The organism is Roseicella sp. DB1501, assembly GCF_013112485.1.
Classification (GTDB): Bacteria; Pseudomonadota; Alphaproteobacteria; order Acetobacterales; family Acetobacteraceae; genus Paracraurococcus.
The window spans coordinates 167806-223235 of record NZ_JABFHG010000010.1 but is presented as its reverse complement, the minus strand read 5'-3'; the positions used below and the strand labels follow the sequence as shown (position 1 = coordinate 223235).

Below are 55430 nucleotides of genomic sequence, written 5' to 3'. Positions count from 1 at the left end.
TGCCGCGCCAGGCGGGCAGGGCATCCGGCACCACCTCGGCTGCCTCCTCGGGCGAGCCCGGCGTGTAGCCAATGGCGCCGGGCCGGGGCGTGCTGCGGCCGAGCAGCGCCGCGGCGACATGCGGGTTGTTGGCCACCGCTGCCGCCCGCGCCGCATCCGCCGCCTCGCCCGGACCATGCCGGCGATAGGCGAGCAGCGCCGCGCCATAGGCCCAGAAGGCGGAGCCGTCCTCCCCGTAGCGCTCGAACAGCGCCGCGGCGGCCGGATCGGCGCCATCCTCCAGCAGCCAGGCCAACAGGATGTAGCGCATGCCCTGGTTGTCGTTCGGGTTGAGCGCCAGCATGCCCTCGACCTCGGCGATCGCCGCCGCCGCCTCGCCCTGCCGCCGCAGCTCCAGCGCCAGGCCGCAGCGCGCCCGCATGTAGGGCCGCGATTCCATCACCCCCCAGGCCTCCCCGGGCTCGAGGGGGAAGGGGCCGAGGGCGACCAGCCCCGCCGCCGCGGCCACCCGCCAGAGATGCAGGGTGAGCGGCGAGCCCGGCGGCGAGGCCCGGGCCAGCAGGCCCCAGCCATCGGCGGCGGCGGGGTTGAGCCGCAGCGCCTCGGTGGCGATGCGGAGCCGGCCCGCCTGGTCCGGCGCCTCCATGGCCTCGAAGCAGCGGAGCTGGGCGTCGTTGACGGAGGCGTCGAGCTCCGGCGCCAGCCGCTCCAGCAGCCGCAGCAAGGCCTGCGATGGCTGGCGCGGTCCCGCCGCCCGTCCTGCTGCCTTCGCCATCCTCTCCCTCCCGTTCCCTACGCGGCCGCCGGCTACGACCCCTTGGCATCACCCCGCCCGAGCGCCAGCGCCCGGGCATAGACCTGCCGCCGCGGCAGGCCGGTCGCCTCGGCGACCAGCGCCGCGGCGTCGCGCAGGCTCATCCCGCCGGCCAACGCGGCGCGCAGCCGCTCCTCCATCTCCGCCTCGCTGCCGGGCTCCTCCGGCGCCGGGCCGATGACGAGGGCGATCTCGCCGCGCGCCGGCGCCGCGGCGTAATGCGCGGCGAGCCCGGCGAGGCTGTCGCGCCGCACCTCCTCGAACCGCTTGGTCAGCTCCCGCGCGACGGCCGCCGGGCGCTCGCCGCCCAGCCCCTCGGCGAGGGCGGCCAGCGTCTCGGCCAGGCGGTGCGGCGCCTCGTAGAGGATCACGGTCGCCGCCAGCCCGGCCCGCTCGCTCGCCCGCAGCCGGGCGATCGCCGCCGCCCGCGGCCCGGCGCGCGGCGGCAGGAAGCCGAGGAAGAGGAAGGGGTGCGGCGGCAGGCCCGACAGGGTGAGCGCCATCACCGCCGCATTCGGGCCGGGCACCGCATGCACCGGCAGCCCCTCGGCGATCGCCGCCCGCACCAGCCGGTAGCCGGGATCGGAGACCAGCGGCGTGCCGGCATCCGAGGCCAGGGCGAGGCGCTCGCCGCCACGAAGCCGTGCGAGGATGCGCGGGGTCTGGTCATCCTCGTTATGCTCGTGCAGAGGGACCATGGCGACCGCGACGCCATGCCGCGACAGCATGGCGCCCGTGACCCTGGTATCCTCGCAGAGCACGGCATCGGCGCCGCGCAGCGTGGCGAGGGCGCGGGGGGAGAGGTCGCCGAGATTGCCGATGGGCGTCGCCACCAGCGTCAGCCCGGATGGGATGGGGGCGCCGGCCGTCGCCGGTCCGGCCGCGGCGGATTCGGTTTCAGGGTGAGGAGTTGCGTTTGCCAGTTCCGTCATGCTCCGCCTGCCGGCACGCGCCGGGGTCGCGCCAGGATCGCCCCGCCGATCGCCCCGCCGATCGCCCCGCCGGGATGGCTGGCCGCCGCGCCGCCTGGCGCCGGCTGCTCGGTGCCGCCCTGCTGCTCTTGCCCGCAGCCGCCTGCGCGCCGCAAGCCCCCTCGCGCCCGGTGGTCGTCGCGGGCCAGGCGCCGGTCGCCGCATTGCCGGCCGAGCCGTCGCGCAACCGCGTCGGCCTGCTGCTGCCGCTCTCGGGCAGCAACCGTGCCCTTGGCCAGGCGATGCTCAACGCCTCGGCGCTGGCGCTGTTCGACCAGGGCGATCCGGGCATCGAGCTGCTGCCGCGCGACACCGGCAGCACCCCTGGCGGGGCCGGGGAGGCGGCGCGCGCCGCCATCGCCGAGGGGGCGAGGGCCTTCGCCGGGCCGCTCACCCTGGGGGAGACCGCCGCCGCCGCCAATGCCGCCCGCGCCTCCGGCGCGCCGGTGCTCGCCTATACCAGCGACGCCTCGCAGGCCGGGCGCGGCGTCTGGGTCATGGGGCTGACGCCGGGCGAGCAGGCGGAACGCATGATGGGGGGGGCGGCGGCGGCCGGCGCGCGCCGTTTCGGCCTGTTGGCCGCAGATGACGAGTTCGGCCGCCGCCTCGGCGCCGCGCTGCGCGCCCGGGCGGAGGCGCTCGGCCTGCCCGCGCCGCTGATCCAGCTGCATGCGCGGCTCGGCGACGTCGCCGCGGCGGCGCGCGACCTGGCGGAGAAGGCCCAGCCGGACGGGCTGGATGCGGTGCTGCTCGGCCATGGCGGGGAGCGGGCGCGGCAGGCCGCCGCGGCGCTGGCCGGCGCCCTGCCGACGCCGCCGCGCTTCCTCGGCACCGCGCTCTGGGCCGGCGACCGGAGCCTGGGGCAGGAGCCGGCGCTGGCCGGGGCCTGGTTCCCCGGCTCCGACCCGCAGGCCCGCGCCGCCTTCGACAGCCGCTACCGGGCCGCCTTCGGCGAGGCGCCGCCGCGGCTGGCCGGCGTCGCCTACGATGCCGCCGCCCTGGCGGCGCGGGCGGTGCAGGAGCCGGGCGGCAACCCGCCGCTCAACCAGCCCATGCTCGGCGCCGACGGGCCGATTCTGCTCGCCCCGGGCGGGCTGGCGCAGCGGGGCCTCGCCATCTTCGCGGTCGATCCGTCAGGCGAGCCGACCCTGGTGGAGCCGGCGCCGATCCCGGGCAGCCCGGCGAGCTAGGGCGTGCGGCCCTAGCCCATGCGCCGGCTGCCGCCTCGCCGGCTGCTCGGGGCGGCGGGCCTGATCGGCGCCGTGCCGGCCGCGGTGCTGCTGAGCCTGATGCTGCTCGGGGCGCTGGCGCCCGGGCCCGGCCTGCTGGCGCTGCTCGCCTGCGGCCTCGGCGCGCTGCTGGTGGCGGCGCTCTGGCTCGGCAACCTGGCGCGGCTCGCCGAGGCGCTGGGTCGCGCCGCCGCGGAGGACGGGCAGCTCGTCCCGCCCTCCTCGACGCCGCTGCTGCCGGCGGTGGAGGAGATCGTCGATGGCGTCGCCCGGCTGGCCCGCACCCTGGCCGAGCGCGACCTGCTGGTCGGGCGGCTGCGCCAGGCCGATGCGGCGATCGTCGAGAGCCTGCCCGATCCGCTGCTCGTCCTCTCGCCCGGGCGCCGGCCGCTGCGCGCCAATGCCGCGGCGCGGGCGCTGTTCGGCGAGGCGGCGGTGAGCGCGGCGGAGGCGGCCGGCGGCGATGCGGCCGGGCCGCGCGACGGCGACATCGCGGCGCTGCTGCGCCATCCGGCGATGGCCGAGGCGGTGGACCGGGCCCTGGCGGAGCACCGGCCGCAGACCGCCGACCTGACCCTGCCGGTGCCGGTCGCGCGCGAGATCGCGGCGCAGGTGATCCCGATGGAGCCGCCGCTGGCCGATGGCGGCCGGCTGGTGATCGTGCTGTCGGACCGGACGCGGGAGCGGGCGCTGGAGCGGATGCGGGCGGATTTCGTCGCCAATGCCAGCCACGAGCTCCGCACTCCGCTCGCCAGCCTGATCGGCTTCATCGAGACGCTGCGCGGCCCGGCCGAGGATGACCCAGCGGCGCGCACCCGCTTCCTCGGCATCATGGCGGAGCAGTCCGAGCGGATGCGGCGGCTGATCGACGACCTGCTCGGCCTGTCGCGCGTCGAGATGACCGAGCACCAGCCGCCGACCGGCACGGCGCGGCTGGCGCCCATGGTCCGCGGCGAGCTGGAGGCGCTGGAGCCGCTGCTGCGCGGGCGCCGCATCCGGCTGCAGGCGCGGCTGGAGGAGGCGGCGGTGGCGAGCCCGGCCGATCCCGAGCAGCTCGCCCAGGTGGTGCGCAACCTGGTGGAGAACGCCATCCGGCACGGGCGGGAGGGCGGCGAGGTCACGGTCACGCTGCGCGGCGGCGAGGGCGGCGGCCGCCGCGCCGGGGTGGTGCTGGAGGTGGCCGATGACGGGCCGGGCATCCCGCGCGAGCACATCCCGCGCCTGACCGAGCGCTTCTATCGGGTGGACAAGGGGCGCTCGCGCAGCGCCGGCGGCACCGGGCTCGGCCTCGCCATCGTCAAGCACGTGGTCAACCGCCATCGCGGCCAGCTGACGATCGAGAGCGGCGAGGGGATGGGGGCGCTGTTCCGCGTCTGGCTGCCCGGTGCCGTCCGGGCGCCGGTCGCGGAGGCCAGGCCGGATGCCCCGGCCGCGATGCCGTCGCGATCGCCGCGGCGCGGCGCCGGCTGAGCCGTGCCCGGCGGCCCGGCCGGGGATGCGGGCGCCAGCACGCGGGCGATCCGCGGTCCTCACAAGTCGGCTCTGTCGTCATCCCATGCATGGCAGTCGCATTAAAGAGTCGCGCCGGTTTCCGGCGGGGCGATCAGAACTTGTTGGATCACGCAATTTCGAATGGTATACTATGCGCTGGCATTGAAATTCCGGGCAGAAATCTCGTTTTTCAGACCGGCTGTGCCGTGGCAGCACGAGAAGCGGTTGCGCATGACGGAACGGCAGGATGCGTCACCCATCATCGAGTTTGCGATCGCTGCCGCATCCCGACACCGCAGGCCCTTCCGCTCCCCCACGCCGCGCCTCGGCACCCTGGTGATCGGTCTTGGCCGGCCGGCGTGGCGGGTGGTCCGCGGCCTCTGGCAGGCCCGGGGACACGCACGGGGGCAGGCCGGAGGGCAGGCCCGGCCAGCGCTCGCCTCGGGATTGCGCACCCATCTCCTCGCCCTGGTGCTCGCCGCCCTGGTGCCGGCGCTCGCGGTCGGCGCCATGGCCGCCTGGATCGCGGTCGAGGGCGAGGAGGCGGCGGAGATCGCCCGGCTGCGCGACGCCGCCCGCGCCCTCTCCCTGGCGGTGGACCGCGACCTCATGGCGCAGATCGCCGCCCTCGAGGCCTTCGCCGCCGCGCCGGTGCTGCGGACCGACCTCCTCTCGGACGACATCACCGCGCTCGACACCTATGCCCGGCGCGTCGCCTGGCAGATCGGCAGCCCGGTCAGCCTGGTTCGTCCCGACGGCCAGGCGATGGTCAACACCGCCCTGCCGCCGGGCCAGCCGCCGCGGGTGACGCGGCCCGCCTTCGTCGCCGAGGTGCTCGCCGCCGGCCACCCGATCGTCAGCGACCTCATCGTCAACCCGGCGACCGGGCGGCGGGTCTTCTCCATCGGCGTGCCGGTCTGGGACGCCACGGGCCAGGCGGTGATGGTGCTCTGCGTCGCCTCGCCGCTGGCCCGCATGCAGCGTCTGCTCGCGGCGCAGCACCTGCCCGAGGCGGCGCAGGCGATGATCGGCGATGCCGGCGGCCGCCTCATCGCCCTCTCCGACGCCGATCACGACCGCTTCGCCAGCCAGCCGATCCCCCCGGTCAACCTCGCGCATGTCATGGACCGGCGGGAGGGGCTGTTCCGCGGCCCGACCCTGCACCGCCGCGACGCCGTCTTCGCCTTCCACGACATCGCCACCGCGCCCGGCTGGACGGTCTTCGTCGCCGAGCCGGCGGCGACGATCGAGGCGGTGCGGCGCGGGCCGCTGCTGGCGCTCGCCGCCGGCGGCCTCCTGGCGCTCCTCCTCGGCGGCAGCCTCGCCCTGGCGCTGTCGCGGCGCATCCTGCGGCCGCTTGGCCGGCTGCATGGCCATGCCCTGGCCCTGTCGGCCGACCGGCCGCATCCGGACCTGGCGAGCCTGCCGCCGCTGCCGGTCGCCGAGCTCGAGGCCCTGCGCCGCGGCTTCGCGGCGGCGGAGGAGGCGCTGCACCGCCGCAGCGCCGCCGAGCGGCGGGCGCTCGCCGAGCTGAACGCCATCTATGCCGCCGTGCCGGTCGGCCTCGCCCTGATCGACCGCGACTGCCGCTACCGCAGCCTCAACAACGCCCTGGCGGAGATGAACGACCTGCCGGTGGCGATGCATCTCGGCCGCCATGTCGCGGAGGTGGCGCCGGCGCTCTGGAGCCAGGTCGGGTCCTGCTACCAGGCGGTGCTCGAGACCGGCCAGCCCGTCCTCGACCGGCTGGTGCGCGGCGCCGCCCGGCCGGGGGGCAAATCGTGCGAGCGCCTCGTCTCCTACGTCCCGGTCCGCGACGAGGCGGGGGATCTCTGGGGCGTCAGCATCGTCGCGCATGACGTGACCGAGCAGCGCCGCGCCGCCGCCGACCTCGCCGCGAGCGAGGAGCGCTTCCGCCTGCTGGTCGAGGGCGTCGCCGACCACGCCCTGGTGATGCTCGGCGCCAAGGGGGAGGTGGCGAGCTGGAACGCCGGCGCCGAGCGGGTGGAAGGCTGGTCGACGCAGGAGGCGATGGGCCAGCCCTATGCCATGTTCTTCACTCCGGAGGACCGCGAGGCCGGCCTGCCGGCGGCGATCCTGGCCCAGGCCCGGCGCGAGGGCGTCTTCCGCGGCGAGGGCTGGCGGCTGCGGCGGGACGGCGCGCGCTTCCGCGCCGCGGTGACCCTGACCGCCCTGCACGACGAGGCCGGGCGGCTGCGCGGCTTCGCCAAGGTGGCGCGCGACGTCACCGAGCGGCGCCGGGCGGAGGAGATGCGCGCGCTGCTCGCCCGCGAGGTCGACCACCGCGCCAAGAACGTGCTCGCCGTCGCCCTCTCGCTGCTGCGGCTGACGCCGCGCGACGATGCCGCCCGCTTCGCCGCCTCGGTCGAGGGGCGCATCGCCGCCATGGCGCGGGCGCATTCCCTGCTCGCCACCGGCGGCTGGAAGGGCGCCGAGCTGCACGCCCTGGCCGAGGGCGAGCTGGCGGCGCATGCCGGGCAGGTCAGCCTCGCCGGTCCCTGCCTGAGCCTCGCGCCGGATGCCGTGCAGCCGGTGGCGATGCTGCTGCACGAGCTGGCGACCAATGCGGCGAAATACGGCGCCCTCGGCCGTGCCGGCGGGCATGTGGCCCTGCACTGGGCGCGGGAGGCCGAGGGCGGCCTCCGCCTCGACTGGCGCGAGAGCGGCGGTCCGGCGGTGGCGGCGCCGGGCGGCCGGCGCGGCTTCGGCTCCCGGCTGATGGCCACGCTGGTCGGGCAGCAGCTCGGCGGCGAGATCGTCTTCGACTGGCGGCCGGACGGGCTGCAATGCCGCATCACCCTGCCGGCGCGCCGGCTGCAGGCCGATCCGCTGCCGGCGCCCGATGTGGCGCCCGACACGGTGCCCGTATCGGTATGACGCCGCGGCCCTCCGCAGCGCGGGGCAGCATGCCCATATGAAGGGCGACCCCGCCCGGCCGGTCTCCCGCCGGGCCGCCCTCATGCCCATCCGGGCCAGTATCCCATGCCCATCCGGGCAATGTCCCCGCCCTGCCGGCATCCCCATTCTCGGGGGGACCGAGGAGCCTGCCATGACCGATGCCTTCGCCGATCCTCTCGCCCTCCTCTCCGACCGCCTGGCCCAGCTCACCGCCGAGGGGGCGGCGCGGGTGGTCGCGGTGCATGGTCGCGACGGCCGCGCCCGCTCCGGCCTGCTCTGGGCCGACGGGCTGGTGGTCACCGCCGAGGAGGCGCTCGAGCGCGATGACGAGCTCGCCGTCACCCTGCCGAACGGCCGGGTGATCCCGGCCGGCCTCGCCGGCCGCGACCCGGGGACAGACGTCGCCCTGCTGCGCGCCGAGACCGGCAGCGTCGCGCCCCTGGTGCCGGCGCCGCCGGCGGCGCTGGCGCCGGGCCATCTGCTGCTCGCCCTCGGCCGCGGCGAGCACGGGCCGACCGCCGCCTACGGGATCGCCGCCGTCGTGGCCGGCCCCTGGCGCTCGATGCGCGGCGGCCGGCTCGACCGGCGGATCGAGCTCGGCTTCCGGCTCGATCCGGTCGCCGAGGGCGGCGCGGTGCTCGACCATGCCGGGCGGCTGGTCGGCATGGCGGTGCCGGGGCCGCGGCGGCGGGCGCTCACCATCCCGGCCGAGACCATCGCCCGCGCCGTCGAGCAGCTGCGCACCCGCGGCCGGGTGGCGCGGGGCTATCTCGGTCTCGCCATGCAGCCGGTGCAGCTCGGCGAGCGGCGCGGCCTCATCGTCGTCGGCGTCGATCCGCGCAGCCCGGCCGGGGAGGCGGGCGTCCTCATCGGCGACGTGCTGGCCGCCTGGGATGGCGACCCGCTCGGCTCGGTGCGGGAGATGCTGGCGCGGCTCGACCCCGACAGCGTCGGCCGGCAGGTGACGCTGGAGTTGGTGCGGGCCGGGCAGCCGCACCGGCTGCAGGTCCGGATTGGCGAGCGGGCGGCGGCCTGAGCATGGTCCGCTTCGCAGACGACACCCTGGCGCCCGCGGCGGCCCGACGTCCGGCTGGCCGGCTCCCCACCCCCCCTGCGGCTGCACCGGTGCCGCAGCGTGCCCCGGTCGCGGTGGCGCTGCGGCCACCGGACCCGGACCGGGCGGCGCGCCTTGCCGGCCTTGCCGGGCTGCGGGTGGTGAGCGACGCCCTGGCGGCCGATGTGCTGCTGGCCGAGGCGATGCCGCCGGACCGCAAGGAGGCGCCGGAGGCGCGTCCGGGCGAGGTGCCCGTGCTGGTGCTGGCGGAGGGCGCAGCGGCACTCGCGGCGCTGCGGGCCGGGGCGCGCGGCGTCCTTGCCCCGGAGGCGCCGCCGGCGCAGCTCGAGGCGGCGCTGGTCGCGCTTGCCCGTGGCCTCGCCGTGCTGCCGCCGGCGCTGCTGCCGGCCCTGGCCGGGCGCGAGCCGGCGCCGGTGGAGGCCGGGCTGACGCGGCGGGAGCGGGAGGTGCTGGACCTGCTCGCGGCCGGCGCCTCGAACAAGGTGATCGCGCGGCGGCTGAACCTCTCCTTCCACACCGCCAAGGCGCATGTCGCCTCGGTGTTGCAGAAGCTCGGGGCGAGCAGCCGGGCGGACGCGGTGGCGCGCGGGGCGCGGGCGGGCTTGGTCCTGCTGTAGAATTCCCCGCGAAACCGCTTCGCGGGAGCCCCATGAGGGTTCCTCCTGTCCAAAGGGCGTCACAGCCTGCCGCGGCAGGCTGTGACGGGCAGCGACGGCTTTGATGGGCGCCTTGCAGACCCCGATCGGGTGAGGAGGCTCCAACGGTCGGCGACGCTGCTTGCCGCAGCCGGCCGGCGGCGGGGCGGGGGAGGAGGGCTGTTGACGGTGTTGCCAATGGTTGCTCTTGCCACCCGCAGCGACTACCTGACGCGGTGACCGGTCCCCTCGCGGGACCCTTTCCCAATCATAGACAAGTCATGGACATGAGCGACCCAGCCGACACGCCGCCGGTGACCCCACCCGCGGAGGAGAACGCCGCGGCCCAGGAGCCGGCGACGCCCGAGGCGCGCATCGCCGCGCTCGAGGCTGAGGCGGCGGAGTTCCGCGACCGCTGGCTGCGGGCGGAGGCGGAGATGCAGAATCTGCGCAGCCGCACCCAGCGCGAGGTGGCGGATGCGCGGCAATACGCCATTCAGAAATTCGCCGGCGATGTGGTGGAGGCGGCGCAGAACCTGCGTCGCGGCCTCGAGGCGCTGCCACCACGCGAGGAGGGCGAGCCGGAGCTGCTGACCAAGCTGCGCGAGGGGTTCGAGGGGGTGGAGCGCAGCTTCCTCGGCATCCTCGAGCGCAACGGCGTCGCCCGCCGCGAGGCGCAGGGCGAGCGCTTCGATCCCGAGCTGCACCAGGCGATGGCCGAGCAGCCGGCGCCGCCCGGCGTCGCGCCGGGGACGGTGCTGCAGGCCTGGACCCCGGCCTGGACGCTGAACGGCCGGCTGCTGAAGCCGGCGATGGTGGTGGTCGCCGCGGGCGGCGCGGGGTGATGCCGCGCGGGTGGCGCGGGGTGATGCGGCGCGCCATGGTGCTGCGCCGGTCGCACGGAGTGCTGCCCGGGGTGCCTGCGACCGCCTGATTATTTGTCGGACCGCGCGGTCTCGGGACTTGTTCCACTGATACCCCGCGAATACATCCACAGGCGAGGCCGCCGATCGGCGGCCAGGACCCCATCCGAAACCGTGAGGGACCCTCGTCCCTCGGAGAAGCCAAGGGGGCCAGGCGCGGTGCCTTCCAGGGGCCGCCCTCGCCCGCCGCAAAGGAGAAGTACGGATGAGCAAGGTAATCGGCATCGACCTCGGCACGACCAATTCCTGCGTTGCCATCATGGAAGGCAAGGAAACGCGGGTCATCGAGAATGCCGAGGGCGCCCGCACCACGCCCTCCATGGTGGCCTTCGCCAAGAATGGCGAGCGCCTCGTCGGCCAGAGCGCCAAGCGCCAGGCCGTGACCAACCCGACCAACACCCTCTACGCCGTCAAGCGCCTGATCGGCCGTCGCTTCGACGACGCGATGGTGAAGAAGGACATGGATCTCGTCCCCTACCACATCGTGCGCGCCGACAACGGCGATGCCTGGGTGGAGGTCGAGGGCCAGAAATACGCGCCGCAGCAGATCAGTGCCTACATCCTGACCAAGATGAAGGAGACGGCCGAGAACTATCTCGGCGAGAAGGTGTCGCAGGCCGTCATCACCGTCCCCGCCTATTTCAATGACGCCCAGCGCCAGGCGACGAAGGAGGCTGGCGCGATCGCGGGCCTCGAGGTGCTGCGCATCATCAACGAGCCGACCGCGGCCGCGCTCGCCTACGGCATGGACCAGAAGAAGGGCGGCACCATCGCGGTCTATGACCTCGGCGGCGGCACCTTCGACATCTCCATCCTCGAGATCGGCGACGGCGTCTTCGAGGTGAAGTCGACCAACGGCGACACCTTCCTCGGCGGCGAGGACTTCGATCAGCGGATCATCGATTACCTGGCGGACGAGTTCAAGCGCGAGCAGGGCATCGACCTGCGCAGCGACAAGCTCGCCCTGCAGCGACTGAAGGAGGCCGCCGAGAAGGCGAAGATCGAGCTGTCGAGCTCGAAGCAGACCGAGATCAACCTGCCTTTCATCACCGCCGACGCCTCCGGGCCGAAGCACCTCGTGATGCAGCTCACCCGCGCCAAGCTGGAAGCCCTGGTCGACGACCTGATCCAGCGCACGCTTGAGCCAAGCAAGCAGGCGCTGAAGGATGCCGGCGTCTCGGCCGGCGAGATCGACGAGGTGATCCTGGTCGGCGGCATGACCCGCATGCCCAAGGTCATCGAGGCGGTGAAGGCCTTCTTCGGCAAGGAGCCGGCCCGCAACGTCAACCCGGACGAGGTCGTCGCCATCGGCGCCGCGATCCAGGGCGGCGTGCTGAAGGGCGAGGTGAAGGACGTCCTGCTGCTCGACGTCACGCCGCTCTCCCTCGGCATCGAGACGCTGGGCGGCGTCTTCACCCGGCTGATCGACCGCAACACGACGATCCCGACCAAGAAGTCGCAGGTCTTCAGCACGGCGGACGACAACCAGACCGCGGTCACCATCAAGGTCTACCAGGGTGAGCGCGAGATGGCGGCGGACAACAAGCTGCTGGGCAATTTCGACCTGCAGGGCATCCCGCCGGCGCCGCGCGGCGTGCCGCAGATCGAGGTGACCTTCGACATCGACGCCAACGGCATCGTCTCCGTCCAGGCCAAGGACAAGGCGACGGGCAAGGAGCAGCAGATCAAGATCCAGGCCCGCTCCGGCCTGTCGGATGCCGATATCGAGCGCATGGTGAAGGAGGCCGAGGCCAATGCCGAGGCCGACAAGAAGCGCCGCGACGCGGTCGAGGCGCGCAACCAGCTCGAGGCGCTGATCCACAGCAGCGAGAAGACGCTGCAGGATAACGGCGACAAGGTCGGCTCGGCGGAGAAGGCCGAGGTCGAGGCGGCGCTGGCCGAGGCCCGCACCGCGCTCGAGAGCGGCGAGCCCGAGACCCTGCGCGGCGCCGGGGAGAAGCTCTCCCAGGCGGCGATGAAGATGGGCGAGGCGCTCTACAAGCAGCAGCAGGCGGCCGAGCAGGCCCCGCCGGGCGCGGCTGGCGCCGCCGGCGGCCCGCCCCCGGGCGGCGAGAAGGTCGTGGATGCCGATTTCGAGGAAGTCGATCCCAACAAGAAGAAGCCCGGCTGAATCCGGTCGCCCACGGGGCGGCCGGCGGGGCGGCCCGCAAGCCGCCCCGCCGGTTGGGTGGATGCGGCGCGGTTCCGCGCCGGGGAGCGAGGCGGGCGCCCGGTGACCGCCGCCCGGTCCAGGCGGGCCGGGCGGCGGGCCGGGCGCCACGCCGTTCCGGACATCCACGGATGGGTCATCGCTTGAGGGGGATACTGCCCGTGGAGGGGTATCCCAGGCTGGACCGGAGCGGGGCAGGGCGGCCGAAAGGTCCGTGAGACAGGGCGCGGTTATGGCGAAGCGGGATTACTATGAAATACTTGGCGTCTCGCGCGAGGCGACCGAGGACGACCTGAAGCGGGCGTATCGCAAGCTGGCGATGAAGTATCACCCGGATCGCAACCAGGGTGACAAGGACGCCGAGACCCGTTTCAAGGAAGTCAACGAGGCTTATGACTGCCTGAAGGACGGCGAGAAGCGCGCGGCCTATGACCGCTTCGGCCATGCCGCCTTCGAGCAGGGCGGCGGCTTCGGCGGCAATCCCTTCGGCGCCGGCTTCGAGGACATCTTCGAGGAGATGTTCGGCCGCTTCGGCGGCGGGGGCGGGCGCGGCGGCCGCCGGCAGGCCTCGGGCCGCGGCGCCGATCTGCGCACCATGGTCGAGATCGGCCTGGAGGAGGCCTTCGCCGGCGTCAAGAAGACGGTGCGCGTTCCCTCCTCGGTGAGCTGCGACGCCTGTTCCGGCACCGGCGCCGAGGGCGGCAGCGGTGCCGCCCAGACCTGCCCGACCTGCCAGGGCGCGGGCAAGGTGCGGGCGCAGCAGGGCTTCTTCCTGATCGAGCGGACCTGCCCCACCTGCGGCGGCCAGGGCCGCGTCATCAAGAACCCCTGCAAGGTCTGCCAGGGCGCCGGGCGGGTGCAGCGCGACCGCACCCTCAGCGTCTCCATCCCGGCCGGCGTCGAGGACGGGACCCGCATCCGCCTTGCCGGCGAGGGCGAGGCCGGGCTGCGCGGCGCGCCGGCGGGCGACCTATACGTGGACGTCTCCATCCGGGCGCATCCGATCTTCCAGCGCGACGGCGCCAACATCTTCGTCCGGGTGCCGCTGCGCATGACCCAGGCGGCGCTCGGCGGCAGCGTCGAGGTGCCGAGCATCGATGGCGGCCGCGCCCGCGTCAGCATCCCGGCCGGCACCCAGGCGGGCGACCAGTTCCGCCTGCGCGGCAAGGGCTTCTCGGTGCTGCGCAGCGCGGCGCGGGGGGACATGTTCGTGCAGGTCTCGGTGGAGACGCCGCAGAACCTTTCGCCGCGGCAGCGCGAGTTGCTGGAGCAGTTCGAGGCCGAGGCCTCCCAGGCCGGCCGCACCAGCCCGGAGGCGGAGGGCTTCTTCGCCCGGGTGAAGGAGTTCTGGGACGGGCTGGGGCGCTAGGAGCGCCCCACACAACCGCTTCGCGGCTTTGCAACGGCTGGCGGCAAGCTGCGACGGGGGCGCGCGTGGCCCCGAAGCCGGCTTTGGTGCAGGGCGTTCGGACGCGTTGAGTCGGTCGACCGACGGGAACCGGCCGCACGGATCCACGTTCTGTGGTCCGACCGTCGCATTCCCCCCAGCGGCGGATCTGGCAGGCGGCGGTGCGGACGCGGTCCCACCCGCATCGCCGCCCGCCCCCCTCTCCCCCATCGCTGCCACCGTTGCACCAAGGAGGCCCGCATGGCCGACAGGGAAGATCCCGTCACGCCCGGCATGGAGCGCGAGGAGACGCCGCAGCTCATCGCCGCCGGCAAGGTCCATGGCACGCCGGTCTACAACCGCGACGGCGAGCATCTCGGCACCATCGAGGACGTGATGCTCGACAAGCGCTCGGGCCGCGTGGCCTATGCGGTGATGAGCTTCGGCGGCTTCCTCGGCATCGGCGAGCGCCACCACCCGCTGCCCTGGTCGGTGCTGCAATTCGACCCGTCCCTCGGCGGCTATGTCGTCGATCTCGACCGCGACAAGCTGAAGGACGCGCCCGCCTATGCGGTGGGCAGTGCGCCGGATTGGGGCAGCCGCGACTGGGGCCGGCAGGTGGACGACTATTGGGGCGCCCGCTCCATCTGAGGTGCCGGCCTGCCCTGAGCGCGGCGTCCCCCTGCGGGGCCTTGCCGCCGCCGGCGCGCCCGGCCATGACGGGGCCGGGATCGCTGGGGGAGACACCATGCCCGTTCGCATCGGCATCGCCGGCCTGGCTGGCCGCATGGGGCGGTTGCTCGCCGAGGAGGTGCTCGCCGCCGGGGCGAGCCTCGCGGGTGGCACGCGCCGCCGCGCGGGCGAGGAGGAAGCGCTGCCAGCCCCTTTGCTGCCCGAGATCGGCGCCCTCTGCGCCGCCAGCGACGTGGTGATCGACTTCACCCATGCCGCCGCCGCGGCCGGCCATATCGCCGCGGCGGTGGCGGCGGGCACGCCCCTGGTTCTCGGCACTTCGGGCCTCTCGGCCGCTGACGAGGCGATGGTGGCGGAGGCCGCGGGGCGGGTGCCCATCGTCTATGCCGCTAATTTCGCCCCGGGCGTGAACCTCGTCCTGGCGCTCGCCGAGCGCATGGCGGCCGCGCTGCCGGCCGAGCAATACGATGCCGAGATCCTCGAGATGCATCACCGGCAGAAGGTGGACGCCCCCTCCGGCACCGCGGTCGCGCTCGGCCGGGCGGTGGCGCGCGGGCGCGGCACGACGCTGGAGGCGGCCGGGACGGAGAGCGGGCGGGACGGCCATACCGGCGCGCGCGGCACCGGCAGCATCGGCTTCGCGGCCCTGCGCGGCGGGCAGGTGGTGGGCGAGCACACGCTGCTCTTCGCCTCCGGCTCCGAGCACATCGCGCTGACCCATCGCAGCTTCGACCGGCGGGTCTATGCCACCGGGGCCGTCCGGGCGGCGCTCTGGCTGCAAGGCCGGGCGCCTGGCCTCTACGACATGAAGCATGTGCTCGGGATGGGCTGAACACGATTCGTCCATGCACGAAGCGCGGAAACGAGGGCATGGCGCATGTCCCGGCGCGCCGCGTCCGGGACGTCGCTGACCGATCGGCCAGGGACGCCCGATTTCGCCTGCGTTGTCAGCGGCCTGCCGATCCGCTGCGTCCGTGGGGAGGCTTACCAAGGCCGCGAGCGGGCGAGACTTAGGGTATCGAAGCGTCCAGGCGGGGCCGATACTTCCGCTGCATAAGCATACCTTTATGTCAGCGGCCTTGACCCTGCGCCCCGCTTGCTGCGAAACAGCGCGCGACCGGTTGGGTGCGTGCCATTGTCGCTCGCGGCACCCGAACCTGCCGGTGTGGCCAGGCCGGGGCCCCGCCGGTTTCCCCGCGCGACAAGAGGACGAATCACGCCATGCGCGATAAGGGCGAGTATCTCTTCACTTCCGAATCCGTGTCCGAGGGGCATCCGGACAAGGTCGCCGACCGCATTTCCGACACGGTGCTGGATGCCTTCCTCGCCGCCGATCCCTATGCGCGCGTGGCCTGCGAGACGCTGGTGACCACCAACCGCATCGTCCTCGCCGGCGAGACCCGCGGGCCGGAGAGCGTCAACGCCGCGCATCTCGAGGGGCTGGTGCGCGATGCGGTGAAGGAGATCGGCTACGACCAGGCCGGCTTCTCCTGGCGGAACGCCGCCTTCGAGTGCCATCTGCACGCCCAGTCGGCCGATATCGCGGTCGGCGTCGATGCCGCCGGCAACAAGGACGAGGGCGCCGGCGACCAGGGCATCATGTTCGGCTACGCGACGAACGAGACGCCCGAGCTGATGCCCGCGCCGCTCACCTATGCGCACAACATCCTGCGCATCATGGCCGAGCTGCGCCATGCCGGCGACAAGCGCGCCCGCGGCCTGCTGCCGGACGCCAAGAGCCAGGTCACGCTCCGCTACGTCGACGGCAAGCCGGTCGGCGTCACCTGCGTCGTCATCTCGACTCAGCACGAGGACGGGCTGGAGCAGGCCGAGATCAAGGAACTGCTGCGCCCCATCGTGCGCCAGGTCCTGCCCGCGGGCTGGGAGGTGCCGGAGGCCGAGTTCTACGTGAACCCGACCGGCAATTTCGTCATCGGCGGTCCCGACGGCGATGCCGGCCTCACCGGCCGCAAGATCATCGTCGACACCTATGGCGGCGCCGCGCCGCATGGCGGCGGCGCCTTCAGCGGCAAGGACCCGACCAAGGTCGACCGCTCCGCCGCCTATGCCGCGCGCTACGTGGCGAAGAACGTGGTGGCGGCCGGCCTCGCCGATCGCTGCACCATCCAGGTTTCCTACGCCATCGGCGTCTCCAAGCCGCTCTCGGTCTATTTCGACCTGCACGGCACCGGCAAGGATGTGGACGAGGCGAAGCTCGCCAGCGTGGTGCAGGAGGCGGTGAACCTCTCGCCGCGCGGCATCCGCGAGATGCTGCGCCTCAACCGGCCGATCTATGTCCCGACCAGCGCCTACGGGCATTTCGGCCGCAAGCCGGACCTGGCGAAGGACAGCTTCACCTGGGAGCGGACCGACCTGCTCGCGCCCGAGCTGAAGCGCGCCTTCGGCCGCTGATGCACGGCGCCGGCGCGCAGGCCTGGCGTGGCGGCTGCGCGCCGGTGGCCAGACCATATCCGCCGGCGTGCAGGGTTGGTATGGCGGCTGCGCGCCGGTGGCTTAATGCATGACCGCTGACCGTCCGCCCCTCGCCGAGGGCATCCCCGACCGACTCTATGGCCGCCGCCGCAGCCACCCGTTGCGGCCGCGCCAGCAGCGCCTGCTGGACGAGACCCTGCCGCGGCTCCGCCTCGCCCCGGAGGCGGCCGGCGATCCGCGCGCGGCCTTCGCCGCGCCGGTCGAGGCGCTCTGGCTCGAGGTCGGCTTCGGCGGCGGCGAGCATGCGCTGGCGCATGTCGAGGCCAATCCCGGCATCGGCTACATCGCCTCCGAGGTCTTCGAGAACGGGCTCTGCTCCCTGCTCTCGCGCCTCGTCGCTGAGGGAGAGGAGGCGACCGGCCCGCTGCCGGGCAATCTCCGCCTCTGGCCGCAGGATGCCCGGCACCTGCTCGGCCTGCTGCCGCCGGCCTCGCTCGACCGGCTGTTCCTGATGTTCCCCGATCCCTGGCCGAAGGCGCGGCACGCCAAGCGGCGCTTCGTCAATCCGGGCCTGCTGCCGCTGGTCGCGCGGGTGCTGCGGTCGGGTGGGGAGTGGCGCATCGCCACCGACGATCCGACCTATCAGGGCTGGACCGCCGAGGTGCTGGCGGCGCAGGACCGTTTCGCCGTGCCGCCGCCGGCGACGGCGCGGCCGCCGGGCTGGCCGCCGACCCGCTACGAGGCCAAGGCGCTGCGCGACGGGCGGCAGCCGCTCTACTGGTCGCTGCGCCGCCTCGCCGGCTGATCCCGGTCAGCGCTCTGCGCCCGCCGGCGCTCAAAGCGCCAGCAGGAAGGCGACCGCCTGCTCCAGCTCGCCATCCGGCAGGCCGCCGGCGCCGAGGGCGCGCAGCATCAGATAGGCCAGCAGGCCGAGCCCCAGCAGCCCGATTCCGCCAAATACGTGAAACAATAGCTCGTGAAATAATAACTTGAGATTGCGTCGTTGCGCTGGCCGCGCGAGGCGGCGGAAGGTGGCGAGGTCATAGGTCCCGAATTCGGAGGAGGGCGGCGTCTGCATGCGCGGAGTCCACCACGCGCCCGCAAAATCGGGGTTAAACTCGGCGGCAGGTCGTCTCACCTCTGGCGGCGCAATCCTGCTTGCCCCGGCTGGGCGGCCGGCCTATATCTTCACGGATCAATCACCATCCGGGCTCTTCGGGGGGTGGCCTGAAAGGGCCGCCTTTTTTGTTTTGGGCACTGACATCGAACGTCCGCATCATGAGGGCCTGGAGGCGCGCATCGCCGATGCCGTCGCCCCGACCATCGAACACATGGGCTATGAGCTCGTCCGCGTGCAGGTCTCCGGCAAGGAGCGCCCGGTCGTGCAGATCATGGCCGACCGCGCCGACGAGGCGCCCTTCCGCGTCGAGGATTGCGAGGCGATCAGCCACGCCGTCGGCGCGGTGCTGGATGTCGAGGATCCGATCCGCGGCGAATGGACGCTCGAGGTCTCCTCGGCCGGCATCGACCGGCCGCTGACCCGCGCCAAGGACTGGAACCGCTTCGCCGGCCATCTGGCGCAGGTGGAGTTGCAGGTGCCGCAGGAGGGCCGCAAGCGCCTCAAGGGCATCGCGCTCGGCGCCGATGCCGAGACGGCGCGGCTGCGGCTCGAGGACGGCAGCGAGGCGAGCATCGCCCGCAGCAACATCCGCCGCGCCAAGCTGGTGCTGACCGACGACCTCATCGCCGCCACCGCGGCGCCCGCCAGCCAGGACCCTGACGACGAGGATGCGTCGCCGGGCCCCGACGGCAAACCACACTGAAGGGAACTGACCATGGCCGTGGATGTCGCGATCGCGCGCCCTGAGCTGCTGCAGGTCGCCGATGCCGTCGCGCGCGAGAAGATGATCGAGCGCGACGAGGTGCTGGAGGCGATGGAGCAGGCCATCCAGAAGGCCGGCCGCGCCAAGTACGGGCACGAGAAGGACATCCGCGCCGTCATCGACCGCCGCAGCGGCGAGGTCCGCCTCTCCCGCTGGACCGAGGTGGTCGAGGAGGAGCCGGTGGAGAACGAGGCGACGCAGATCCCGCTGCGCATCGCCCGCAAGTTCAAGCCCGAGATCAATGCCGGCGAGTTCATCGTCGACCCGCTGCCGCCGATCGACTTCGGCCGCATCGCGGCGCAGACCGCGAAGCAGGTGATCGTGCAGCGGGTGCGCGAGGTCGAGCGCAAGAAGCAGTTCGACGAGTACAAGGACCGCGTCGGCGAGATCGTCAACGGCATCGTCAAGCGCACCGAGTACGGCAACCTGATGGTCGATCTCGGCCGCGCCGAGGCGCTGCTGCGCCGCGACGAGACGATCCCGCGCGAGGCCTTCCGTAACGGCGACCGGGTGCGCGCCTATATCTACGACGTGCGCGAGGAGCCGCGCGGGCCGCAGATCTTCCTCTCCCGCACCCATCCGGGCTTCCTGGCCAAGCTCTTCGCGCAGGAGGTGCCGGAGATCTACGACGGCATCATCGAGATCAAGGCGGTGGCGCGCGATCCCGGCTCCCGCGCCAAGATGGCGGTCCTCTCGCGCGACAGCAGCATCGACCCGGTCGGCGCCTGCGTCGGCATGCGCGGCAGCCGCGTGCAGGCGGTGGTGCAGGAGCTGCAGGGCGAGAAGATCGACATCATCCCCTGGTCGTCCGACAACGCCACCTTCGTGGTGAACGCCCTCGCCCCGGCCGAGGTGACGAAGGTGGTGCTGGACGATGAGGCGCGGCGGGTTGAAGTGGTGGTGCCCGACGACCAATTATCGCTGGCGATCGGCCGGCGTGGCCAGAATGTGCGCCTTGCCTCCCAGCTCTCCCGCTGGGACATCGACATCCTGACCGAGGCCGAAGAGAGCGAGCGTCGGCAGGAGGAGTTCCGCAAGCGCACCGGCCTCTTCGTCGAGGCGCTGGACGTGGATGACGTGATCGCCGGCCTGCTGGTCACCGAGGGCTTCACCTCGATCGAGGACATCGTCGCCGTCGAGGACGAGGAGCTGGCCGGCATCGAGGGCTTCGATGAGAGCATCGCGGCCGAGCTGAAGCGCCGGGCCGAGGCCTTCCTCGACCGGCGCGACCAGGAATTCGACGAGCAGCGCCGCGGCCTCGGCGTCGAGGATGCGGTGGCGGAAGCCGGCGGCTTCACGCCGCAGCAGTTGGTGGCGCTCGGCGAGAAGGGCGTGAAGACGCTCGACGACCTCGCCGACCTCGCCTCCGACGAGCTAATCGAGATCCTCGGCCCGGATTCGATGGACGAGGATACGGCGAACGCCATCATCATGGCGGCGCGGCAGCATTGGTTCGAGGGCGAGGAGGGAGAGGCCCCGGCGGACGAGGCCGAGGCCGACGAAGCCCAGGCGGAAGAGCCCGAAGCGGGAGAGACCCAGACGGCGGATGATGCGCGCGAAGCCGAAGCCTGAGCGTTCCGCGACGCTGCCACCCGATCCGGGACGCGTTGCGGCGGTTTCCGCCGCATCGGAGGAAGCCGAGCGCGGGCCGCTGCGTCGCTGCATCGTGACCCGCGAGAGCGGGCCGAAGGAGGCGATGCTCCGCTTCGTGCTGGGGCCGGATCAGGCGCTGGTCCCCGACCTGGCCGGGAAGCTGCCTGGCCGGGGAATGTGGTTGTCGGCAAGGGCCGATGTGTTAGAACGCGCGGTGAAGCGCGGCGCCTTCGCCAAGGCGGCCCGTACGACCGTGCAACTGCCCCCCGACCTTGCTGCGCGGATCGTGGACGGCCTTCGAGGCCGCATCCGTGATCTCATCGGCCTCGCCCGTCGGAGTGGCCAAGCGGTCTCCGGGCGGGACACCGTGCGGGAATGGTTGCGGGCCGGCCGTGCCGGCCTGCTGGTTGAGGCATCCGACGGCAGCCCTGCCGAGAGGGCGCGCCTGGTCGGCGGGCGCGAGGTGCCGGTGGTGGCCCCACTTCCGGCGGATATGCTCGGCGGCGTCTTCGGGCGCGACCATGCGGTGCATGTGGCGATAGCCCCCGGGCGCCTCGCCGTGGCGATCGCGCTGGAGGCGGGGCGGCTGGCCGGGCTTTCTGGTTCGGCATCGCCAGCCCCGTCCCGGACGGCCCCGCCCCGGGGCCAGAATCGGGGCCAGGATCAGGGTCCGGCGGGTGGCGCCGGGCGAGACGACAGGAGAGATGGCCCGATGGGCCGATGAGCGGGTAACGGTTGGGCGCGCCATCTCGCGCCCATGTGGATCAACCGGTGAAATCACCGGACATGGCCGGGGCCAGGCGCCCCGCGGCATGTTCCTTGGCACGAGTGGCATGACGGCAGACGGATCGGGTTCGGACCAGAGAATGAGCGACCAGAACGACCAGGATGCGGGCAAGAGCAGGCTGAGCCTTCGGCCGGCTGGCGGCCGCCTGGAGCTGGGCAAGACGGTGGATGCGGGCAGCGTCCGCCAGAGCTTCAGCCATGGGCGGAGCAAGACCGTACAGGTCGAGGTGGTGAAGAAGCGGACGATGGCGCCGGCGCCGCGGCAGGCGGCCGGCCCGGCCGCCCCGGTGCCGGCCGGCGGCGGCCCGCGCCCGGCCAATCCGGGGCGCCCTGGCGGCGCCCAGGCGCGCGGCCCGGCCCCCGCCGGCAACCGGCCGCTGACCGCCGCCGAGCAGGCGGTGCGCCAGCGCGTGCTGGAGGAGCAGCGGCGGCTCGAGGCGCAGCGCCAGCGGGAGGAGCGGGAGCGCCAGGCGCTCATGGTCCGCTCCGCCGCCGAGGAGGCGCGTCGCCGCGAGGAGGAGGAGAAGCGCCAGGCCGAGGAGGTGGCGCGCCTCGCCGAGGAGGAGGCCGCCCGCGCCAGGGCGGAGGCTGAGGAGGCCGCGCAGCGTGCCGCCGAGGAAGCGGCGCAGCCGCCGGCTGCCGAGTCGGCCGCTCCGGCGCCAGCCCAGGCCCAGCCGGCGCAGGCTGCGGCACAGACCCAGGCATCGCCCGCGCCGGCGGCCCCGCCGCGGGCGGCGCCGCTGCGGCCGGTGACGCCGCCGCTGCGCACGCCCGGCCGTCCCGGCCCGGTGCCGGTCGGTGTCGCCGCCCAGCGGGCGCGGCCCGGCGGCCCGGCGCAGCCCGCGGCGGCCGCTCCGGGCGCGGCGCCCGGCGCCGCCGCCAACAAGCTCTCGCTCCGTCCCCGGACGGAGGAGGAGGACGACCGCAGCCGTCCCGCCGTCCGCCGCCCCGGCCTGCCGGCCGCGGCGCCGAAGAAGCCCGCCCTCGCTCCGGCGAAGAAGGGCCTGCCGGGCGCCGACCGGCGCGGCGGCCGCATCGACGTGCAGGCGGCGATCGAGGGCGAGGACGAGCGCAGCCGCTCCATCGCCTCGCTGCGCCGCGCCCGTGAGCGCGAGCGGCGGCAGCAGGAGCTGGCCCGCCTCCGCTCGGGCACCGAGCGGGTGGTGCGCGACGTCATCGTCCCCGAGGCGATCACGGTGCAGGAGCTCGCCAACCGCATGGCCGCCCGCGGCGGCGAGGTGGTGAAGGCGCTGTTCCGCATGGGCGTGATGGCGACGCTGACCCAGACCATCGATGCCGACACCGCCGAGCTGGTGGTGCAGGAGTTCGGGCACCGCGCCCGCCGCGTCTCGGAATCCGATGTCGAGCTCGGCCTTGAGGGCGCGGTCGACGTGGAGACCGACCTGCAGCCGCGGCCGCCGGTGGTCACCATCATGGGCCATGTCGACCATGGCAAGACCTCGCTGCTGGACGCGCTGCGCCAGGCCGATGTGGCGGCGCACGAGGCGGGCGGCATCACCCAGCACATCGGCGCCTATCAGGTGACGGTGCCGGATGGCGGCAAGGTGACCTTCATCGACACGCCGGGCCACGCCGCCTTCACGGCCATGCGGGCCCGCGGCGCGAGCGTGACCGACATGGTCGTGCTGGTGGTGGCGGCGGATGACGGCGTGATGCCGCAGACCATCGAGGCCATCAACCACGCCCGCGCGGCCAATGTCCCGCTGATCATCGCGGTCAACAAGATCGACAAGCCGGGCGTCAACCCGGACCGCGTGCGGCAGGAGCTGCTGCAGCACGAGGTGGTGGTCGAGAGCCTGGGCGGCGAGACGCAGGAGATCGAGGTCTCCGCGACCAAGAAGATCAACCTCGACAAGCTGCTCGAGGCGATCGCGTTGCAGGCCGAGATCCTCGACCTGCGGGCGAATCCCGACCGCGCCGCCGAGGGCACGGTGATCGAGAGCAAGCTCGATCGCGGCCGCGGGCCGGTGGCGACGGTGCTGGTGCAGAAGGGCACGCTGCGCCAGGGCGACATCGTGGTGGCCGGCGCCGAATGGGGCCGGGTGCGGGCGATGCTCGACGACCGGGGCCGCCAGCTGAAGGAGGCGTCGCCCTCCCTGCCGGTCGAGATCCTCGGTCTCTCCGGCGTGCCGGGGGCGGGCGAGAATTTCGTCGCGGTCGAGGACGAGACCCGGGCGCGCGAGATCTCCGAGTACCGGCAGCGGCGCGCGCGCGAGAAGAGCTCGGCGGCCGCCGTCGCCGGCCGCGGCACGCTCACCGACATGCTGGCCCGCATCCAGGCGGGCGAGCAGAAGGAGGTGGCCGTGGTGGTGAAGGCCGATGTCCAGGGCTCCGCCGAGGCGATCGGCGTGACGCTGGGCAAGATCGGCAACGAGGAGGTGCGCGTGCGCGTGCTGCACTCGGCGGTCGGCCAGATCACCGAGAGCGACATCCAGCTCGCCAAGGCGTCCAATGCCGTGGTCGTCGCCTTCAACGTCCGGGCCACGTCCCAGGCGCGGGAGCTGGCGCAGCGCGAGGGCGTCGACATCCGCTACTACTCGATCATCTACGAGGTGGCGGACGACATCGAGAAGATGTTCAAGAGCCGGCTGGCCCCGGTGCAGCGCGAGAACTTCCTCGGCTACGCCACCATCCTGCAGGTCTTCGAGGTCAAGCGCGTCGGCAACGTGGCGGGCTGCCGCGTGACCGAGGGCGTGGTGCGGCGCGGCGCCGGCGTGCGCCTGCTGCGCGACGGCGTCGTCATCCACCAGGGCGAGCTCAGCACGCTCCGGCGGTTCAAGGACGACGTGCGCGAAGTCACCAATGGCTACGAATGCGGCATGTCCTTCGCCAACTACAACGACATCCGCGTCGGTGACCAGATCGAGTGCTACGAGACGGAGACGGTGGCGGCGGCGTAAGCCGGCGCCCCACTCCGGCGTTGAACCGGGGCGCGGCGCCGCAAGGTGCCGCGCCCTTTGCTATCGAGAAAGAGGGTTCCAACCCCATGACCAAGCGGCACGCCAGCCATGGCGAAGGCCCGTCCCAGCGCCAGCTCCGCGTCGCGGAGGAGGTGCGCCACGCCCTCGCCGCGCTGTTCGAGCGGCGCGACTTCCGCGACCCCGACCTCGCCAACATCCATGTCACCGTCACCGAGGTCCGCGCCTCGCCCGACCTCAAGCACATGACCGCCTTCGTCAGCGGCCTCGGCAAGGATCTGCCGGAGGCGCAGTTCCGCGCCCTGAAGCGCGCCGCGCCCTTCCTGCGCGGCCAGGTGGCGAAGTCGGTGCGGCTGAAATACGCGCCCGACCTGCATTTCCAGCCCGATACCGCGCTCGACTATGCGATGCAGATCGACCGCGCCCTGCGCCAGCCCGAGGTCGCGCGCGATCTCGGACCTCGCGAGGAGGGGCCGCGCGAGGAGGACGAGCGTTCCTGAGCCGCGCCTCCGACCAGCCGCCCGTCTGCCTGCCGTACCGCCGCCCGCGCCGCCGGCGCGCGCGATCCCGGGCCATGCCCCGCAGCCCATATCCAGAAGACACGCTCCGATGTCCCGCTTCCAGCGCCGCAAGCCGAAAGGCCAGCCGATCGATGGCTGGCTGATCGTCGACAAGCCCACCGGCATGGGCTCCACCGATGTCGTCAACCGCCTCAAGCGGCTGTTCCAGGCGCAGAAATGCGGCCATGGCGGCACGCTCGACCCGCTGGCGACCGGCGTGCTGCCGATCGCCTTCGGCGCCGCCACCAAGACCGTCCCCTATGTCATGGACGGCACCAAGACCTACCGCTTCACGCTCCGCTTCGGCGAGGCGCGCGACACCGACGATGCCGATGGCCAGGTGATCGCCACCAGCGAGGCGCGGCCGGAGGATGCCGCGATCGAGGCGGCGCTGCCCGCCTTCCGCGGCGACATCATGCAGGTGCCGCCGATCTATTCCGCCATCAAGGTGGCGGGCGAGCGCGCCTATGACCTGGCGCGCGAGGGGCAGGCGGTGGAGCTGGCGCCGCGCCCGGCGCGGGTGGACCGCTTCGAGCTGGAGAGCCGGCCGGATGCCGATAGCGCCATCTTCCTCGTCCAGAGCGGGAAGGGGGTCTATATGCGCTCCCTCGCGCGCGACCTGGCGCGGGCCTGCGGCACGGTCGGCCATATAGCCGCGCTCCGCCGCATGCGGGTCGGCCCCTTCCACGAGGCGACGGCGATCCCCCTGGACAAGCTCGGCCAGCCGGGCGATACCCCGCCCCCTTCTCCGGACCTCCTGCTGCCCGTGACGACCGCGCTGGCCGACATCCCGGCGCTGGCCCTCACGCAGGCGGAGGCCATGCGGCTGCTGCAGGGCCAGGCCATCGGCCTGGTCGAGCTGATGGGCCGCATTCCGGGCGAGGCCAACCCCGATGGGGGGCTGGTCCGCGCCATGGCGAGGGGACGGTTCGTGGGGCTCTGCCGCCTGGACTCCGGCCTCGTTGTGCCGGAACGCCTGGTGGCGCAGGAGAGCCTCGCGGCCGGCGGTTGAAGCATGCCGAGGCCTCGAAGGGCCCGGCCAACAGGAGAACAACCCGATGTCGGCAGTGTCCGCCGAGCGCCGCAAGGCGCTGATCGAGCAGTACCAGACCAAGCCGGGCGATACCGGCTCGCCGGAGGTGCAGGTGGCCCTGCTCTCCGAGCGCATCTCGGGCCTGACCGAGCACCTCAAGACCCATGCCAAGGACTTCCACAGCCGGCGCGGCCTGCTGGTGCTGGTCGGCCAGCGGCGCGGGCTGCTGGACTACCTGAAGCGCAAGGACCAGGGCCGCTACGAGCGGCTGATCGCCAGCCTCGGCCTGCGCCGCTAGCCATGGCCCCCCTTGCCGGCCCAGGGCGCGGCAGGGCTGGGGATGGTTACACCGGAACGTGATCCTTGCATCGGGGGGCAGCGGCCTGCCCGATGCCCCGTCCGGTCTGAAAAAACCGTGGCAATCCCGAGCGGGATTGGCCATATGACGCCGGCGATCCTGGGACTGGCCCATCTGGCCGTGGCATCCGGGATCACCGCCGCGAGCGCGGCGGGCTGACAGGACGAGCCGCGACCCCTGCCCGGGACGATGCGGCGTTTCCGGCCACATGGATCCCCGGCGACGGGGGCGGGCGTCCCCGAAGCGGGGCGGTTCGCACTCCATGCAGCCCGAAGCGCCGGATTCGATCCTCTGGGCCCGGTTTCTTGGGAATTCCCACAGGGCCCCGAGAGACGGGCGTCCGGCCGAGGACTGCCAACCCACCGCGTCGCACCCTCCGGACCGCCGGCCGCCTGCGGCCGGCCATCCGGGTTTGAAGCCATGCCGTGTCCCTCCCGCACCGGGTCGGGACCGGCCGGACCGCGATGCGGGGGCAGGGTCCCCCGGCCGCCGGTCCCGCGAAGGAACGACGCATGTTCGAGACCTATTTCCGCAAGGACATCGCCTGGGGCGGCCAGCTCCTCATCCTCGAGACGGGCAAGATCGCCCGCCAGGCCGATGGCGCCGTCCTGGCCCGCCTCGGCGACACCATCGTGCTCTGCACCGCGGTCGGCGCCCGCTCGGTGAAGCCGGGCCAGGATTTCTTCCCGCTCACGGTGAATTACCAAGAGAAGGCCTTCGCCGCGGGCAAGATCCCGGGCGGCTTCTTCAAGCGCGAGGGCCGGCCCTCCGAGGCCGAGACGCTGATCTCCCGCCTGATCGACCGGCCGATCCGCCCGCTCTTCCCCGAGGGCTTCCGCAACGAGGTCCAGGTCGTCGCGACCGTGCTGTCGCACGACATGGAGAACGACCCCGACATCGTGGCGATGGTCGGCTGCTCGGCGGCGCTGACGCTCTCCGGCATTCCCTTCTTCGGCCCGATCGCCGCCGCCCGCGTCGGCTATGTCGACGGCCAGTACGTGCTGAACCCGACCATCGCGCAGCGCCAGCAGAGCGCGCTCGAGCTCGTTGTCGCCGGCACGACCGAGGGCGTGCTGATGGTCGAGTCCGAGGCGCAGGAGCTTTCCGAGGACATCATGCTCGGCGCCGTCGAGTTCGGCCACAAGGGCTTCCAGCCGGTAATCCAGGGCATCATCGAGCTCGCCGAGCGTGCCGCCAAGGAGCCCTGGGCGCTGCCCGAGCCCTCCGCCGCCGAGGTCGCGCTGAAGGCCCGCATCGCCGAGCTCGGCCGGGCGCAGATGGCCGAGGCCTACAAGGAAACCCAGAAGCTCCTCCGCCAGGGCAAGGTGGCCGAGGCGAAGAAGGCGGTGCTCGCCCAGCTCGAGGCCGAGGGCGCCGATACCGGCGCCGCCAAGGGGCTGCTGAAGGATCTCGAGGCCGAGGTCGTCCGCAACGCCATCCTCGACACGGGGCTCCGCATCGACGGCCGCGACACCAGGACGGTGCGGCCGATCGTCGCCGAGGTCGGCGTGCTGCCGCGCGCCCATGGCTCGGCGCTCTTCACCCGCGGCGAGACGCAGGCGCTCTGCGTGGCGACGCTCGGCACCGGCCAGGACGAGCAGATCATCGACGCGCTGCCGGGCGAGTACCGGGAGCACTTCATGCTCCACTACAACTTCCCCCCCTACAGCGTGAACGAGACCGGCCGCATGGGCAGCCCGGGCCGGCGCGAGGTGGGCCACGGCAAGCTGGCCTGGCGCGCGGTGCATCCGGTGCTGCCGGAGAAGGAGAAGTTCCCCTACACGCTGCGCGTGGTCTCCGAGATCACCGAGAGCAACGGCTCCTCCTCCATGGCGACCGTCTGCGGCACCTCGCTGGCGCTGATGGATGCCGGCGTGCCGCTGAAGCGCCCGGTCGCCGGCATCGCCATGGGGCTGATCAAGGAGGATCGCGGCTTCGCGGTGCTCTCCGACATCCTCGGCGACGAGGACCATCTCGGCGACATGGACTTCAAGGTGGCCGGCACGGAGCAGGGCGTGACCTCGCTCCAGATGGATATCAAGATCACCTCCATCACCTTCGAGATCATGCGCCAGGCGCTCGGCCAGGCGCGCGACGGCCGCATCCACATCCTCGGCGAGATGGCCAAGGGGCTCTCGGGCGTGCGCGGCGACGTGGCGCAGAACGCGCCGCGCATCACCGTCATCAACGTGCCGAAGGAGAAGATCCGCGACGTCATCGGCTCCGGCGGCAAGGTGATCCGCGAGATCACCGAGAGCACCGGCACCAAGGTCGATATCGAGGATGACGGCACCATCAAGGTGGCGGCGACCTCGCCGGAAGCGGCGCAGAAGGCGATCGACTGGATCCGCGGCATCGTGGCCGAGCCCGAGGTCGGCGTGATCTACACCGGCAAGGTGGTGAAGACCGCCGATTTCGGCGCCTTCGTGAACTTCCTCGGTGCCCGCGACGGGCTCGTGCACATCAGCGAGCTGACCAACGAGCGGGTGAACCGCACCACCGACGTGGTCAATGTCGGCGACGCGGTGAAGGTGAAGGTGCTGGGCTTCGACGACCGCGGCAAGGTGAAGCTCTCCATGCGCGTGGTCGACCAGGCGACGGGGGCCGACATCACCGAGCAGGTCGGCGCCCGCCGGCCGCGCAACGAAGGCGAGGGCGGCGACGACCGGCCGCGCCGTGACCGCAACGACCGCAGCGGCGACCGGCCGCGCCGCGACCGCAACGAGGCGGCGGAATAAGGCAGGCGATCCGGCGGGCCGGGGGCTGCAACCCGCCCCGGCCCGCCCAATTTCTTTCGGATGGACAGCTCGGTTTCGAGGGTGGTGGCGTGAAGGCGATCAACGCGATCCGCATGGGCGGCGTCGAGGTGCTTCCCCTGGTCGAGGGCGGCAAGGGCGTGGCTGTCTCCAACGGCGCGACCTGCGGCGGTTGGGCCTCGGGCGGTGGCGTCGGCACCTTCTCGGCGGTCAATGCCGACAGCTACGGCCCCGAGGGCGAGGTCATCCGCCAGGTCTATTACGGCAAGACCCGCCGCGACCGGCATGAGGAGCTGGTCGCCTACGGCATCGCCGGCGGCATCGCCCAGGCGCGCGAGGCGCATGAGCGGGCCGGCGGCCGCGGCCGCATCCACGCCAACATCCTCTGGGAGATGGGCGGGGCGGAGCGGGTGATCCGCGGCGTGCTGGACGGCGCCAAGGGGCTGATCCACGGCATCACCTGCGGCGCCGGCATGCCCTACCGGCTGTCCGAGATCGCCCGCGAGCATGCCGTCCACTACTACCCGATCGTCTCCTCCGCCCGCGCCTTTGGGGCGCTGTGGAAGCGCAGCTACCACAAGGCGAAGGAATGGCTCGGCGGCGTCGTCTACGAGGATCCCTGGCTGGCCGGCGGCCATAACGGCCTCTCCAATTCCGAGGACCCGACCCGGCCGGAGGACCCCTATCCCCGCGTCCTGAAGCTGCGGCAGCAGATGCGCGAGCTCGGCCTCGGCGACGTGCCGATCATCATGGCCGGCGGCGTCTGGTGGCTGGAGGAGTGGGAGGACTGGATCGACAACCCGGAGCTCGGGCCCGTCGCCTTCCAGTTCGGCACCCGCCCGCTGCTGACGCGGGAGAGCCCGATTCCGGATGCCTGGAAGCAGCGTTTGCTGACGCTGAAGCCGGGCGACGTGCTGCTGCAGCGCTTCTCGCCGACGGGCTTCTATTCCTCGGCGGTGCGCAACGACTTCATCCGCGAGCTCGAGGCGCGCAACGAGCGGCAGGTGGCCTATACCGCCGAGCCGGTCGGCGACCACACCGCCGAGTTCGGCGTCGGCCCGCGCAAGCGCAAGGTCTGGCTGACCCCGCACGACCTGGAGCGGGTGCGCGGCTTCGAGGCGCAGGGCTTCGTCGAGGCGATGCGCACGCCGGACAACACGCTGATCTTCGTGACGCCCGAGAAGCAGACGGAGATCGTCAAGGACCAAGTGGATTGCATGGGCTGCCTCTCGGCCTGCCGCTTCTCCAACTGGTCGCAGCATGGGCCGGATTACGACACCGGCAAGAAGGCGGACCCGCGCAGCTTCTGCATCCAGAAGACGCTGCAGGACATCGCCCATGTCGGCACGACCGAGGACAATCTGATGTTCGCCGGCCACAACGCCTATCGCTTCGCCTCGGACCCGTTCTACTCGAACGGCTTCATCCCGACGGCGAAGCAACTGGTCGAGCGCATCCTGACGGGGCGCTGAAAACGCCTCACGACGTCGCCGCTGGCCTGAAGCCTGTCTCGGCGAAGCCGCGGCAGGGCAACGGGGGCGGCGGTCAGTCCGTCGCGCCCTGCGCCCGCAGCGGCGCGCCGGTCCAGCCCTCGTAGAGCTTCGCCACCGTCGTCATGTCGGCCTGCGCGCCCTGCGCCGCCTCGGTCATCGCCCAGATCTCCCGCGCCAGACCGGTGAGCGGCGCCGGCACGCCGAGGGCGGCGCATTCCGCCATGGCCAGCGCCATGTCCTTATGGGCGATGCGGTTGGTGGAGCCGACATCGAAGCGCCCGGTCAGCACCGCCCGCGGATACTTGGACTCGGTCGAGCTGTTGCGCCCGGTGCCGGCATTGATCACCTCGCACATCAGCGCCGGGTCGAGCCCCGCTTTGGCGCCGAGCGAGAGCGCCTCGGCGGTCAGCACCATGCCGGCGAGGGAGAGCAGGTTGTTGGCGAGCTTCATCGCCTGACCGAGGCCGGGCGCCTCGCCCACCGTGAAGACGCGGTTGCCCACCACCTCCAGCACCGGCCGGGCGGCCGCGATCGCCGCCGGCGCGCCGGCCGCCATCACCGCCAGCACCCCGGTCCGCGCGCCGATCGCGCCGCCGCTGATCGGGCTGTCGACCAGCGCGACCCCGCGCGCCGCCAGCCCGGCGGCGATGCGGCGGATCGCCTCGCCGCCGATGGTCGACATCTCGACATAGGTGCGGAGCGCATGGCCGGGGGCGGAGGCGACGCCGTCCTCGCCCAGGGCCACCGCCTCCGAGATCGCCGTGCCGGGCAGGCAGGCGAGGACCAGCGGGCAGCGGGCGCCGAGCTCCCGCGCGCCGCCCCTGACCGGCACCGCCCCGGCGGCGGCGGCCTGCGCCATTGCCTCCGGCCGCACGTCGTGGACCAGGATGCGGCGGCCCTGGCCCGCCGCCCCCTCCCTTGCCCAGGCGGCGAGCCGCGCCACGATCGGCCCGCCCATGGAGCCGAGGCCGAGGAAGCCGATATCGTCGGTCATGGGTGCGTCCCTCCCTGGATCACCGTCATGCCGACTGTGCCGCGCCGGGCCGCCGCGGGACAGGCCGGCAAGGGCGGCTCGCCGGCGACGCCCCCCGGCGAGGGATCAGCCCACCACCCGCAGCCCGGCGGCGAAGGCCTGCCACTTCGTCACGTAATGCGTGGCGGAACGGCGCAACTCGGCCTCGATGCCGGGATCGAGGGTCCGCGCCAGCTTGGCCGGGCTGCCGACGATGAGCGAGTAGTCGGGGAATTCCTTGCCCTCGGTCACCAGCGCATTGGCGCCGACGATGCAGAAGCGGCCGATCCGCGCCCGGTTCAGCACCGTCGCCCCCATGCCGATCAGCGAGCAATCACCGATGGTGCAGCCATGCAGGATGGCGTGGTGGCCGACCGTCACCTCCGATCCCACGGTCAGCGGCGTCCCGGCATCGGAATGCAGCATCACCCCCTCCTGAATGTTGCTGCGGGCGCCGATCGCCATCTCCTCGTTGTCACCGCGGATGACGGCGCCGAACCAGACCCCGACATCCTCGCCGAGCGTCACCCGGCCGATGACATGGGCATCCGGCGCCACCCAGTAGCGGCCCGCCGGCGGCAGGCGCGGCGCGACGTCGTTCAGGGCGTAGATGGGCATGCGGCATCCTCCTCCGCCCCGTCATAGAACCCTTCGCCCGGCCGCGGAAACCGCCGCCTCAGCCGCGGCCGATGCCGGTCTGCGGCGTGTTGCCCGGCGGGTCGCTGGCCGGGAAGCTCTCGCGGCCCATCTCGTCGAGCTCGGCCTCGCTCTCCGCCTCGAGGCGGCTGGCCAGCGCCCAATGCGCCTCCGCCCGCCCCTCGGGCCGACCCTCCGCCTCCCAGAGATGGTAGGCCCGGTCGCGGATGCGCTCTTCCAGCGTGGAACGGTTCGCGGTCATTGCGCCCTCCTGTTGCTGCCCCTTCGACGCCGCGTCGGTGCCGGGCGTTCCGCTCCGCGTGATCAACCGCCCGCCAGCAACCGCCAGAGCAGCGGCAGCAGCAGGGGCCGTCGCCAGCGCGTTCAGCCCCGTGGCGAGGCCGCTGAAGGCGCCGGCCGTGACATTGCGGTCAGCGCCGCCAGCGGGTCGCGGGCGAGATAGACCCGGATCTCGGCCAGTTCCGGCATCGCCAGACCCTCAGCCGAGCCGGCGCAGCAGCGCCTGCGCCAGCCGCCCGGTGGCGGTGCCCAGTGGCGGCGCTCGGTGGAAAACATTGCGAAGAGCGTGCCGGTAGAGCATCACCCCGGCTCCGGCCGGCACGAAGAGCAGGCCGAGATTGCCGAGCAGCGCATCGGCGGCCGCGCCGAGGGCGGGCGGCGGCGCCCGGCCGCGCAGGACGAGGCTGGCGACGAGCAGCGCCATGCCGAGCACCGGCCTGGGCACCGGCAGGTGCAGCGCCCGCACCAGGATCTCGCCGGCGAGCTGACAGAGGAGCAGGGTGGCGAGCGCGGCGCTCATGCGGGTCTCCGGGCCGGGAACGGGAGGCCAGGACGATGCCCGGGACCGCCGGCTGCAAATGCGCCGCGCCGCGGGTCGGCGAGCCCGCCGCCGGGGCGCGACGGCGCCCGCTTCCAGCCGGGTTGGGGGCAGGCTAGCTTCCCGCTCGACGCACGTCCCGGCAAGGAAGACCGCCATGTCCTCGCTCAGCGCCCTCAACGGCCCTCGCATCAAGGCCCAGCTGGAGGCCGGCCGGCCCTACGAGACCATCCGCATCGACCGCCTGACGCCGCTGATCGGCGCCGAGATCGGCGGCGTCGACCTCGCCGCGCCGACCAACCACCAGATGGAGGAGATCCACCGGGCGCTGGCCGAGCACCTGGTCATCTTCTTCCGCGACCAGCAAATGACGCAGCGGCAGCACCTCGATTTCGGCCGGAAATTCGGCGAGCTGCACCTGCACCCGGCGGCGCCGCACGAGCCGGGGCACCCGGAGCTGATGATCATCAAGGCCGACGAGAATTCGGTCCGCGCCAATGGCGAGGGCTGGCATTCCGACGTCTCCTGCGACGAATACCCGCCGATGGGCAGCATCCTCTACATCCGCGAATGCCCGCCCGCCGGCGGCGATACGCTCTTCGCCAGCATGTATGCGGCCTATGATGCGCTGTCCGACCGGATGAAGGCCTATCTCGACGGGCTCACCGCCGAGCATAGCGGCGAGCATGTCTATCGCGGGATGTTCGCCAGGGAGGGCGTCGCCGACAAGCCGAGCTACCCGAAGGCGGTGCATCCGGTGGTGCGCACGCATCCGGTGACGGGGCGCAAGGCGCTCTACGTGAATCGCGGCTTCACGACGCATATCCTCGGCATCCCGCGCGACGAGAGCGACGGCATCCTCGGCTATCTCTACCAGCACATGGAGAACCCGCTGTTCCAGTGCCGCTTCCGCTGGCAGCCGAACTCGGTCGCCTTCTGGGACAACCGCTGCGCCCAGCACCGCGCGATGTGGGACTACTGGCCGCACCGGCGCTACGGCAACCGGGTGACGGTCAAGGGCGAGCGGCCGGTCTGATCGCGCGCCGATGCTGACCGATCGCCACATCCTGCTCGTCGTCTCGGGCAGCATCGCCGCCTACAAGGCGCTCGAGCTGGTGCGCCTGCTGCGCAAGGCGGGCGCCACGGTGACCGCCATCCTCACCGCCGGCGGCGCCCGCTTCGTGACCAGGGAGGCGCTGGCCGGCCTCACCGGGCAGCGCGTGCATGACGATCTCTGGGCCGCCGAGGCGGAGATCGGCCATATCCGCCTGGCGCGGCTGCCCGACCTCGTCCTGGTGGCGCCCGCCTCGGCCGACCTGCTGGCGCGGATGGCGCAGGGGCTGGCGGACGACCTCGCCACCACCGTGCTGCTGGCGACGCGCGCGCCCGTCCTCGTCGCCCCGGCGATGAACCCGGCGATGTGGGAGCATCCGGCGACGCGGGACAACATGGCGCGGCTCGCGGCGCGCGGCGTGCGGGTGGTCGGCCCGGGGGTGGGCGCCATGGCCGAGCCGGAGAGCGGGCCGGGACGCCTGGCCGAGCCGGAGGAGATCCTGGCCGCCGTCGCGGCGCTGCTCGCCCCGCCGGCCGCCCCGCCAGCCGCCCCGTCGGTCGAACGGGCGCTCAACCAACCGCTCGCCGGGCGGCACGCGCTGGTCACCGCCGGGCCGACGCATGAGCCGATCGACCCCGTGCGCTACATCGCCAACCGCAGCAGCGGCCGGCAGGGCTATGCCATCGCCGCCGCGCTCGCCGCGCTCGGCGCCCGGGTGACGCTGGTGAGCGGCCCGACCGCGCTGCCCGACCCGCCCGGCCTCGTCACCTGCCGCATCGAATCCGCGCGCGAGATGCTCGCCGCCTGCGAGGCGGCGCTGCCGGCCGAGATCGCCGTCATGGCCGCCGCCGTCGCCGACTGGCGGGTGGCGCGGGCGGCCGGGCAGAAGATGAAGAAGGAGCCGGGGGCCGGCGCGCCGGTGCTGGAGATGGCGCTGAACCCGGACATCCTGGCGACCATCGCCCGGCATGCGATGCGGCCGCGCCTCGTCATCGGCTTCGCCGCCGAGACCGAGCAGGTGGTGGCGCATGCGATCGAGAAGCGGCGGCGCAAGGGCTGCGACTGGATCGTCGCCAACGACGTCTCGGGCGAGGTGATGGGCGGGGCGCGCAACACCGTCCACATCGTCACCGCCGAGGGCGTGGAGGACTGGCCGGAGCTGCCGAAGGACGAGGTGGCGACGCGGCTCGCGGCGCGGATCGCGGCGAGGCTCGGTGGAGCGGATCGGGCGGCGCGGCCATGACCGGCCTGCACATCCGGCAGGCGATCATGCCGGAGGACATCCCCGCGATATCCGGGCTCTGGGCGCAGCTCGGCTGGGGGCGGGACGATGCCGAGGGCCGGCGCCGCGCCGCGCAGGCCCGTCTCACGGCCCGTGTTCCGGGCGCCCTGGCCGGTTGACGCCGTCCCTCGCCAGGCCGCGCCGGCATGGCAGAATGCCGGGCGGCGGATCGGGGGAGTGCCATGGCGTTCGACGTCATCGTGGTCGGCATCGGCGGCATGGGCAGCGCCGCCGCCTGGCAGCTCGCCCGGCGCGGCCAGCGCGTGCTCGGGATCGAGCGCTTCGACATCCCGCACGCCATGGGCTCCTCGCATGGCGTCACCCGCATCATCCGCCTGCCCTATTACGAGGACCCGGCCTATGTGCCGCTGCTTCGCCGCGCCTATGCGCTGTGGCGGGAGCTGGAGGCGGCGACCGGGGAGCGGGTGCTGTTCACCCATGGCTCGCTCGATGGCGGGCCGGAGGATGGCGAGGTCTTCCAGGGCGCGCTCGCCTCGGCCCGGCTGCACGGCCTGCCGCATGCGGTGCTGACCGGCGCCGAGGTGAACGAGCGGCATCCCGGCTACGCCCTGCCGCCCAACATGCGCTGCGTCTTCCAGCCCGAGGGCGGCTATGTGATGAGCGAGCGCGCCATCGTCGCGCATGTCCGCGCCGCCCAGGCCGCGGGCGCCGAGATCCATGCCCGCGAGCGGGTGCTGGGCTGGGAGGCGCGACCGGGAGGCGAGGGGGTGGTCGTCACCACCGATCGCGCCCGCTACGAGGCCGGGCGGCTGGTGCTGACCGCCGGCGCCTGGATGGCCGATCTGGCGCCGCTGCTGCGGGGCCTCGCCGTGCCGGAGCGGCAGGTGCTGGCCTGGCTGCAGCCGCAGGCGCCCGAGCTCTTCACCCCGGAGCGCTTCCCGGTCTTCAACCTGGAAGCGGAGGAGGGACGCTACTACGGCTTCCCGGTGGTCGAGGTGCCGGGCTTCAAATTCGGCCGCTACCACCACCGAGGCGAGACCATGCCCGCCGAGTCCATGCGGCGCGAGGTGGATGCCGAGGACGAGGCGTTGCTGCGCGCCTTCGCCGGGCGCTATTTCCCGCAGGGCACCGGCCCGACCATGGCGCTGCGCGCCTGCATGTTCACCAACACGCCGGACGAGCATTTCCTGCTCGACCACCATCCGGCGCATCCCCAGGTGGTGCTGGCCTCGCCCTGCTCCGGCCATGGCTACAAATTCTGCAGCGTGGTGGGGGAGGTGCTGGCCGACCTCGCCACCGGCGACGGCGGCACGCGGCACGGGATCGGCTTCCTCCGGCTCGGCCGGCTGCGGGAGGGTGCGCCGGCCGGGGCTTGACCGGCACCGCGTTTCCGGGCGCAAGGCCTGCCGGGACATGAGGGGTGCGGCGATGCCGGCGGTCGAGCTGAAGATCCTGGACGAGCGGCTGCGCGGCTGGGGCCTGCCGCGCTACCAATCCGCCATGGCGGCGGCGATCGACCTGCATGCCTGCCTGGACGCGCCGGTCGAGCTCGCGCCCGGCGCGCCGCCGGCGCTGATCTCCGCCGGCTTCGCCCTGCACATGGCCGATCCCGGCCTCGCCGCCCTGGTGCTGCCGCGCTCCGGCATGGGCCACCGGCAGGGGCTGGTGATGGGCAATCTCGTCGGGCTGATCGACCCCGACTATACCGGCCCGATCATGGTCAGCGCCTGGAACCGCAACGGGCCAGGCACGCCGCCGATCCGCCTCGCCCCCGGCGACCGCTTCGCGCAGCTCCTCTTCGTGCCGGTGCTGCGGCCGGATTTCGCGGTGGTGGAGGAGTTCACCGCCCCGTCCGAGCGCGGCGCCGGCGGCTTCGGCTCGACCGGGCACCGGTAGCACAGCGCCCGTTCGCGCCCCATATCGCCGCCATGGACCTCGATTTCACCGAAGCCGAACTGCAGCGCTATTCGCGGCACATCCTGCTGCAGGATGTCGGCGCCATCGGCCAGGCAAAGCTGCGCGCTGCGCGGGTGCTGATCATCGGCGCCGGCGGGCTCGGCGCGCCGCTCGCCCTCTACCTCGCCGCGGCCGGGATCGGCACGCTCGGCCTCGTCGACCACGACGCGCTGGAGCTCTCCAACCTGCAGCGGCAGGTGATCCACAGCACCGCCCGGCTCGGCCGCAACAAGGCCGAGAGCGCCGCGGAGACCCTTGCAGGACTCAACCCGGAGGTGCGGGTCGAGGTGCATGCGACCCGTCTCGACGCCGCCACGGCGGAGGCGCTGATCCCGCGCTACGACATCGTCTGCGACGGCACCGACAATTTCGAGACCCGCTTCCTGCTCGGCGATGCCTGCCACCTGCTCGGCCGGCCGCTGGTCTCGGCGGCGGTGCTGCGCTTCGAGGGGCAGCTCTCCACCTACAAGTCGCATCTCGGCCCGCCCTTCCCCTGCCAGCGCTGCCTGCATCCGGAGCCGCCGCCGCCCGGCCTGGTGCCGAGCTGCTCCGAGGCCGGGGTGCTCGGCGCCGTCACCGGCGTGATGGGCACCTTGCAGGCGACCGAGGTGCTGAAGGAGATCCTCGGCATCGGCGAGGGCCTGGCCGGGCGGCTGCTGCTCTGGGACGCGCTCGACATGCGCTTCCGCACGGTGAGGCTGCGGCGCGATCCGGGCTGCGCCCTCTGCGGCGAGGGCGCCAGCATCCGCGACCTCTCGGCGCATGGGCAGGCCCAGGGGGCCCCGGCGCCGCTCGCCTGCAGCCTGGCCTGAAGGCGCCAGATGCCAAGGGAGGCGCCGCCGCTCGGCATCCTGCTGCTCTCGGGCGGGCATGAGCGGGCGCATTACGCGCTGGTGCTGGCGACCGGGGCGGCGGCGCTCGGGCGGGCGGTGACGCTCTTCGCCAGCAATGCCGGCTGCCGCCTCTTCCTCGCTGCGGCGCCGCTGCCGGAGGAGCCGCGCGAGGCGGCGCTCGCCGCCCGCGGCGTCGCCGGCATCGCCGAGCTGCTGGCCGCGGCCGAGGAGCTCGGCATCCGCCGCATCGCCTGCGAGGCCGGGCTGCGCGCCGAGGACATCCCCGCCGCGGCGCTGCGGCCGGGCGTGGAGGTGGCGGGCGTGGTCACCTTCCTCGCCGCCGTCGGCGAGGGGCAGATCGTCACCCTCTGACCGTCCCGCGGGACGGCGCCGCGCGGGGATCGCAGATCGGTGAAGGGTCGCGCTTGACCCGAAGCGGCCGGGCTTGGCATGTCGATGCCGTGACCCGCCCCCTGCACGCCGCGCTTCCCGCCCTTCTCCTCCTCGCCTCGCCGGCCTTCGGGCAGAGCAGCCTCGGCCAGGCGGGATCCCTGCCGCCGCCGCGTGCCGCCGCGCCGGCGCCGCCCGCCGCCCCGGCCGCGCCGACTGCCCCGGCCGCCGCGGAGAAGCCGCCGCGGCCGAGGCCGCCCGCGAAGGCGGCCGAGAAGCCGGCCGAGCGGCGCGGGGAGAAGACGGCGGAGAAACCCCCCGAGAAGCCGGCCGAGAAGCCCTTGGCGCGCGCCACCCCGACGCTGCAGCCGCGGCCCGGCGCCAGCAATTCCGCCAAGCCGGCGAGCCCCGCTGCGGCGGCCCGGCGCAAGCCCGCCCCGGCCGCCGCCACCGCGGCCGGCGTCGCCGCCGGGGCGGTCGCCGGGGCGGCGGTGCCGCCCCCGCCCGCGCCCGCCGCGCCATCCCGGCCGAGCGTCGGCCCGGCCACTGGCCTGCCGCTGCCGCGCTTCGCCGCGCTCGGCTCCAACCAGGTGAACCTGCGGATCGGCCCCGACCTCCGCTACAAGATCGAGTGGACCTACCAGCGCAAGGACTTGCCGGTGCAGATCGTGGAGGAGCACGAGCACTGGCGCCGCATCCGCGATCCGGAGGGGACCGAGGGCTGGGTGCAGCGGCCGCTGCTCACCTCGCGCCGCAGCTTCCTGGTGCAGGGCGAGGAGCGGGCGCTGCGCAGCCGGCCGGAGGCGAATGCCGAGCCGGTCGCCCGGCTGAAGCCCGGCGTCATCGGCATGATCCGGCATTGCGAGGCGGAGAGCGCCTGGTGCGAGGCGCGGGTCGGCGACTATCGCGGCTGGATCCGCCGCTCCGAGATCTGGGGCGTGGCGCCGGACGAGGCGATCAATTGAATCCCCGCGACGGCGCGCAGCGACGTCGCAGGGAGATTACTGCGGGATGATCTGCCCGCTCTCGCCGTTGCAGCTGCAGAAGCTGCCGACCGCCGAGGGCGCCACCTGACAGAGGCCGCTGAAGCTGCGGCAGGTCGGGCTGACCGCGTTCGGCCCGCCCGGCCCGAGGCCCAGCGGCACGATGACCTTCCCGGCATCCTGCCGCCCCTGGACCGAGCAGAAGCAAAGCGAGCCGGGCGGCGCCGGAGGGGTGGCGCAGATCCCGAAGGCGGTCTCGCATTGCGTGTTGCGCTGCGCCCAGGCGGGCGTCCACCCAGGCATCCCGGCCAGCAGGGCGCCGGCCAGCGTCGCCAGGGCAAGGCGCCGCGCGATCCGGGCTGCTGATGTCTGCATCATCTCCGGCACGATCCCATTCGCCATTCTGCATCCGGGGCGACGATCCGCCATCCCCGCCGGCGCAGCCTCGGCGGGAAAGGTGGCAAAAGGAAGGACCGGCCGGGCGCGACCGGTCCGCTGGTCCTACTTCGCCGCGACGAGCTGCCGCGCCGTCGTCTCGGCCGGGACCAGCAGGGCGAAGCCATGCGCCGGCAGCACGCCGCCCGGCGCGCCATGGCCGCCGAGCCCGGCATGGCCCGTCGCCAGCTCGGGCGGCAGGGTGGCCGGCGCGTCGGAGAGGTTGAAGACCAGCGTCACTCGTCGACCCGCCGCCTCCCGCCGGAAGCCGAAGAGCGGCGCCGGCAGGTCGAGCGGGGTCGCCGTGCCGTGCCGCAGCGCCGGCTCGTCGCGGCGCAGCCAGAGCAGGCCACGGGTGAAGCGCAGCGTGCTGGCCGGGTCGCGCTCCTGCGCATCGACGGCGAGGGCGCGATGCGCCGCCGGCACCGGCAGCCAGGGGCAGGACCAGGCCTCGGTGAAGCCGGCGAAGCGATCGCCCGCCGCCCAGGGCATCGGCGTGCGGCTGCCGTCGCGGCCCTTGAATTCCGGCCAGTAGGTGATGCCGAAGGGGTCGCGGATCTCCTCCTCCTGCAACTGCGCCTCGGGCAGGCCGAGTTCCTCGCCCTGGTAGAGGCAGGCGCTGCCCGGCAGGGTCAGCAGCAGGGCGAGCAGCAGCCGGGTGAAGCCGGCCTCCGCCCGGCCGCCCGGCGCCCAGCGCGAGGCGGCGCGCTCCACATCGTGGTTGGAGAAGGACCAGCAGGGCCAGCCGCGCGCGCAGGTGGCGATGGCGTCGCGCAGCAGCGCCTCGAGCGTCGGGTGGTCGAAGCCCTGCCGCAGCGGCCGCAGCGTATAGGCCAGGTGCAGCAGGTCCGGCGCGCCGGTATAGGCGGCGATGCGGTCGAAGGCGCCGTCCTGCGAGGAGACCTCGCCGAGCGCGACGGTGCCCGGATACTCGTCGAGCAGGGCGCGGATGCGCCGCAGCACGCCCATGCTGGCGGGCTGGATCATGTCGCGGTCGTGCCGCTGCAGGGCGAAGAGCTTGGCCGGCACCTGGCCGCCTGGCATCGGTGCCGCCGGGTTGCTGCGCAGCGCCGGGTCATGCGTCAGGAAGTCGACGGCATCGAGGCGGAAGCCGTCCACGCCGCGGTCGAGCCAGAAGCGCGCGACATCCAGCAGCGCCTCCATCGCCTGCGGGTGCTGCAGGTTCAGCGTCGGCTGCGAGGGCAGGAAGTGGTGCAGGAAATACTGCCGCCGGCGTGGCTCCCAGCTCCAGGCGCTGCCGCCGAAGACGCTGAGCCAGTTGTTCGGCGGCGTGCCGTCCGGCGCCGGATCGGCCCAGACATACCAGTCGGCGGTGGGGCCGCTGCGGCCGCGGCGGCTGGCGGCGAACCAGGGATGCTGGTCCGAGGTATGCCCGCCCACCAGGTCGACCAGCAGCTTCAGCCCGCGCGCATGCGCCGCCTGCAGCACCCGGTCGAAATCCGCCAGCGCACCGAAGGCCGCGTCGATCGCGCAGTGGTCCGAGACGTCATAGCCGAAATCCCGCTGCGGCGAGGCATAGACCGGGCAGAGCCAGATCCCGTCCACGCCGAGCCGGGCGATGTGGTCCATGCGTTCGAGCAGGCCCGGCAGGTCGCCGATGCCGTCGCCGTCCGAATCCGCGAAGCTGCGGGGATAGACCTGGTAGAGAACCGCGCCGCGCCACCATTCCGCCTGCTGCACACCGAACCTCGCGCGCTGGTGGAGAACCACCGGTGAACCTGCGAGGATTGATTGCGATATCGAGAGAGTCTGTCCAGCGAAATGAAACTAAGCATTGCATGATGTCGGGGCGACTGTGACATTTAGGTTATAAAAGCCTTCGCCCCGGCCGCGCCCCCGGCGTCGGGCGCTCTACCAACGGCATGAATGCTCATCCATGCCGAGCGCCCGAACGGGCGCCGCCACCAGTGCGGCGTAGCCAAGCAAACCGGAGGTGTGCGCCCGGCGCCAAAGGGGCACTGAATGGCGGTCGTTGATGTGTCAATATGAACGGCCGCGAGTGTCAAGCGGCGACCTTGTAGCCCTCCTCGGCGATCAGCGCCGCGACGCGGTCCCGGGGCAGGCTGGTCTCGGCCCGGACCAGCCCGGCGGCGAGATCGACCTGCACCACCGCCTCCGGGTCCTCGCCCCGGATCGCCTCGGTCACCGCGCGCACGCAGTGGCCGCAGCTCATGCCTTCGACCTTGAGCTCCATCATCCCTGTCGTCCTTCGAGTTCGTCGAGAATCGGGCAGTCGGGGCGGGCATCGCCGTGGCAATGCGCCGCCAGGTGCTTCAGGCTGTTCGCCACCGACTGCAGCACCCGCGCCTTCTCCTCCAGCGCCGCGACATGCGCCAGCGCCAGGCGCCGCACCTCGGCGCTGGCGCGGCCCCGGTCGTGCCAGAGGGCGAGCAGCCGGCGGATGTCCTCCAGCGGGAAGGCGAGGTCGCGGGCATGCCGGATGAAGCGCAGCACGGCGAGGTCGGGCTCGGCATAGCGGCGGTAGCCATTCGCCTGCCGCGCCGGGCGCAGCAACCCGATCGCCTCGTAGTGCCGGATCATCTTCTCCGACACGCCGGTCGCGCGCGCCGCCTCGCCGATCGTCACCGCGCCGGTCATGTCCTGGCCTCAATCGCCGGCGTCCCCTCCGGTGGCCTGGCTGCGCGCCAGCGGGCGCGGCGCCCATCCGGGCGCTCAGCCGGCTGCGCCGGCTGTTGGGCGTTCCTCATGCCGCATCCTCCCGCGCCGCCGCCGGTCGCCAGCGCGCCAGCAGCAGCGCATTGGCCAGCACCGAGACCGAGGAGAGCGCCATCGCCGCCCCGGCCACCACCGGCGAGAGCAGCCCGGCGGCCGCCAGCGGCAAGCCGAGCAGGTTGTAGCCGAAGGCCCAGGCGAGGTTCTGCCGGATCTTGCGAAGCGTCCGTCGCGTCACCTCGATCGCCGCCGGGACCAGCGCCGGGTCGCCACGCAGCAGGGTGATGCCGGCCGCCTGGATCGCCACGTCGGTGCCGGTGCCCATGGCGATGCCGAGCTCGGCCGCCGCCAGAGCCGGCGCGTCGTTGACGCCGTCGCCGACCATCGCCACCCGCTCGCCCGCCCGCTGCCAGTCGGCGATGCGGGCCGCCTTGCCCTCCGGCAGCACCTCGGCCGCGACGTCGTCGAGGCCGAGCCGTGCCGCCACGGCGCCGGCCGCGGCGCGGCTGTCGCCGCTGAGCATCGCCGAGCGCAGGCCGAGCGTCCTGAGCCCGGCGATGGCCGCCGCCGCGCCCGGCTTCGGCGCATCCTCGAAGGCGAGCAGGGCGAGGACGCGCGGCGCCGGCGCGCTCTCGACCAGCCAGGCGAGGCTGCGGCCCTGCCCCGACTCCGTCTCGGCCCTGGCGGCCAGCGCGCCGGGATCGGCGCCGCTCTCCGCCAGGGCGCGCGGGCTGCCGAGCAGCAGGGCGCGCCCTTCCACCCGCCCGGCGACGCCGCGGCCGGGCAGGGCGCGGAACGCCTCGGCGGCCGGCGGCGTCCCGGCCGCGGCGGCGAGCACGGCGCGGGCGAGCGGGTGCTCGCTGCCCGCCTGCAGCGCCGCGGCAAGGCGCAGCGCCTCCGCTCCGGCGATGCCCGGCGCCGCATGCAGCCCGGCGAGGCGCGGCCGGCCCTCGGTCAGCGTGCCGGTCTTGTCGAAAGCGACCAACGTCACGCCCTGCGCCCGCTCGATCGCCTCGGCATCGCGGATCAGGATGCCGGCCCGGGCCGCGGCGCCGGTGCCGGCCATGATGGCGGCGGGCGTGGCGAGGCCGAGGGCGCAGGGGCAGGCGATGACCAGCACGGCGACGGCGTGCAGCAGCGCCGGCTCCAGCCCCGCCCCGGCGAGCCACCAGCCGAGCAGCGTCAGCGCCGCGATGCCGATGACGACCGGGACGAAGACTGCGCTCAACCGGTCGACCAGCCGCTGCACCGGGGCGCGGCTGGCCTGCGCCGCGGCGACCATGCCGGCGACGCGGGCGAGCACCGTCTCCTGCCCGACCGCCTTCGCCTCGATCACCAGCCGGCCGTCGAGGGCGATGGTGCCGGTGGAGACGCCGGCGCCCGGCTCCTTCTCGATGGCATGGCTCTCGCCGGTCAGCGCGCTCTCGTCGACGCCGGCGCGGCCCTCCAGCACGGTGCCGTCGGCCGGGATGCGCTCGCCGGGGCGGACCACCACCCGGTCGCCGGGGGCGAGGGCGATGGCCGGCACCTCCTCCTCCGCGCCCGCCGCCGTCAGGCGCCGCGCGGTGCGGGGCCGCAGCTCGAGCAGGGCGCGGATGGCGGCGCCGGTCGCCCGCCGGGCCCGCGCCTCCAGCCATTTGCCGAGCAGGATGAAGAGGATGACGGTGGCGCTGGCCTCGAAATAGAGGTGGTGCTTCGCTGCCGGCCCATGCGTCGCCAGCATCCAGAGCGAGAGGCCGAAGGCGGCCGAGGTGCCGAGCGCGACCAGCAGGTCCATGTTGCCGCTGCCGGCGCGCAGCGCCGCCCAGCCGGCCCGGTAGAAGCGGGCGCCGAGCCAGAATTGCACCGGCGTGGCGAGGGCGAGCTGGAGCCAGGGATGCGGCATCCAGTCGCGCCCGAGCCCCATGCCGAGCATGCCGATGAGGAAGGGCGCGGCGAGGATGGCGGCGAGGATGAGGTTGCGCCGCTCATGGCCGCCCGGCGCGGCCGCCGCCGCCTCCGCCTCCTCGGCCGACCGCACCGTATAGCCGGCGCGGCGGACGGCCTCGGCCAGCGCCGCGTCCTCCGTGCCGGCCAGCATGCGGATGCGGGCGGTCTCGGTGGCGAGGTTCACGCCCGCCTCCAGCACGCCCGGCACGCGGCGCAGCGCCTTCTCGACCCGCAGCGCGCAGGTGGCGCAGGTCATGCCGGCGATGCCGAGGCTGAGCCTGGTCTCCGGCACCGCATAGCCGGCCCGCTGCACCGCGGCGACGAGGTCCGGCAGGGCGGCGCTGCCCGCGATCTCCGCCCGCTCGCTCGCGGCATTGACCGAGGCCGCCGTGACGCCCGGCACCTTGGCGAGCGCGCGCTGCACCCGGTTGGCGCAGGCGGCGCAGGTCATGCCGGCGATGGGCAGGGAGCGCGGGGGCGGGGGGGCGAGGGGGGCTTCGGGCATGGCAAGGCAGCATGTGGGGTCTCCTATCATGGGAGGGTCAAGGCCTCGCCGGATCGGGAAGCGGCCTTCCCGGCCGCGCGGGCGGGCCCATCTCGGCCGCGTGCCCCAGCCTCCCGACCTGCTCGCGGCGCTCGCCGCCATGCCCGCCGGCCTGTCCCTGGCCGAGCCGCCGGCGGCGGCGCTGGCGGCGGAGGCGTGGCGGGAGGCTTGGCGGCCGCCGCGGGTGCGGCTGCTGCTGCTCGCCGAGAGCCATATGGCGACCTCGGCCGCCGAGCTGGCCCTGCCGGTGCGGCTGCCGCCCGACCTGGATCCCGACCTGGATGGGGCATGGCCGCTGCCCGAAGCCGCGGGCTTCTCCCGGCATCTCTACTGCCCGGCCTATGGCGAGCCGGCGCTGCTGCCGAGGCGGGCGGCGCCGGGTGGCCCGGGCAATGCCGGCACGCCGCAATACTGGCGGCTGCTCGCCGGCATGGCGGGCCTCCCCGTGCCGACCCGCGCCGCCCTGCCGGGGCTGGCGCCGCGGCTGGCGGCCAAGGCGGCGCTGCTGCACGCCCTGCGGCGGCGCGGCATCTGGCTGACCGATGCCTCGCTGGTGGCGCTGGCCGGGCCGGGCGGGTGGCGCGCCTCGCCACGGCTGCAGGCCCTGGCGATCCGCGCGAGCTGGCAGGGCTATCACGCGGCGCGGCTGCCGGCCCTGGCGCCGGCGCAGGTCGTCGTCATCGGCCGTGGCGTCGCCGCCGTGCTCGGCCCGGCGCTGGAGGCGGCCTTCCCGGGGCGCTGGCAGGCGGTGCCGCAGCCGATGGGCGCGCGCGGCGCCGGCCCCGCCGCCGCCTTGCAGGCGGCGCTGACCCTGGCGGCGGAGCGCTTCGCGCCCGCGGTCCTTGGCGCGATTGACAGCCGGGCGTGATCCGGGGAGAGGGCGCGCCATGCCGCGCTCCCCTTCGCTCGCCGCCCTGCTGCTGCTCGCCACCACTGCCGCCTTGGCGCAGACCGGCCTGCCGCCGGGCGAGACCTTCCATGTCATGAACCGCACCGGCACCGATGCGCGCGAGCTGAACGCCGTGCGCAGCCCGCGCGGCGCCCGCAACGACTGGGGCGGCAACCTGCTCAACCCGGAGCGGCCGCTGCGGCCGGATCGCGGCTTCAACGTCCGCCCGGCCGAGGGCGCCGGCTGCCGCTTCGACCTGCGCCTGGTGCTGGCCGATGGCCGCGAGAGCGTGCTGCGCGACCAGGACATCTGCGCCGACCGCGAGGTGGAGTTGCAGGCCGCCGCCCGCCCGGCGGCGCCGCTGCCCGTGCCGGTGCAGCCGCCGCCGCAGGTGAAGGAGCAGCGGCCCAACCCGAACGCCCGGCGCGTCGCCACCGGCACCGGCTTCCTCGTCGCGCCCGACCGGGTGATGACCAACCACCATGTCATCGACGGCTGCGACCGCATCGTGGTGCGGGCGCCGGACAATCGCTGGCTCGGCGCGGTGCCGCCGGCGCGGGTGGACGAGGCGCTCGACCTCGCCCTGCTGGCGGTGCCCGGCCTGCCCGGCCCGGCGCTCGTCTTCCGCAGCGCCCCGGCGGTGCGGCGCGGCGAGGGGGTGGTGGTCTATGGCTATCCGCTCGCCGGCATCCTCTCGGATTCCGTGCTGACCCGCGGCGAGATCAACGGCCTCGCCGGGCTGGCCGACAACCGCAGCCAGTTCCAGGTGAGCGCCCCGGTGCAGCCGGGCAATTCCGGCGGGCCGATGCTCGACATGCAGGGCCATGTCGTCGGCGTCGTCGTCTCCAAGCTGAATGCGCAGCGCATCGCCAAGGCGACGGGCGACATTCCGCAGAACATCAATTTCGCGGTGAAGGGCGAGGCGGCGCTCGCCTTCCTGCAGCGCACCGGGCTGCAGCCGCAACTCGCCGAGAGTCGCGGCACCGAGCGCGGCGCGGCCGATATCGGCGAGATCGCGGCGCGCAGCACGGTCTTCATCCGCTGCGAGAAGTAGCGGCTGCATCCTGTACCCTGAAGGCCGCGGCCCGCCGCCGCATCGGGGAGACGCCATGGAGGCCGAGTTGAGGCGCGTGCTGGAGACGGGTTTTCCCGGCGAGGAAGCCCGCTATTTCCCGCCGATGTCGATCGGCGGCACGCCGGCGCAGGCGGATGCCGGCGCCGCGCTGATCCTGGCGGGGCGGAAGACGCTGACCTCCTCGCCCTTCTGGGACTATCCCGAAGGCAGGATCCCCTTCGCCGGTGCGCTGAGCGTGCTGCTGGACGGCGCGCGCCGGCCCCGCGGCATCCTCGAGACGTGGCGGGTGGAGATCATGCCCTTCGGGGCGGTGACCGAGGAGGCGGCGCGGGCCTATGGCGAGGGCGAGCGCACGGCCGCCTGGTGGCGACGGGCAATGGGGGCATGGTACCGCGACTCGGCGGCGCGCCACGGCGCGGTCTTCACCGAGGACACGCCGATCATCTGGGAATGGATCGCCGTCCTGCGCCGTCTGTGAGCCGCGGGATCGGGCGTCACGCGCCACGCCCGAGCCGCGGCAGCAGCGCCGCGACCGAGAGCAGCACCGCCAGCCAGGCCAGGGCCAGCGCTGGCCCCGTGCCGAGGGCATCCACCGCCAGGCCGACGGCGAGCGGCCCGGCGCCGAAGCCGAGATGCGCCACCACAAAATAGCCGGCGACGGCGCGGGCCCGGTCCTCGCCGCTGGCCGCCGCCGAGGCCGCGGCGAGGCCACCGGCATAGATGAAGGCATAGACCGCGATGCCGACCGCCGCGCCGCCGATCAGCAACGGCCAGGGCGCCCGCGCCACGGTGCCCCAGAAGGCGAGGGCGGCGGCGCCGACCAGCAGCGCGAGCCCAACGGCCACCGCCCGGCGCGGCGCCAGCCGGCGCTGGGCGAATTGCGCCAGCACGCCGAGCGCCATCATGGCGCAGGCCGCCGCCGGCCCGGCCTGCGGCATCCCCGCCGCCGTCAGCACCGCCGGCACGCTGGTCAGCACCGTGCCGGTGGTGCCCCAGCCGGGCAGGATGGCGAGGGTGGTCGGCCAGGTGCCGGGCGGGAAGGCAGGGCGGCGCAGCCAGGGGCCGCGCGCCGCGCCGGGCGGGCGCCGCAGCGTCTCCGGCAGACGGGCGACGAGGGGCAGCAGCAGCGCGGCGAGGCCGAGATGCAGCGCGAAGGGCAGCGGTGGGTAGCGGTCCGGCGCCACCTGCAGCGCCAGCAGGGTGAGCAGCCCGCCGGTGGCGAAGCTGCCGATCGTCGCCGCGGCGACGATGCGGGCCGCCCGCGCCCCGCCCACCGCGCCGCCGCCGCCGAGCTCCGCCGCCCAGGCCGCCGCGGCGCCGGCGACGCAGCCCATGGCCAGCCCCTGGGCGGTGCGCGCCGCCGCCAGGGCCGGCAGGCCGGGCGCGATCACCAGGACGAGGGTCGAGAGCGCGGCCAGCGCCACGCCGAGCAGCACGCAGGGCTTGCGGCCGATCCGGTCGGGCAGCGGCCCGAGCAGCGGCGTGCCGAGGATGACGGTGGCGGCGTAGCAGGCGAAGGCGAGGGCAAGGGCGCCCGCGCCATGGCCGCTGGCGGCGGCGAAGGCGCCGTAGAGCGGCAGCGGCAGGGTGGTGGCGAGGCCGACCATGGCGATCGCCAGGGCGATGAGGGCAGCGGCATGGCGTGGCGGCGACGCCGTGCGGGAGGGGTCTGCCGCAGCCGGCGCGTTTCCGTCCATGCCGCCAGCATGGCATGGCCGGCCCCGCTGCCAAGGGCGATGGCCGGCGCCGCGCTTCCACGCCCGGGCGGGAGCCGGCATCATCGCCGCGCCGACTGCCGCGGGGACGCGCGTGACCGATCTCGCCAATCTCGATCTCAACCTGCTGCGGGTCTTCGACGCGGTGGCGCGGGAGCGGCACGTCACCCGCGCGGCGGAACGGCTGAGCCTGTCGCAGCCCGCCGTCTCCAACGCGCTCGGCCGGCTGCGCGCGGCGCTCGGCGACGAGCTGTTCCTGCGCCGGCCCGGCGGCGTCGAGCCGACCGCGCTGGCGCGCAGCCTGGAAGGCCCGGTGGCCGAGGCGCTCGACCGGCTGCGCGACCTGCTGACCGCCCGCGCGCCCTTCGACCCGGCGACGAGCGACCGCGTCTTCCCCGTCGGCTTCAGCGAATATGCCGAGGCGGTGCTGGCCCCGGCGCTGCTGCAGCGCATGCACCGCGAGGCGCCGGGCTGCCTGCTCGCCATCGCGCATGCCGACCGCACGAACTGGGAGGCGCTGCTGGATTGCGGCGATGCCGTGCTCGCCGTCGCCGTGCTGCCGGAACCGCCGGCGCTCTACACAAGGCTGCGGCTGCTGCCGGAGGCCTTCTTCACGCTGATGCGGCCCGGCCACCCGCTGGCCGAGGGCGAGCTGACGCTCGAGCGCTTCGCCAGCGTGCCGCATCTGCTGCATTCGCCGAACGGCTCGCGCGACGGCGCGCTCGATGCGGCGATGCGCGAGGCCGGGCATCCGCGGCGGCTCGGCGCGGTGGTGGCGCATCTCTCGGCGGTGCCGGAGATCCTGCAGCGGACCGACATGGTCATCACCCTCTCGGCCCGCCTCGCCGCGCAGCTCGCCCTGGCGCACCGGCTGGTGCTGCGCGACCCGCCGATCGCGGTGGAGCACACCCGGCTCTCCCTGGTGTTCCATCGCCGGCTGGAGGCGGATGACGGCCATGCCTGGCTGCGGCGGCTGATCCTCTCCGTCGCCCGCGACGTCGCGCCGGCCCAGCTCGAGCCCCTGCCCGAATGAACATGGCTGAATGAACATGCCCGAATGAACGAGTTCGATTACGTCATCCTCGGCGCCGGCAGCGCCGGCTGCGTGCTGGCCAACCGTCTCTCCGCCGATGGCGCGACCGTCGCGGTGATCGAGGCAGGCGGGCCGGACCGGCATCCCTGGATCCACATCCCCGCCGGCTATGCGAAGATCCTGACGCATCCGCGCCTCACCTGGGGCTATCGCACCGAGCCGGATGCCGCGACCGGGCATCGCGCGCTCGATTATCCGCGCGGCCGGGTCTGGGGCGGCTCCTCCTCGATCAACGGGCTCGGCCATGTGCGCGGGCATCCCTCCGACTACGATCTCTGGGCGCAGAAGGGCTGCACCGGCTGGGGCTGGGACGAGCTGCTGCCCTATTTCCAGCGGCACGAGGCCTTCGCCGGCGGCGGCGAGGGGCGTGGCAGCGCGGGGCCGCAGCCGGTCGAGCACCTGGCCGAGGTGCCGCCGCTGCTCGGGCCCCTCGCCGAGGCGGCGCGCGCCATCGGCCTGCCGGTGCAGGCGGACATGAACGGGCCGGAGCGCGAGGGCTTCGCCACCTTCCAGCAGACGCGGCGCGGCCGCCGCCGCATCTCCGCCGCGCGCGCCTATCTGGTGCCGGCGATGCGGCGGCCGAACCTGCGGCTGATCGACCGCGCCCTGGCGCTGCGCATCGTGATCGAGGAGGGGCGCGCCACCGGCGTCGCCATTCGCCGCGACGGCGCCGAGGCGGTGGTGCGGGCGAGGCGCGAGGTGGTGCTGAGCGCGGGCGCCATCGGCTCGCCGCAGCTGCTGATGCTCTCGGGCCTCGGGCCGGGGGAGGCGCTCGCCGCGCTCGGCATCCCGGTGCTGCGCGACCTGCCGGGGATCGGGGCCAATCTGCAGGACCACTACATCGCGCGGATGAGCTTCCGGCTGGCCGCGCATCGCTGGTCGGCCAACCGGCGCATCGCCGGCTGGCGGCTGCCGCTGGAGGCGCTGCGCTGGGCTCTGCGCGGCGATGGCGTGCTGACCTGGTCGCCGGGGATGTTCTCGCTCTTCTCGCGCACCCTGCCGGGGCTGGAGGCGCCGGACATCCAGCTCAATGGCGGGCCGCTCTCCTGGGCCGAGGAGCCGGGGGAGGGGCGCTGGCCGGGCCTGCGCATCGGCGTGCCGGAGGCGGCGCCAGGGCTGACCATCGGCGTCTGGCAATGCCGGCCGGAGAGCCGCGGCAGCGTGACGCTGGCCTCGCCCGACCCGGCCGCGGCGCCGCGCATCGCGCCGCGGCACCTGAGCGCGGCGGCGGACCGGGACTGCCTGGTGCGGGGGATGCGCCTCGCCCGGCGCTGGCTGGTGGCGCCGCCCCTGGCCGGCATCGTCACCGGCGAGGCGCGGCCGGGGCCGGCGGCCGAGAGCGACGCCGATCTGCTGGACTACGCGCAGGCGACCGGCGGTACGGTCTACCATCCCTGCGGCACGGTGCGCATGGGCGGGGCGCATGACGGGGCGCCGCTCGATCCGCAGTTGCGGCTGCGCGGCGTGGCGGGGCTGCGGGTGGTGGATGCCTCGGTCTTCCCCGACATCCCGGTCTGCAACATCAACGCAACGGTGCTGAGCGTCGCGGAGAAAGCGGCAGACCTGATCCGGGCGGCGGCGCGGGCGGGTTGAGCTCGGCGATCCCGCATCGCACGAGCGTCCCGCCCAAGCTGTCGCCTCCCGTTGCCCTGCCGCGGCTTCGCCGCGGCAGGCTGTGACGTGCCTTGCGCCAGGAGGGAGTCACCGGGGCCCCCGCGGCGGCGCGAAGCGACGTCGTGGGGATTATCGCATCTCGGAGGGCAGCGCCGCGATCGCCGTCGCGCCGGCATCGACCGGGACGATCGCCCCCGTCATCCAGCGCGCATTGCCGCTGCAGAGGAAGGCGACCGCCGCGCCGACATCCCAGCCGCTGCCCTCCACCTGCAGGATGCTGCGCTTGCGCCGCGCCTCCCGCATCGCCGGCGACATGCCGCCCCGCTGCACCATCGGCGTGTAGACCATGCCGGGGCAGACGCAATTCACCCGGATGCGGTCCGGCGCGTGATGCACCGCCATGGCGCGGGTCATGTTCACCACCGCGCCCTTGCTGGTCGGGTAGAGCAGGTTGGGATGCCCGCCGCGCAGCCCGGCGACCGAGCCGATATTGACGATCGCCCCGCCGCCCGCGGCGCGCATCGCCGGCACCGCATACTTCGCCATCAGCATCATGGAGGTGACGTTGACCAGCAGGCCCTGCGCCCAGGCCTCCGGGTCCACCTCCTCGGCCGTGCCGGGCGGGCCGCCGATGCCGACATTGTTCACCAGCGCATCCAGCCGGCCCCAGCGCCCGGTCGCCGCCTCGACGATGCGGCGGCACTCCTCGGGCTTCGTGACATCGGCCGCGACCACCACCGCCTCGCCGCCCTCGGCCTCGATCAGCCGCCGCGTCTCCTCGGCCCATTCGGCAACCGCATCGGCGAGCACCAGCCTTGCCCCGGCGCGGGCGAGCAGGATGGCGGCGGCGCGGCCATTGCCAACGCCCTCGCCGGGGCGCGAGCCGGCGCCGGTGACGATCGCCACCTTGCCCTCGAGATCCGGGCCGATGCTGTCCATGGCGTTCCCCTCCGTTCTTCGGGGCGGGATGCTGGCACCCGCGGGCGCCGGGCTCAATCCGCCTCCCGGGCCGCCATCAGGAAGGCGAGGGCCGTCACCGCGATCTCTGGCGGCAGGGTGTGGCCGCCGGCGAATTCCCGGTAGATCACCGGATAGCCGGCGCGCTGCAGCTTCGGCACCAGGCGGCGGCTGCAATGCTCGATGGAGAGGACCGCATCCTCGGTGCCATGGCTGAGGAAGAGACGCGGCCGTCCCTCGAGCCGCATCGGCGCGACGAAGCCGGGCGAGAAGGCGAGGGCATGGGTGAAGAGCCCGCCATTCATCAGCGCCAGCGACAGCGCGTAGGAGGCCCCGTCCGAGAAGCCGGCGACGGCGAGGCGGTGCGGATCGACCGGCCAGGCGGCGAGGATGCGGGCCAGCGCCGCCTCGATGCGGGCGATGTCGGGCCCGTAGCCGCCCTCCAGCACGTCCCAGCTCCGGCCGAGGCTTTCGGGGAGCAGGATCAGGGCGCTGTCGGCGATGGGGGCGAGGCGGCGGAGCGTCCGCGCGGCGTCGCCGGTCGCGCCATGCAGCATCACGATCAGCGGCAGCGCCCGGTCGGGCGGCAGGCCGGCGGGCACCCGCAGCAGCCCGTCCCGCCCGCCGCCGAGGCCGAGCGGGTGCAGCCCCGGCGGCAGCGGCCAGGGCGTGCCGGGCGGCGGCGGGGCGGCCGGGATGGCGATGCGGCCGGCCGCGTGGCCGTCCTCGGCGGCGTCTTCGGCATCGGAAGGAGCCATGCGGCGAGGCTGGAACGCCGGCGCCCCGCCGGCAAGCACCGTCTTCGCCCACCCCCCCCTGGCCCGACCGGGCGGGACGATGGCAATTGGCCGCCGCATGGTGCCTCGCCGTCATCCCGCCCCGTCCCGGCCATTCCGACGCCGCCTGCTGCTCCTGGCCGGCGGGCTGGCCTCGGCCCTGCTCGCCGGCTGCGCCGGGGTCGGGCCGCAGCGACTCGACATGGACCAGATGGGCTATGCCGAGGCGCTCGGCGAAGGGCTGAAGCGGCAGATGCTGCTGAACATGGTGCGGATGCGCTATGGCGACGTGCCGACCTTCCTCTCGGTCAGCCAGCTCATCTCCGGCTACCAGCTGCAGAGCTCAGGCCAGCTCGGCCTCAACGCCTATCCGAACGCCGCGCCGGGCAATTACGCGACGGTCGGCGGCACGGTGCAGTACACGACGCGGCCGACCTTCACCTTCACGCCGGTGACCGGCGAGCGCTTCGCGCAATCCTATCTGCGCCCGCTGGCGCCGGCCGAGCTGCTTTCCCTGGCGCAGAGCGGGGCGCCGGTCGACCTCATCTTCCGGCTCGGCGTGCAGGCGGTGAACGGCATGCCGAATGCGGCGACCAGCGGCGGGCAGTCGCAGGACGCCTCGGGCGGCTTCCTCGCGCTGATGCAGGCGATGCGGCAGATGCAGGCGACCGGCAATCTCGGCCTGCGCTTCGAGCAGCGGCCGGGCGGCGGGCGCCGCGTCATCCTGCTGCTCGATGCCGAGAAGGGGCCCGGGGCGGATGCGATGCGGCAGATGCGCCAGCTCCTCGGCGTGGCGCCCGGCAGCCGGGAGCTCGAGGTGGTATATGGCGGCCAGCGGCGGGCGCCCGGCCAGCTTGCCGTGCAGACGCGCTCGATGCTGCAGATCCTGAACGAGCTCGGCGCCCAGGTGGATGTGGCGGAGCAGGACGTGCAGCGCGGCGAGACCGGCGCGGCGCTGCCGGGCGAGCGGATCATCCGCGTCCTGCAGGGCGGCAAGCCCCCGGCGGATGCCTATGCCGCCGTGCCCTATCGCGACCGTTGGTTCTGGATTCCCGCGGGCGATTACGGTTCGAAGGCGGTCTTCACCTTCGCCTATGTGCTGCAGGTGCTGGCCGAGAGCGGCCAGGGCGCGCCGACGCCGCTGGTGACGATCCCGACGCAGTAGATCGCCTGTCGCCCCGCTGTGGCGTCGCCACGGCAGGCTGTGCCGCATCAGGGCCAGGAGCGAGTCCCGGGGCCCGCGCGGCGGCGCGAAGCGACGGCGCGGGGATCAATCCCAGAGCCGCGCCGCGCCCAGCACGCCGCTGCTGTCGCCATGCAGCGCCGGGACCAGCGGCGTCTCGACATGGTCGCTGAAGACGAAGCCCGCCATGCGCGCCGGCACCTCGTCCCGCAGATGCGCCATGTTGGACAGGCCGCCCGCCAGCACGATGCAGTCGGGGTCGAGGATGTTCACCACATGCGCCAGCGCCCGGGCCAGCCGGTCGGCATGCCGGGCGAGCGCCGCGGCGGCGCGCGCATCGCCCGCGGCGGCGCGCGCCGGCAGGCCGCTGGCGTCGCGGGCGCCCGGCCCGTCCGCCTCGGCGGCGAGCGCCGGGCCGCAGAGGAAGGCCTCGATGCAGCCCCGCCGGCCGCACCAGCAGGCCGGGCCCGGATACTCCTCCGGCGTCATCCAGGGCAGCGGGTTGTGGCCCCATTCCCCGGCGATGCGGTTGCGCCCCTCGAGGATGCGCCCGCCGGTGACGATGCCGGCGCCGACCCCGGTGCCGAGGATGACGGCGAAGACCGTGTCATGCCCCGCCCCAGCGCCGTCCGCCGCCTCGCTCATCGCCAGGCAATTGGCGTCATTGGCCAGCCGCACCGGCCGGCCGAGCCGCGCGGCGAGGTCGGCATCCAGCCGGCCGCCGTTCAGCCAGGTGGAATTCGCCCCGCGCACCAGCCCGGTCCGCGGCGAGAGGCTGCCGGGGATGCCGATGCCGATCGTGGCCGCGCCGCCGAGCTCCGTCTCCGCCGCCGCGACCAGCTCGCCGACCAGGGCGATGACGCCGGCATAGGCGGGCGGCGTCGGCGCTCGCCGCCGTAGCCGCACCGCTCCCGCCGGGTCGAGCGCCGCGATCTCCGTCTTGGTGCCGCCGAGGTCGATGCCGATCCGCCACATGGGCCGAGACTGCAATCCTGCCCGGGCCGGGACAAGCCTTGCGGCGACAGCCTTGCAGGAGCGGCGCCCGGGTGCTGGATTCGGGCGATGTCGGACACCCTCCTCGACGTCCAGGGCCTCTCCTGCCCGCTGCCGGTGCTGCGCGCCAACAAGGCCCTGCGCGGCCTGCCACCCGGGGCGCTGCTGACCGTGCTCGCCACCGACCCGGCCAGCCAGCGGGACTTCGCCGCCTTCTGCGCCGAGACCGGGCACGCGCTCGTGTCCGCGAGCGAGGCGGGCGGGGTCTACCGTTATGTGCTGCGCAAGAGGAGCGAGCCGGCATGAGCACGCTGCTGCTGACCCACCGGGCCTGCCTGCTGCACGATCCGGGTGATTACCACCCGGAATGCCCGGACCGGCTGCGCGCCGTGCTGAAGGCGCTGGACCAGGAGGAGTTCGCCGACCTCATCCGCGACCAGGCGCCGG

General features: G+C 73.9%; 53 protein-coding genes (2 of these 53 only partly in view). 37 read left to right on the top strand and 16 right to left on the bottom strand.

Annotated elements, in window-relative coordinates; all coding sequences use genetic code 11:
* Both HJG45_RS19885 and rsmI read right to left on the bottom strand, forming a co-directional pair.
* Positions 1-775, bottom strand: the 5' portion of a protein-coding gene (locus HJG45_RS19885) for a hypothetical protein (protein WP_171614246.1). The gene continues 95 nt to the left of window position 1, outside the view; only the first 775 of its 870 coding nucleotides appear in the window; its start codon is at positions 773-775; its stop codon lies off the left edge, out of view.
* 32 nt (positions 776-807) lie between these two features.
* Positions 808-1746 (bottom strand): 16S rRNA (cytidine(1402)-2'-O)-methyltransferase, encoded by a 939-nt coding sequence (rsmI, locus tag HJG45_RS19880; RefSeq protein ID WP_171614244.1) that lies wholly within the window; start codon positions 1744-1746, stop codon positions 808-810.
* A 74-nt stretch (positions 1747-1820) separates the two neighbouring features.
* Between rsmI and HJG45_RS19875 the strand changes: the two genes are divergently transcribed.
* From HJG45_RS19875 to HJG45_RS19820, 12 genes are all read left to right on the top strand, one after another.
* Positions 1821-2975, top strand: coding sequence for an ABC transporter substrate-binding protein (locus tag HJG45_RS19875; RefSeq protein ID WP_171614242.1), 1155 nt, complete (start codon positions 1821-1823; stop codon positions 2973-2975).
* 18 nt (positions 2976-2993) lie between these two features.
* Entirely contained in the window at positions 2994-4484 is a 1491-nt protein-coding gene (locus HJG45_RS19870) for an ATP-binding protein (protein WP_171614240.1), read from the top strand.
* 468 nt (positions 4485-4952) lie between these two features.
* A complete protein-coding gene (locus HJG45_RS19865) occupies positions 4953-7403 on the top strand; it encodes a PAS domain S-box protein (protein ID WP_171614238.1) in 2451 nt (816 codons plus the stop codon).
* A 172-nt stretch (positions 7404-7575) separates the two neighbouring features.
* Positions 7576-8460 (top strand): S1C family serine protease, encoded by an 885-nt coding sequence (locus tag HJG45_RS19860; RefSeq protein ID WP_171614236.1) that lies wholly within the window; start codon positions 7576-7578, stop codon positions 8458-8460.
* 89 nt (positions 8461-8549) lie between these two features.
* Positions 8550-9116 carry a LuxR C-terminal-related transcriptional regulator gene (locus HJG45_RS19855; RefSeq protein WP_171614234.1) on the top strand — a complete coding sequence of 189 codons (567 nt, stop codon included), beginning with the start codon at positions 8550-8552 and terminating at the stop codon, positions 9114-9116.
* Between the two features lie 305 nt (positions 9117-9421).
* A complete protein-coding gene (locus HJG45_RS19850; protein WP_254452647.1) occupies positions 9422-9979 on the top strand; it encodes a nucleotide exchange factor GrpE in 558 nt (185 codons plus the stop codon).
* A 283-nt stretch (positions 9980-10262) separates the two neighbouring features.
* The gene (gene dnaK, locus HJG45_RS19845) at positions 10263-12188 is read left to right on the top strand and encodes a molecular chaperone DnaK (protein ID WP_171614230.1); all 1926 of its coding nucleotides are present in this window, start codon (positions 10263-10265) and stop codon (positions 12186-12188) included.
* A 271-nt stretch (positions 12189-12459) separates the two neighbouring features.
* Positions 12460-13596 (top strand): molecular chaperone DnaJ, encoded by a 1137-nt coding sequence (gene dnaJ, locus HJG45_RS19840; protein WP_171614227.1) that lies wholly within the window; start codon positions 12460-12462, stop codon positions 13594-13596.
* Between the two features lie 279 nt (positions 13597-13875).
* A complete protein-coding gene (locus HJG45_RS19835; protein ID WP_171614225.1) occupies positions 13876-14265 on the top strand; it encodes a PRC-barrel domain-containing protein in 390 nt (129 codons plus the stop codon).
* A gap of 97 nt (positions 14266-14362) precedes the next feature.
* Positions 14363-15139, top strand: a complete 777-nt coding sequence (gene dapB / locus HJG45_RS19830; protein WP_171614223.1) for a 4-hydroxy-tetrahydrodipicolinate reductase — start codon at positions 14363-14365, stop codon at positions 15137-15139.
* Between the two features lie 389 nt (positions 15140-15528).
* Positions 15529-16719 (top strand): methionine adenosyltransferase, encoded by a 1191-nt coding sequence (gene metK / locus HJG45_RS19825; protein WP_171614221.1) that lies wholly within the window; start codon positions 15529-15531, stop codon positions 16717-16719.
* 109 nt (positions 16720-16828) lie between these two features.
* Positions 16829-17545, top strand: a complete 717-nt coding sequence (locus HJG45_RS19820; RefSeq protein WP_171614219.1) for a tRNA (guanosine(46)-N(7))-methyltransferase TrmB — start codon at positions 16829-16831, stop codon at positions 17543-17545.
* Positions 17546-17575: 30 nt separating this feature from the next.
* Here the strand turns inward: HJG45_RS19820 and HJG45_RS19815 are convergent, their stop codons facing one another.
* The gene (locus HJG45_RS19815) at positions 17576-17818 is read right to left on the bottom strand and encodes a hypothetical protein (protein ID WP_171614217.1); all 243 of its coding nucleotides are present in this window, start codon (positions 17816-17818) and stop codon (positions 17576-17578) included.
* A gap of 172 nt (positions 17819-17990) precedes the next feature.
* Here HJG45_RS19815 and rimP point away from each other — a divergent pair, with 172 nt between their 5' ends.
* The 9 genes from rimP (at position 17991) to HJG45_RS19770 (ending at position 30120) form a co-directional block, all read left to right on the top strand.
* The gene (rimP, locus tag HJG45_RS19810) at positions 17991-18563 is read left to right on the top strand and encodes a ribosome maturation factor RimP (RefSeq protein ID WP_254452646.1); all 573 of its coding nucleotides are present in this window, start codon (positions 17991-17993) and stop codon (positions 18561-18563) included.
* Between the two features lie 12 nt (positions 18564-18575).
* Complete coding sequence (gene nusA / locus HJG45_RS19805) at positions 18576-20195, top strand: transcription termination factor NusA (protein WP_171614213.1); 1620 nt, start codon at positions 18576-18578, stop codon at positions 20193-20195.
* Positions 20170-20940, top strand: a complete 771-nt coding sequence (locus HJG45_RS19800; protein ID WP_254452645.1) for an RNA-binding protein — start codon at positions 20170-20172, stop codon at positions 20938-20940. The genes nusA and HJG45_RS19800 overlap by 26 nt, the downstream gene beginning before the upstream one ends.
* 142 nt (positions 20941-21082) lie before the next feature.
* On the top strand, positions 21083-23923 hold the full coding sequence (infB, locus tag HJG45_RS19795) for a translation initiation factor IF-2 (protein WP_171614211.1): 2841 nt from the start codon (positions 21083-21085) through the stop codon (positions 23921-23923).
* A gap of 86 nt (positions 23924-24009) precedes the next feature.
* Positions 24010-24441 (top strand): 30S ribosome-binding factor RbfA, encoded by a 432-nt coding sequence (gene rbfA, locus HJG45_RS19790; protein WP_171614209.1) that lies wholly within the window; start codon positions 24010-24012, stop codon positions 24439-24441.
* Positions 24442-24550: 109 nt separating this feature from the next.
* Entirely contained in the window at positions 24551-25513 is a 963-nt protein-coding gene (gene truB, locus HJG45_RS19785) for a tRNA pseudouridine(55) synthase TruB (protein ID WP_171614207.1), read from the top strand.
* Between the two features lie 46 nt (positions 25514-25559).
* On the top strand, positions 25560-25832 hold the full coding sequence (rpsO, locus tag HJG45_RS19780; RefSeq protein ID WP_111471170.1) for a 30S ribosomal protein S15: 273 nt from the start codon (positions 25560-25562) through the stop codon (positions 25830-25832).
* A gap of 572 nt (positions 25833-26404) precedes the next feature.
* Positions 26405-28630 (top strand): polyribonucleotide nucleotidyltransferase, encoded by a 2226-nt coding sequence (gene pnp / locus HJG45_RS19775; protein WP_171614205.1) that lies wholly within the window; start codon positions 26405-26407, stop codon positions 28628-28630.
* An 89-nt stretch (positions 28631-28719) separates the two neighbouring features.
* Positions 28720-30120, top strand: coding sequence for a nitronate monooxygenase (locus HJG45_RS19770; protein ID WP_171614203.1), 1401 nt, complete (start codon positions 28720-28722; stop codon positions 30118-30120).
* Between the two features lie 73 nt (positions 30121-30193).
* Here HJG45_RS19770 and HJG45_RS19765 read toward each other — a convergent pair whose 3' ends face one another.
* The 4 genes from HJG45_RS19765 to HJG45_RS19750 all read right to left on the bottom strand — a co-directional run bounded on the left by HJG45_RS19765 (position 30194) and on the right by HJG45_RS19750 (position 32609).
* Positions 30194-31135, bottom strand: coding sequence for an NAD(P)-dependent oxidoreductase (locus HJG45_RS19765; RefSeq protein WP_171614194.1), 942 nt, complete (start codon positions 31133-31135; stop codon positions 30194-30196).
* Positions 31136-31240: 105 nt separating this feature from the next.
* A complete protein-coding gene (locus HJG45_RS19760) occupies positions 31241-31771 on the bottom strand; it encodes a gamma carbonic anhydrase family protein (protein ID WP_171614192.1) in 531 nt (176 codons plus the stop codon).
* A gap of 58 nt (positions 31772-31829) precedes the next feature.
* A complete protein-coding gene (locus HJG45_RS19755; RefSeq protein ID WP_171614190.1) occupies positions 31830-32051 on the bottom strand; it encodes a DUF2934 domain-containing protein in 222 nt (73 codons plus the stop codon).
* Between the two features lie 237 nt (positions 32052-32288).
* Positions 32289-32609, bottom strand: coding sequence for a CidA/LrgA family protein (locus HJG45_RS19750; RefSeq protein WP_171614188.1), 321 nt, complete (start codon positions 32607-32609; stop codon positions 32289-32291).
* Between the two features lie 175 nt (positions 32610-32784).
* On the opposite strand from HJG45_RS19750, the gene HJG45_RS19745 reads away from it, so the two are divergent.
* From HJG45_RS19745 to HJG45_RS19710, 8 genes are all read left to right on the top strand, one after another.
* Entirely contained in the window at positions 32785-33663 is an 879-nt protein-coding gene (locus HJG45_RS19745; RefSeq protein WP_171614186.1) for a TauD/TfdA family dioxygenase, read from the top strand.
* 10 nt (positions 33664-33673) lie between these two features.
* A complete protein-coding gene (gene coaBC, locus HJG45_RS19740) occupies positions 33674-34924 on the top strand; it encodes a bifunctional phosphopantothenoylcysteine decarboxylase/phosphopantothenate--cysteine ligase CoaBC (protein ID WP_171614184.1) in 1251 nt (416 codons plus the stop codon).
* Positions 34921-35082 carry a hypothetical protein gene (locus tag HJG45_RS19735; protein ID WP_171614182.1) on the top strand — a complete coding sequence of 54 codons (162 nt, stop codon included), beginning with the start codon at positions 34921-34923 and terminating at the stop codon, positions 35080-35082. The genes coaBC and HJG45_RS19735 overlap by 4 nt, the downstream gene beginning before the upstream one ends.
* A gap of 63 nt (positions 35083-35145) precedes the next feature.
* Positions 35146-36300: an N-methyl-L-tryptophan oxidase gene (gene solA, locus HJG45_RS19730; RefSeq protein WP_171614180.1), complete on the top strand. Its 1155-nt coding sequence runs from the start codon at positions 35146-35148 to the stop codon at positions 36298-36300.
* A gap of 52 nt (positions 36301-36352) precedes the next feature.
* On the top strand, positions 36353-36820 hold the full coding sequence (gene dut / locus HJG45_RS19725) for a dUTP diphosphatase (protein ID WP_254452644.1): 468 nt from the start codon (positions 36353-36355) through the stop codon (positions 36818-36820).
* 32 nt (positions 36821-36852) lie between these two features.
* Positions 36853-37692, top strand: a complete 840-nt coding sequence (locus tag HJG45_RS19720; RefSeq protein ID WP_171614176.1) for a molybdopterin-synthase adenylyltransferase MoeB — start codon at positions 36853-36855, stop codon at positions 37690-37692.
* Positions 37693-37701: 9 nt separating this feature from the next.
* The gene (locus HJG45_RS19715; RefSeq protein ID WP_171614174.1) at positions 37702-38085 is read left to right on the top strand and encodes a DsrE family protein; all 384 of its coding nucleotides are present in this window, start codon (positions 37702-37704) and stop codon (positions 38083-38085) included.
* An 89-nt stretch (positions 38086-38174) separates the two neighbouring features.
* Entirely contained in the window at positions 38175-39068 is an 894-nt protein-coding gene (locus HJG45_RS19710) for an SH3 domain-containing protein (protein WP_171614172.1), read from the top strand.
* Positions 39069-39104: 36 nt separating this feature from the next.
* Here HJG45_RS19710 and HJG45_RS19705 read toward each other — a convergent pair whose 3' ends face one another.
* From HJG45_RS19705 to HJG45_RS19685, 5 genes are all read right to left on the bottom strand, one after another.
* Positions 39105-39488, bottom strand: coding sequence for a hypothetical protein (locus tag HJG45_RS19705; RefSeq protein ID WP_171614170.1), 384 nt, complete (start codon positions 39486-39488; stop codon positions 39105-39107).
* A gap of 99 nt (positions 39489-39587) precedes the next feature.
* A complete protein-coding gene (locus HJG45_RS19700; RefSeq protein WP_368040642.1) occupies positions 39588-41252 on the bottom strand; it encodes an alpha-amylase family glycosyl hydrolase in 1665 nt (554 codons plus the stop codon).
* Positions 41253-41544: 292 nt separating this feature from the next.
* Positions 41545-41739 (bottom strand): heavy-metal-associated domain-containing protein, encoded by a 195-nt coding sequence (locus tag HJG45_RS19695; RefSeq protein ID WP_171614168.1) that lies wholly within the window; start codon positions 41737-41739, stop codon positions 41545-41547.
* Entirely contained in the window at positions 41736-42128 is a 393-nt protein-coding gene (locus HJG45_RS19690) for a MerR family transcriptional regulator (protein WP_171614337.1), read from the bottom strand. Before HJG45_RS19690 ends, HJG45_RS19695 begins: the two co-directional genes overlap by 4 nt.
* 118 nt (positions 42129-42246) lie before the next feature.
* Positions 42247-44649, bottom strand: a complete 2403-nt coding sequence (locus HJG45_RS19685; protein WP_171614166.1) for a heavy metal translocating P-type ATPase — start codon at positions 44647-44649, stop codon at positions 42247-42249.
* A 100-nt stretch (positions 44650-44749) separates the two neighbouring features.
* Between HJG45_RS19685 and HJG45_RS19680 the strand changes: the two genes are divergently transcribed.
* From HJG45_RS19680 to HJG45_RS19670, 3 genes are read left to right on the top strand one after another with little or no spacing between them, the layout of a single operon-like run.
* The gene (locus tag HJG45_RS19680; RefSeq protein WP_171614164.1) at positions 44750-45556 is read left to right on the top strand and encodes a hypothetical protein; all 807 of its coding nucleotides are present in this window, start codon (positions 44750-44752) and stop codon (positions 45554-45556) included.
* A 19-nt stretch (positions 45557-45575) separates the two neighbouring features.
* Positions 45576-46631 carry a trypsin-like peptidase domain-containing protein gene (locus HJG45_RS19675; protein ID WP_171614162.1) on the top strand — a complete coding sequence of 352 codons (1056 nt, stop codon included), beginning with the start codon at positions 45576-45578 and terminating at the stop codon, positions 46629-46631.
* 55 nt (positions 46632-46686) lie between these two features.
* The gene (locus HJG45_RS19670; protein WP_171614160.1) at positions 46687-47130 is read left to right on the top strand and encodes an ASCH domain-containing protein; all 444 of its coding nucleotides are present in this window, start codon (positions 46687-46689) and stop codon (positions 47128-47130) included.
* A gap of 16 nt (positions 47131-47146) precedes the next feature.
* On the opposite strand, the gene HJG45_RS28465 is transcribed toward HJG45_RS19670, so the two are convergent.
* Complete coding sequence (locus HJG45_RS28465) at positions 47147-48349, bottom strand: MFS transporter (RefSeq protein WP_217362981.1); 1203 nt, start codon at positions 48347-48349, stop codon at positions 47147-47149.
* Between the two features lie 112 nt (positions 48350-48461).
* On the opposite strand from HJG45_RS28465, the gene HJG45_RS19660 reads away from it, so the two are divergent.
* On the top strand, positions 48462-49400 hold the full coding sequence (locus tag HJG45_RS19660) for a LysR family transcriptional regulator (RefSeq protein ID WP_171614158.1): 939 nt from the start codon (positions 48462-48464) through the stop codon (positions 49398-49400).
* A 24-nt stretch (positions 49401-49424) separates the two neighbouring features.
* Positions 49425-51053 (top strand): GMC family oxidoreductase, encoded by a 1629-nt coding sequence (locus HJG45_RS19655; RefSeq protein WP_171614156.1) that lies wholly within the window; start codon positions 49425-49427, stop codon positions 51051-51053.
* Positions 51054-51203: 150 nt separating this feature from the next.
* Here the strand turns inward: HJG45_RS19655 and HJG45_RS19650 are convergent, their stop codons facing one another.
* Both HJG45_RS19650 and HJG45_RS19645 read right to left on the bottom strand, forming a co-directional pair.
* Positions 51204-52013 carry an SDR family NAD(P)-dependent oxidoreductase gene (locus tag HJG45_RS19650; protein ID WP_171614154.1) on the bottom strand — a complete coding sequence of 270 codons (810 nt, stop codon included), beginning with the start codon at positions 52011-52013 and terminating at the stop codon, positions 51204-51206.
* Between the two features lie 53 nt (positions 52014-52066).
* Positions 52067-52789, bottom strand: a complete 723-nt coding sequence (locus HJG45_RS19645; protein WP_171614152.1) for an alpha/beta hydrolase — start codon at positions 52787-52789, stop codon at positions 52067-52069.
* Between the two features lie 97 nt (positions 52790-52886).
* On the opposite strand from HJG45_RS19645, the gene HJG45_RS19640 reads away from it, so the two are divergent.
* Positions 52887-53972: a hypothetical protein gene (locus tag HJG45_RS19640; RefSeq protein WP_171614150.1), complete on the top strand. Its 1086-nt coding sequence runs from the start codon at positions 52887-52889 to the stop codon at positions 53970-53972.
* 105 nt (positions 53973-54077) lie between these two features.
* On the opposite strand, the gene HJG45_RS19635 is transcribed toward HJG45_RS19640, so the two are convergent.
* Positions 54078-54965, bottom strand: a complete 888-nt coding sequence (locus HJG45_RS19635) for an ROK family protein (RefSeq protein WP_171614148.1) — start codon at positions 54963-54965, stop codon at positions 54078-54080.
* Positions 54966-55052: 87 nt separating this feature from the next.
* Here HJG45_RS19635 and HJG45_RS19630 point away from each other — a divergent pair, with 87 nt between their 5' ends.
* A complete protein-coding gene (locus HJG45_RS19630) occupies positions 55053-55289 on the top strand; it encodes a sulfurtransferase TusA family protein (RefSeq protein WP_171614146.1) in 237 nt (78 codons plus the stop codon).
* Positions 55286-55430: the 5' portion of a histone deacetylase family protein gene (locus tag HJG45_RS19625; protein ID WP_171614144.1), read on the top strand. The gene runs 797 nt beyond the window's last position; only the first 145 of its 942 coding nucleotides appear in the window; the start codon lies at positions 55286-55288; its stop codon lies beyond the right edge, outside the window. Before HJG45_RS19630 ends, HJG45_RS19625 begins: the two co-directional genes overlap by 4 nt.

Bases quoted from the DNA above. Each gene is read 5' to 3' on its own strand.
- rsmI (WP_171614244.1), bottom strand. From the start codon at position 1,746: ATGACGGAACTGGCAAACGCAACTCCTCACCCTGAAACCGAATCCGCC.
- HJG45_RS19875 (WP_171614242.1), top strand. From the start codon at position 1,821: ATGGCTGGCCGCCGCGCCGCCTGGCGCCGGCTGCTCGGTGCCGCCCTG.
- HJG45_RS19870 (WP_171614240.1), top strand. From the start codon at position 2,994: ATGCGCCGGCTGCCGCCTCGCCGGCTGCTCGGGGCGGCGGGCCTGATC.
- HJG45_RS19860 (WP_171614236.1), top strand. From the start codon at position 7,576: ATGACCGATGCCTTCGCCGATCCTCTCGCCCTCCTCTCCGACCGCCTG.
- HJG45_RS19850 (WP_254452647.1), top strand. From the start codon at position 9,422: ATGAGCGACCCAGCCGACACGCCGCCGGTGACCCCACCCGCGGAGGAG.
- dnaK (WP_171614230.1), top strand. From the start codon at position 10,263: ATGAGCAAGGTAATCGGCATCGACCTCGGCACGACCAATTCCTGCGTT.
- dnaJ (WP_171614227.1), top strand. From the start codon at position 12,460: ATGGCGAAGCGGGATTACTATGAAATACTTGGCGTCTCGCGCGAGGCG.
- HJG45_RS19835 (WP_171614225.1), top strand. From the start codon at position 13,876: ATGGCCGACAGGGAAGATCCCGTCACGCCCGGCATGGAGCGCGAGGAG.
- dapB (WP_171614223.1), top strand. From the start codon at position 14,363: ATGCCCGTTCGCATCGGCATCGCCGGCCTGGCTGGCCGCATGGGGCGG.
- metK (WP_171614221.1), top strand. From the start codon at position 15,529: ATGCGCGATAAGGGCGAGTATCTCTTCACTTCCGAATCCGTGTCCGAG.
- HJG45_RS19820 (WP_171614219.1), top strand. From the start codon at position 16,829: ATGACCGCTGACCGTCCGCCCCTCGCCGAGGGCATCCCCGACCGACTC.
- HJG45_RS19815 (WP_171614217.1), bottom strand. From the start codon at position 17,818: ATGCAGACGCCGCCCTCCTCCGAATTCGGGACCTATGACCTCGCCACC.
- nusA (WP_171614213.1), top strand. From the start codon at position 18,576: ATGGCCGTGGATGTCGCGATCGCGCGCCCTGAGCTGCTGCAGGTCGCC.
- HJG45_RS19800 (WP_254452645.1), top strand. From the start codon at position 20,170: ATGATGCGCGCGAAGCCGAAGCCTGAGCGTTCCGCGACGCTGCCACCC.
- infB (WP_171614211.1), top strand. From the start codon at position 21,083: ATGAGCGACCAGAACGACCAGGATGCGGGCAAGAGCAGGCTGAGCCTT.
- rbfA (WP_171614209.1), top strand. From the start codon at position 24,010: ATGACCAAGCGGCACGCCAGCCATGGCGAAGGCCCGTCCCAGCGCCAG.
- truB (WP_171614207.1), top strand. From the start codon at position 24,551: ATGTCCCGCTTCCAGCGCCGCAAGCCGAAAGGCCAGCCGATCGATGGC.
- rpsO (WP_111471170.1), top strand. From the start codon at position 25,560: ATGTCGGCAGTGTCCGCCGAGCGCCGCAAGGCGCTGATCGAGCAGTAC.
- pnp (WP_171614205.1), top strand. From the start codon at position 26,405: ATGTTCGAGACCTATTTCCGCAAGGACATCGCCTGGGGCGGCCAGCTC.
- HJG45_RS19765 (WP_171614194.1), bottom strand. From the start codon at position 31,135: ATGACCGACGATATCGGCTTCCTCGGCCTCGGCTCCATGGGCGGGCCG.
- HJG45_RS19760 (WP_171614192.1), bottom strand. From the start codon at position 31,771: ATGCCCATCTACGCCCTGAACGACGTCGCGCCGCGCCTGCCGCCGGCG.
- HJG45_RS19755 (WP_171614190.1), bottom strand. From the start codon at position 32,051: ATGACCGCGAACCGTTCCACGCTGGAAGAGCGCATCCGCGACCGGGCC.
- HJG45_RS19750 (WP_171614188.1), bottom strand. From the start codon at position 32,609: ATGAGCGCCGCGCTCGCCACCCTGCTCCTCTGTCAGCTCGCCGGCGAG.
- HJG45_RS19745 (WP_171614186.1), top strand. From the start codon at position 32,785: ATGTCCTCGCTCAGCGCCCTCAACGGCCCTCGCATCAAGGCCCAGCTG.
- coaBC (WP_171614184.1), top strand. From the start codon at position 33,674: ATGCTGACCGATCGCCACATCCTGCTCGTCGTCTCGGGCAGCATCGCC.
- HJG45_RS19735 (WP_171614182.1), top strand. From the start codon at position 34,921: ATGACCGGCCTGCACATCCGGCAGGCGATCATGCCGGAGGACATCCCC.
- solA (WP_171614180.1), top strand. From the start codon at position 35,146: ATGGCGTTCGACGTCATCGTGGTCGGCATCGGCGGCATGGGCAGCGCC.
- dut (WP_254452644.1), top strand. From the start codon at position 36,353: ATGCCGGCGGTCGAGCTGAAGATCCTGGACGAGCGGCTGCGCGGCTGG.
- HJG45_RS19720 (WP_171614176.1), top strand. From the start codon at position 36,853: ATGGACCTCGATTTCACCGAAGCCGAACTGCAGCGCTATTCGCGGCAC.
- HJG45_RS19715 (WP_171614174.1), top strand. From the start codon at position 37,702: ATGCCAAGGGAGGCGCCGCCGCTCGGCATCCTGCTGCTCTCGGGCGGG.
- HJG45_RS19705 (WP_171614170.1), bottom strand. From the start codon at position 39,488: ATGGCGAATGGGATCGTGCCGGAGATGATGCAGACATCAGCAGCCCGG.
- HJG45_RS19695 (WP_171614168.1), bottom strand. From the start codon at position 41,739: ATGATGGAGCTCAAGGTCGAAGGCATGAGCTGCGGCCACTGCGTGCGC.
- HJG45_RS19685 (WP_171614166.1), bottom strand. From the start codon at position 44,649: ATGCCCGAAGCCCCCCTCGCCCCCCCGCCCCCGCGCTCCCTGCCCATC.
- HJG45_RS19675 (WP_171614162.1), top strand. From the start codon at position 45,576: ATGCCGCGCTCCCCTTCGCTCGCCGCCCTGCTGCTGCTCGCCACCACT.
- HJG45_RS19670 (WP_171614160.1), top strand. From the start codon at position 46,687: ATGGAGGCCGAGTTGAGGCGCGTGCTGGAGACGGGTTTTCCCGGCGAG.
- HJG45_RS28465 (WP_217362981.1), bottom strand. From the start codon at position 48,349: ATGGACGGAAACGCGCCGGCTGCGGCAGACCCCTCCCGCACGGCGTCG.
- HJG45_RS19655 (WP_171614156.1), top strand. From the start codon at position 49,425: ATGAACGAGTTCGATTACGTCATCCTCGGCGCCGGCAGCGCCGGCTGC.
- HJG45_RS19650 (WP_171614154.1), bottom strand. From the start codon at position 52,013: ATGGACAGCATCGGCCCGGATCTCGAGGGCAAGGTGGCGATCGTCACC.
- HJG45_RS19645 (WP_171614152.1), bottom strand. From the start codon at position 52,789: ATGGCTCCTTCCGATGCCGAAGACGCCGCCGAGGACGGCCACGCGGCC.
- HJG45_RS19640 (WP_171614150.1), top strand. From the start codon at position 52,887: ATGGTGCCTCGCCGTCATCCCGCCCCGTCCCGGCCATTCCGACGCCGC.
- HJG45_RS19635 (WP_171614148.1), bottom strand. From the start codon at position 54,965: ATGTGGCGGATCGGCATCGACCTCGGCGGCACCAAGACGGAGATCGCG.
- HJG45_RS19630 (WP_171614146.1), top strand. From the start codon at position 55,053: ATGTCGGACACCCTCCTCGACGTCCAGGGCCTCTCCTGCCCGCTGCCG.